Origin of the sequence: Paenibacillus terrigena DSM 21567, assembly GCF_000374845.1 — a bacterium.
GTDB classification, from domain to species: Bacteria; Bacillota; Bacilli; order Paenibacillales; family Paenibacillaceae; genus Paenibacillus_K; species Paenibacillus_K terrigena.
The window spans coordinates 1-57671 of sequence record NZ_KB895425.1; the positions used below are offsets into that span (position 1 = coordinate 1).

Below are 57671 nucleotides of genomic sequence, written 5' to 3' on the forward strand. Positions count from 1 at the left end.
AAGACAGAAAAGATCTATCTTACTCGCCCCAAAACAGCTGACTCGCTTTACACAGCGATTGAAGAATACATAGAGTTTTACAACCACAACAGATTTCAGAAAAAACTAAATAACCGTCCCCCGGTTGAGTACCGGGAAACGGCCGTTGCATAATCTGACTTTTTTTCACTGTCTACTTGACGGGGGTAAGACCATTTCAGCGGACTTCATTCGGACAATGTTCTTGTCAACCGACAATTTGGTAGGTGTGTATCTTCATGGGACCAAAACATGTAAAAGAGGTTGTTTGTTTCGTTTTTTGATTGAATATAACCAAAATACTCTCATAATAGTACGATGTAGATAACCAGCTTCGCTGACAACTTAGTCTGCAAAGCTGGTTTAATCCTTAAACGTTAAACATTTCCATAATCGGCATAATGGATCTGATCATTCCAAAGCCCATCCTCATTAAAGGAAATGCTTTTCCCATAAATCCCATGATGCTCCCTAAGCCTCCAAAGCCCCCACCTATTCCACCTGCTGCGCTTCCTCCACCGATGCCACCGGCGCCGGGATTCATAGCACCGCCAAACATCGAACCGCTCCCAATCATTGACCCCAACATACCTGGTATAAAACTGGAAACCCGAGCTTTGCGTACACCTTTGTTAGAAATCAATTTTGTCTTCCGCGTGCTACTCTGTCCGGACAAAATCAATTGCCCTCTCTCTGCACCTGTGACCCAACCAACATAAGAGCGCCCGTTCTTTAATTCGATATATACTGGTTGACCTATCCATTGCTTTGCGCTGTTCCTTGTCATCTTGGATTTTACAGCCATCATTCATCACCTCTTTTCTACAGGTATTACAATCTATTCAGGCAGTAGCAAGCCGTCTCTACGCACGTGCCGTATGAAACTATAATGTTAGGAATTGGTCAAGATGAATGTGTTCGTACTAGTAGAGAAAACGACAGCCCATATGCTGGCTGCCGTTTGTTCAACATCATATGAATAATTACAACCCGTTATTTCTCCCAGAGCTCAACCAGTCTACCTTCAGGATCTTTAATCCAAATAAACTTACCAAATTCACTAATCTCTTTTTCCTTTACAAGAGGTACACCAATTTGTTCAAGATGATTAATAGTCTCGTTTAGATTATAAACTTCGAAATTTAACATCACTTGTTGTTCTGTTGGGAAGTAAAGGTCATCTTCAGTAAAGAAAGAAAAGATAGTTTCATTTCCTGAATGGGGTTTAATAATAGTCCCATTCCAATTTTCTATTTCAATCTTCAGCACTTCACTGTACCATTTTTTTATAGCATCTAGATTTTTAGTCCTCCAAAATATTCCCCCGAAACCTTTTATCATCATAATAAACTCGCTCCCTTCTCTAATTTCTATAATTTTTCGATTAAATTAGAAATTCAATAAATAAAAACAAATTCCTTCTTCAACGAACCTGTCCGTTAGCGCAACGCGGCTACCGATCCATACTGGCAGCCGCGTTTTAGTGAATTTATCAAGCTATAGTGTACGTTAGTTTAATAGAATTATTATGATCAACTGCCGCAGAAACTACTCCTTCTGTCGCTTACCTCAGCGAATAACCCACTTTACTGCAACGACATCCCATAAAGTGCCAAAAATTTGCGCATCAAATTATTCGACAGCGTCAACGCCTTTTCACGATTGGATGCAGGTGCCGAAATCATATATCCCTTGTCGCTACGAACTATAGATGTCAACTCCTTCAACAGCTCCCCGTTGATAATAGTGAAAATAAGGATACGCCATTACACCCCAGCCTTCTCTTGCAAAATGTATTTCCAGCTTGCGCTGATCAAGTGGCACTGGAATTTGTTCGCCGACAATAGTCACTTCCCCTTTGAATGTATGTTCACCCTTCAGGCTCGTATACAATTTGCCCTGAATTACTACCGTCACTGGTTCCGTACTCGCCTTCGCACCTTTAGCGCTAAGCTGATACTTAATACCCGTCAACGTTGCGTCGATTGAACGAGGAAACGTCTTATATACGATCCACGCCGCGCAAATAACAATCACTATTAATCTGATTAATATTATCCGCCTTTTCATCTAAAAACAAGCACCGCCCCGAATAAATGAAGTAGCACTTAACATACTTTTATATTACTCTCCTCCAATATGAAACACACCAATTACGGTTTCACCATCAACGTCATACAGCGGAATATCACGACCATCTGGTGATCTACTGTTCTGTATCGCAATGGCTTCCTCGGGTGATTTTGGTAACTCACCGTCTAAGTCTTTTTTCAGCACATATCCTGCAGTGCCATCCACACCCATAGCGCTGATTAACTCAGGTTCCGATTCTGGAGAAGTAGCATCTGCGATAGATCCGTATGTTTGTCCGTTATTATTTTTAGGAAAATTCATATTCTTAGCGCCAATATGAAAAGAACCAATTATCGTTTTCCCATAAACATCATATAGTGGGACATTGCCAGGTTCACCGAGATAATCTTTTTTCAGCATATACCCATTAATGCCATTCACACTTCCTGCATGGATTAAATCAGGTAGCATTTCAACGGAGGTGGCTTCTTCAGCAGAACCGTATGTCTGTCCATGTTCATTTTCAGGATAGTTAGGAGAATTTGTGTGGCTTTGATTAGTCGTACTTTTAGCATATGTGCTTTGGAATACCATTACACCTCCCACTAAACAAACGATAAAAACCACACCAATCAATATTCTAATGCTTTTAGAAAACATCCTCACATGTGTTCACTCCTAAAAGTTTTCTCGCTCTTCACTCAATAGCCGTTGTCCCGTCTGTTTCACTTCTTTAACGAAACCAAATAATGGAAAGTTGCACGTGATTTCAGATACGCTACCGAATCCAAAAGCCAATCGAACAAGGTCATCCGGTCCATTCATCGAATGCCCTTTTTTCTGTTAATTTATTACATTTCGTGACTGGATCAAGGTTAACATACTACAGCACCTAATACATCAACAAGTGACGTTTCCGATTTAAGCAGATAAAAAAGAACCCCCTAACCAGGAGTTCTTCTTCGTTTAAAAAAAACTGTACTGTTGCGATTCCTCGATTCCTTACTTCAGTTCAGCTACGCTAACAGCGACCTGTTCAATTTGGCTGCTGCTCAGAGAACCATCAGGGGAGCTGATCGTCACCGTCCGGTCGTCCAATTGGAAACCTAACAGCGGCGTTTTGGAAGGCGTATACCACTTCGCGCTCACGCCGTTGGACAGCTTAACCTCCTTGGATTTATAGCCATCGGAATAATCCCGCGGCGACACATTCACGGTCATATGCTTAAAGATCAGATTGACTCCATCGCCTGTAGCTGCCGCTTTAACGTAGCTGTCGTTTTTGGCCATTTGCTGTGGAGCATAGGCCGTCTCAAAGGACTCAAACTTAGCGTAAGCCTCTTTGATGGCCTTGATTTGTGTTTCGCTGTAATGGATGGTTGTCCATTTATCTGCGGGGTTACCGCTGTCCTGTTCTGTTTCAAGCCGAATTTGCTGGCTAGCGGCATCGAATCCTACTTGGATTCCAGCCAGGTTGGCGATGGCCCGCACCGGCAAATACGTCGTATTCTGATAAGTGATTGGTGTCAGCTTTTTGCCGTTACTATCCGTTAAGGATTGATCGGATCCGTTTACGTTAAAGGTAATGCCGTGATTCAGATATGCGTTGATCTTCTCCAGCTTACTTCCGGCATATACGCCGGCGGCTCCCGATAAAGTCATTCCCAATACGATGGCGGTCACAAGTGTTTTTTTCACAATGAATCTCTCCTTTTTTCTAAACCATATCATTTTTTGAAATCCACAATATGAGTGACAATTAGCTTCTCTTTATCATCCACGGTAATGCCCAGCCTCGTGCCAGAAGGGTTCCAGCTCAGCGGGTATACCGGATAATACGATAACCCTAGCGGCGATACCTTGCCAGAGACTGTATCAAAGATATAGATCCCATTCATGCCGCCTTTATCCTCGGTATAGACCGCGAAGGCCAGCTTGGAGGAATCGGGGGACCAGGACTGATGGGACAGCAAATCGCCCTTACCGATCAACAAACCTTGTACATGACCACCCGTGTCGTAGATGAGCAGGCGCGAGTCTTCCTGCCCGCCGCTTCTCGCGGTGGAGACGGCGATCCGCTGACTGTCAGGGGATAGACTCATAGTTGAGACGTCCTTAGCAAGCAGGGTTGGCCGGGATTGTGTGGGGGTGAAACTCTTCATGCGGCTCTTGGCATCGGTGTAGTAAATCTTCCCGTTGCCCGTAGCAAATTCGGTGAAGATCTCAACATCAGGATCCAGCAGCTCGATCTTCTTCCGGGTACCGTCCACGGAAATGTTCCATATCTCGCCCCGGTCTTTCATCGAGCCGGCGGCAAGTACATAGGAGTCATTATTGAGCCAGCCGCCCACTTCCATATAATTGTCAACCGCGACCTCATGCCGCTCCCCTGTAGCCATATTTTTGATCTCGTTCACGGCCTTATATTTGTCCTTCCAGGTCTGAATGAAGCTATATTTCCCATCCGGCGATAGGAAAGTTTTGATGACTTCTCCCTGGTCCGCGCCTGTCTGTTCCTTGATGCTCTGCCGATCGCCAGTCTCCAGATCGAGACGGAACCGATGGTAGCTATATTGTGCTTCCTCCGTCGCGGTGGCCCGTTTCTCTACCGTGGTGACTTGAATCTCCAATTCATGGTCTGAGAGCCATTTCTCGATATTTGCGCCATTTACCTGATGTATGCGCTGAACGGCAATGCCCTGTTCAGTAGGCGGTTTGCTCTCTTTGACGACTGTCAGTTCACGCTTTCCTCCTCCCGCCGGGGAGCTGGGTTGGCCAGTTGTATCCGGCGTGTTGCCTACTTGTGCTGTACTGTCCTTCCGCTCTGCGTCACAGCCGGATAAGATGCCGACAGTCAGCAAGGTCGCGGCAATCAGACCGGCGATGTACTTCCCTTTGTTCATCAGGGACCTCCTGCTTCAAAAATTATTCAGACCCGGGCCGCTTGATCCAGTTGTTGTCTCCTTTCGATCCAACCCGATGTAAAGCTCCTCCATGGCCTTTAGTATATAGAGACAATATTGCATAAACATATCCGACTTGTAACGAACTTGTAAACAATCCGGGTAGCCGGCATTGTCTGAATCATTGCGAAAAGCCCGGATGATCTCATTCATTCCGGGCTTCGTCATTTGGTGTATATATTATCCTCTCCGAGCCGAAGGCATGCAGTAGAAGCTCCACCCTGAGTCGCGATCCGTCCGGTCCCGTCTCTACAAGCTGTACCGTTCCACCTTGCTTCTCGGTCAGATTGCGAACCAGAGCTAACCCAAGTCCAGTTCCGCCGCTCGCTCTTGACCGGTCTCGACTGACCGTATAGAACGGATCGAAAATTCGGGATACGGCGTCCTCGGGAATACCGATTCCCGTGTCGGTAACCTCAATGATCATCCGGTGTGTTCCATCTGCTGACGCTGCCGTGTAGTTCAGCAGGTGAACTTGTCCCCCTGGGCGGTTATATTTGATCGCGTTGTCCAGTAGATTGAGCATGATGTGCATCACGTTCTCAGGATCAGCCCACACTTCACCATCAACAAGCGAAGTATGAATTGTAACCCTGCAGTTGTCCGCCTTTCCTTGCAGCCTGGCCACAGCTTCTTCTAGCAAGGGCCGCAGCGGAACCGCTTCTGCCTGTGTCTCAAATTCGTAAACGTCCATCGCTGACAACTGTAGCGCCTTCTCCACAAGACCGTACAGTCTCTGTGCCTCCACATGGATGCGTCTTCCGGCATCGTCCAGTAGGGCAGGATCATCGCTGTACATTGCCAACAGGTCGGCGTACGCGATAATCGATGTTAACGGCGTCTTTAGCTCATGGCTGATATTTCCGATGAACTGTTTTTGCTGCTGCTCCAACTCTCGCAACCGTCCTACTGTTTCAATTAACTTCTGCTTCTCTTCATGCAGGGCACCGACAGACGTGGAAATCCTGCTGCTCATGTCATAGATTCCTTGTGCCAGCTCGCCTAGCTCATCCTTTCTGATCACTGAAGGGGCCGACAGATAATCCCCTTGACCAATTTGCGATGTAGCCCTGTTCAGCCGGGCAATGACACTGACCTGCCGCCGAACATACACGTACCCGATTAGGAATCCGACACCCAGCACGATGGCACCAGCAAGAAGAAACAACTGGCGAATGCGAGCGTAAAATGCATTTTGCTCGGCAAGCGATGCGTGAAACTGCACCGTGCCGAGACGCTGATCGGCATTATACAACGGTGCGAGGAACAATAGTTGGTCTCCTTCGGTAATGTATGCCGACTGTCCCTGAGCCGTAAATTGCAGCGCATCCTGAACATCGGCTCGAGGCTGAAACGGCAGCGAGGTGCCAGCAAATGAGCCATCCACCGTATACAGCGTCACCGCCATACCGCTTTGCGCGCCCAAATCCACAGCCAGCCGTTGACCTGTCTGCTCCATAAACTGATCCGGTGGAATCCTGCCTCCGGACAGATATTCCTCCCGCACACGCAGATTGGCGGCTTCTGCCTGTTGGGCAAAAGATTGCTCCAGCATCGTTCGCTGGTTCTCCCGGATGCCGCTCAGCACCAGCACGCTCAGGCAGGTTACGATAAATACGAGCAACAGAGCGAGAAACAACGATATTCTCCCCTTCAAGCCGAGCCGAAATTTGCCGGTCATCTAGGGTGACCCCGTGCTTTTATAGCCAATGCCGTAAACGGTCTGAATGAGTCCGTGGTGACTGCCCAGCTTTTTGCGCAGACGCTGCACATGGATGTCCACCGTGCGGGTACCACCTGCAAAATCCATATCCCATACCTGCTCCAGTAGCATTTCCCGTGAATAGACCCGCTCCGGATTGCGCATAAGCAACACCAGTAGATCAAATTCCTTCGGCGTTAAGTCGAGCAGCTCACCTTGAATAGATACCGCACGGCTGAACAGCTCGGCGGACAGTGCTCCCAGTCTCAACACATCCTGCTGCTCCTGTTGCATTTGCTCCACATAACCTCCCCGACGCGATAGCGCCTTGACTCTGGCCAGCAACTCCCGCATATCAAAGGGCTTGGTCATGTAATCGTCAGCGCCTAACTCCAGACCCAGCACTTTATCGACAATATCATCTTTGACAGTCAGCAACAGAATCGCAGGCCGCGGCCGACCATCCAGCTTGCGGCATACGTCATAACCGCTTACACGAGGCATCATGACATCGAGCACCATCACCGTGGGCTGGAACGTCTCCACCTTGTCCAGCGCTTCCTTGCCGTCCGCAGCCATCTCCACCTCATACCCTTCCCTATGCAACGCATAAGCTACAGCCGCTCGAATGCTGCTCTCGTCATCCACCACAAGTATTTTGATCATGAATATCTCCTCGCATGCTTTGTTCCCTGTATTATACCAAACAAGATGAAACGGTTGCACGGTCCTTAATCTCCACGATCCAGACACGATCCTACCTGTTCATTAGTATAGAAAAGGCTGCCATCCGGCAGCCCTAATGCAATTGAATTATCGTATCCCGTAAGCGTAATGACTCAACGCAAGCAACCTTAGTTTATCTTCGATCGAACTTTTGCAATCTAGCTATTGTAATAGCCACTTAAAAGCAACAGGAAATAATCCCTTCCAGGTATCCTCATGGTGCCTTCCTTCTCTAACAACATCAAAATATACTCCATTTTCAGCAGCTCCTGACTGATTCAAAGTTGTATAGGTAAGCGCTGCTAAATCATTCACTAATTTGTTGTTCGAAGGATGATCGATTTCATTTGCGCCAATGCTTATGTATATTTTCATATCTTGATTTATTTTTCTTGAAGTAATGAGATCTATTAATTGGCCTTGTTCTTGCCACATCATTAAAGAAAAGGCCCCAACCTTCCCGAAAACATCTTGATGTTTAACGGCTGCAAACAATGAAATATACGCTCCAAAAGAACTACCAGCAATGATTGTACTTTCAGGTTCTGGAAGGGTCCTATACTGGCTGTCGATAAAAGGTTTTAATGTTTCAACCAAGAACGCAATATAGTACTCGCCTTTTCCGCCGAATTGGTATTCTTCATTTAAATGCACGTTATATTCATTATTCCGTTCTTTATTCCCGCCGTGATCAATCGCTACCACGATTGTCTCGAGTGATTCATCTTCAATCGACAATTTTTCTAGGGTCTCATCGACCTCCCACTCTGTTCCATTGGATGTTACTTTATCAAAGACATTCTGACCGTCATGAATATAAAGAACCGGATAGTGTTTACTGCTATTCTCATATCCCCTAGGTAGGTATATCCAAACTCTTCTTTCAACGTCTAACTGAGGTATGTAGAAGTCATCGATGATTCTTACATCACCTGTTATGGAGTGGCCTTCTGACGGAGAAAATACGCTTCTCCAAGGTTTAGCCATGATCGCTTTCATTCAATACGCCCCCTGAATTTTTGAATCAGAAAATAATAAATTCACATTAGTTGGATGCTTGGTACGCTAGACAGACAGAATCTATCAACTCCTCTAATGAGCCAATAATCTGTTCAATTTTGTCTATATGATAAAAAGTACATGTGGTTCCGATATCATTAATTTCATGTGCTGAGGAGTATAAATATATTTTCTTTTTCGCTCCTATAGCAATTCCTAACTCTACATGGCTCCCTTTCCCCGCTGGAAACATAACAATTACAACATCTGCATCCAAAACCCCTGTTACTTCTTCTTGGCCAATTTTACAGAGTTTTGATATGGAGTCTATGTTTGAGTGTGTTGTCCAATCGTACGTTTGTATAAACCCACGGGATTTTAAACTTTCAGCAACTCGCCGTACATTTTCTATATTTTTGAGACTAGATGCAATGTAAAATTTCACATGCTTCCCCCGTTCCATTTCTTGAGTAGTTATATATTAACACATATTGGAAGTATCCTGAGCGTTAGTTAAGTAAAGACAGCCGACACAAAAAGCCGGCTGCCTTCAAATGTTTTTATTGAACTATCGTGTCCCGTAAGCGCAATACCTACATTTCTGGTTGTGCAAATGTACGACGGGTACCCAATGAATAAATACATGCGTGTCGCATGGAGTAAAAAAGTTATTTTTTCTTTACCGGTATCCAAATCTCCCCAGTAACATACTCTGCCGTTCCATAATACATCTCGAAACTAGGACCTTCAACCTGTTCGTATTCCGATGTCGGAAACCATTCGGAATAAATCCGTCCCCATAACTTTATTAAATCACATTGCGGTTCCGGGAAAATCGCCCACCTCACCATGTATTTAAAAGATGTTCCAGTATGATCATATAAGGCAGCGTGCAAGATGGTGTTACTAAAGCGTCCCAGTAATCCATTCATCCCTTCAACACTGCCATCTACATCACATTGTTGACGGAATTGAGCAACTTCAGCATATACTTTTTGAGGATCGGAATTGACCAGACCATAAGCTCCAAACATCTCAAAAGGCCCTTTTGATTCGATACGGTAATTCATTTCGATATCTCCTTTTATTGAAATATGAAAGGACATTCGAGGATAGGCTTTTAGAGAAACGCCTTTATCGCGCGCAGATATCGGTATTATCCCATGAAGATTCTTAAACGCCCGTGCAAACGCTTCTGGCGAATCATATCCATATTTCATAGCTACATCAATAACCTTTGTATCTGTTGTCTGCAGTTCAAATGCTGCCAATGTCAACCGTCGACGTCGAATGTACTCCGATAACGATACTCCCGTAATAAATGGAAACATTCGTTGAAAATGATACGTAGAGCAACAGGCTCTCTGAGCTATTTCATCATATGAGATGTTGTCCGCTAGATTTGTTTCGATATATTCCATGGCGTTATTCATCCTGTCTAACCAATCCATCGTTTTCCCTCCTTTCAAGATAAATTTTATCGCAGATAAAAAATGAATACCGTGCATTTTCTGCACGAAAAAGTCAGCATGTCGAAGATAATAAAGAGTTATGATTTCGCTATGCTTGCTCCATAAATCTCTAATATCGCCACATCGCCTGAAGTCGATCCCAACAAATGTCTTTTCGAAATTTTTATTAGCGAGCAGATTCCATTCGTTTTATAAATCCAGTCTTAGTGCCCAGGTATCCTACTGACTCATAAAATTTATGTGCTTGTTCTCGGTTTTCACTAGAAGCTAAGATTATGTAAGAACAGTTCATTTTACTAGCAAAATCCTCAAGTGTAGCCATGAGAGTCTTACCAATCCCCTTTCCTTGATACGTTGACGAAACCACAACATTCTCTACCAACATATATGGTTGACACTCACCCACAATATCCAGGCATACGATTCCCATTGCTGTTCCAATTACCTTTTCGTCATTACATGCAACTGCAACGAAATAGTTTGGTTGTTTCGAAATAATCTCTAACTGATATTGCATCTTTTCAATGTTAGAATCAGTTCCAACAAACTCAATGAATAATTTAGACAAGTCATTAGCATCTTCAATTCCTGCTTTTCTCACTTTTATATCCACTTATTCAACTCCAACGAATTTTTAGTTATTCTTGCATAGATTTTGATAACGTTTGTGTATCGACGAACCAGAGAGGCTAATGGTGTGATCGTACAGAGCGGTGCTGGGACTTATATCTCGTCGCATATTTAGCTGGTTTAATGTAACGACCTTCTATGAATCCGAGACAAAAATCTCTGGATTTAATCCCTTGAGTTCATCAATTACAAAATATCCATCTTGCCTAACGAGAACATCATCAAACCACAACTGTCCTCCACCATATTCCGGTCTTTGTATGTATACAATATCCCAGTGTATCGAAGATAAATTTGCATCTTCGCATTGAGTAGGAGCAGTCCCTACTGCAAGATGAATACTACCCCAAATCTTCTCATCAAATAATATATCTTTCACGGGATTTGTGATATATGGATTCAGACCAATTCCAAACTCGCCAATATATCTTGAGCCTTTATCTGAATTAAGTATTTGATTCAATTTTTCAGTGTTGTTGGCTACTGCTTCAACAATTCTTCCATCTTTAAATGTAAACTCTACATTTTCAAATGTCGTACCTTGGAAGATCACAGGAGTGTTAAAAGTAATAAATCCATTGATTGAGTGTTTCTTAGGAATACTATACACTTCACCATCTGGAAGGTTTTGATGGCCAGCATCCATTGATACAGGCATATTTTTTATAGAAAAAGACAAATCAGTACCCTGTCCTACAATCCTTACTTTTTCTGTGGTTTTCATTAGATCAACAAGTTTCTTCATCTGTAAAGAAAGTTTGGAATAATCTAAATTACAGACATTAAAGTAAAATTCCTCAAATCGATCTGTTGACATATTAGCTGCTTGTGCTGCTGAAGCATTTGGATATCGCATAATGCACCAATTGGTCCTGTCCCATCGATATGCATGGACTTCATGATAATAATTCTTCCAATAAAGATCCATCTTCTCACGTTGTACCTCATTTAATTCATTAACATTCTGATCTGCTCTGATGAGGAGGTATGCATCCATTTCTTTCATTCGCTGCTTGTCAAAATTAGCCATAGATGTGATCTGTTCTAGAGAACAGTTATTTAGTTGAATTGCTAATACTTCATTGTCAAGAAACACAACAAAAGGAATTCCGCCCACATGATAAGCTTCTTCAACGATTGCCTTTGCTAAAAGATTTTCATGTCCCTCTACTTCGATGAGAAGTTTCTCATTCTTCTTGAGATTAAGTGAGTAATTCACTACGTTACGAGCAAGCAATTGCAATCTTTGATCCTTCATGAATACCCCTCCAGAAAGTCGTATTACCACCTAATGTCTTATGCACCAACTTCGTTAATTAATTTTATCAATGGAATATTATAGAAAATATATAATAAACAATTAGAAATTTTATTTACCCATAATGAGAGCGTAAAATATGATGCGTAGATAGTTAATAAAACAAAGATCTCGCTAGTCTACCAATCCATTACAAGTTTTATCGAAGATCGTTCAGAACCCAAGGACCTTTCACGACGATTTGCGGGTCCCCGATATAAAAGGATATATCCTTCTGACCCTGCTCGACGCTCAACCATTCGCTTTCGACCGTCCATGTGTTCTCGTTCAACTTTGTGCTGTAGGACATGCCGACGCCGTCCTTCGTGAAGAGCTTGTAATTTTGCAGCGATCTCGGCTGGTCAGCATCAAAATGAGTATTTACTTCAATACGCATACTTTTGGCATTTACGCGCTCCACTCGGGTGAACTCTATGGGGAAGCCGGCTAATTGGCTTGATACATGAATCTCTCTCGTTCCCTCTTCGGGAACTGGCAGGGTAACTTTAACATGTTCCGCTTCTGGATCTACGATCCGAATGGCAGGTATGACTAGCCGGTAATGGTCAGCTCCGATCGGGTCATCAAACAGTAATTCGCTCGGCTTGGTAAACCCAGTGTCCTTCTTTATTTGCAGCGAATGGGCTTGATCATCCGCAAGCTCAAGCTGCAGGCCTTCGGCAATCGGTTCTTTACCGTATGAATTGATAATCTGCCGTCCGGATAATAGAGTGAGCAAATTCACTTTGCGGCTTCTTCCGTCCAGTAGGGTCACGATGCCGGTAATCCGAATGCTGTTCCGCATGTCACTTGAACCAAAACCGGCCAAATCGTCCGCTGTCTTCGCTTTAGTCAGATGTAGTTTGCCGGTAGTCGTATTGCCAAATCTCAGAAAAGTGTTATCAAGTCCCTTGTATGGAATGATACCTTCATAGTAATATCCGGCCTGCCAAGGACCGTCGCCTCCCCATGATGCATTGCTCTGCTTGAATTCAAACTCTCCTTGCTCCGTTACCAGAAAGGCACTCTTGACGGCCACTGCCGAAATATTGTCTCCGCTTAAGGCGATTTGCCCACCTGCCCCTTGAACGAGCACTCCATCAACCGTGATCTTTCCGTTCTCTCCGATTGAGTCCAATGGCTTTGTCAGCACATAGGTCGTCTGTTCTGGATCATCGTTCTGCTGCACGAAGTCGAAGCCCGGGATAAATTGCAACACTTTCTTCAATTCTGCTCTGGCATCCGGCAAGAAGGAGATAAATGCCGTACATAGGATGACAGCGACGCAGGCGGCAGTCAACCATCTTCGGCGTATAGCCTTCCTGTAAGGTACCGCTTCTTTTTCCTTGTTGAAGTCCAATCGGGCGAATGTCTGCCTACTTATTCGCACCCATGCGGCTTCGTCCACTCCCTCGCCCGTAGGGTCGCTTTCCTCCAAACCATTTAATTCTTTCGGGTCGATCCCATCCATCCACTCGAATATATCTTTATCTTCAGTCCGAGCCATCGGTTTACTCTTGCCTCCCTTCGCTGTGTTTTGCTTTGAACATTTTGCGCAGCCTGTACAGGCGGTTCTCCACCGCTTTGCTGGTCAGCTTTAATCCCTTTGAGATCTGTTCCACTGATTCGTAGTAAAAATAGCGGCGGTAAAAGATTGTTCGGTCCGGTTCAGGTAGAGCATTGACCAAAGCAATCATGTCCGTGGAGGCTTCCTTCGATATCACCGTTTCTTCAACGCTCGCCTTATCCGTCATTCGGTCATCGAACTGATCCTCTCCCGGGCGTCTTAGCAGTTTCCGACGGGTGTCAAGCGAAGAATATTTGGCCAGGATCAGGAGCCAGGTTCGTAATGAGCCTTTCGCCGTATCAAACTCGTCGATTCGGCTCCAAGCAGCCAGGAAAATGTCGCTGACGCATTCCTCTACATCTTCCGACCGGCCAACCCCCTCCAAAATTCGGCTGACGAGGCCGTAAACCCTGTTCCCGTATCTGTCCATCAATCGCTCAAGTGCTGGTGGCAGGCGCAGTCGCAAGTCATCCACCAGTTGTTGATCGTCCTCGTTCATGTCCTCTCCCTTTCAACTTTTGGAATGCTTCCTTCATGTATAACTACGTAGTCGGAATCCGAAATCCCTCAAAATCATTCCAAAACCGTTCAATTCTCTGACAACGAAAAAAGAATAGACACGCTAACGCGATCTTATCGTCAATGCTATATAAGGTAGAATCATACCGCAATGAGACTATCGAGTAGGTCGTGATGGTTAGCGTACATTCGGACGAATTGAGCCAGCTGCCTTAACCTCTGTTTATATAAAATGATTCGAACTCGATAACAGAGTCGAACTGGTTCAAAGATACTCCTTCTGTTCTTAGGTGAATCTCCAACTTTTCTATAAGCTGCAGAACGGCTATTCTTAACGGTTCGAAATTTGTTGGATCCAACAGAGTGACAAGATCTGGATACCCATAACGATCGTAAAACTCTCGATGCTCGCCTAAGTCAACAATGCCAGGCCAACGTCCTTTTTCAGCAGCATACAATATTCGGGATAGCCCGTCTTGTACACCAATAGCAACGAAGAAAGCTGTTTCGTAATAGCCCTTTTCGCATGCGGTTAGCAGCTTGTTCATCATCCCCCTTTCTTCTTCGTAATACCCCTTCATTCGCTCTTTGTAAGAGCGAATGTCTTCTTGACTGTTTTGTCGCTCCGACATAAGGCGAAGAGTATCTGAAGTCAGTTTCTCACATGCCGATATAATTTCATCGGGAGTAGAACTCAACATCATGGTGTCGAGGTGTTCATCCAGTTGTTCAGGCTTAATGGGGAGATTTCTGATCTGCTCACGATAGTGGCCCCAACTGCGCTTGTAGTAGATTTGGTTTAAAAACCCAAGTGACTTAAAGATGTTTCTGGCTATCTCTTGAGTTTGGGTTCGACAATAGGATAGCTCCTTAGAGTGTTCTGAAAGTCGCATTTTAGCCAGGCTAATAAGACATTCTGTTAATACAGATTCGGCTTTGTTGATCATAGTAGGCGCTTTGGAGTCATTCCCCATGATGGCTATCTTTTCTCGAAGACCCATGAATTTAGAATAATCATCATCAGATCGTACATACAATAGTTCACAATCTGCAATAATTGTAGTACTCCACTCATCAGATGTTGCCATCCTTTCAGCACGCTCCCAACCGATTGGCCAAAAATCAAAGCTTATACCGTCGATTAGAAACTGGCATTCCACTTGTCTTCCTCTATCCGTGGCCGGAATGAAGAAGAAATCCAAATCCGACCGCTCCGTCGCTCTACCCTGCAAATATGATCCATAATAGCCAACGATAGCAACATCTTGGGGGTAATGAGTCTTAATATGCTTGACAATAATATCAGCTACGGCAAAAACATTAACCATCCAATAACCTCCTTGCTGTACGTCATTTTTGAATACGTTGGTAAGCATCAATCTGGCAGTATCCCGGTCTTATTAGACTAGTACAGTCAAGAAAACGACTTACACCATACAAACATACTTCCGAGTTCTTGGAAGCCAACCCTCGTGTAGACGCGAATCGCATCATCAGGTTCTGGATCAAGCGTCCACATTCCCCCATGATTGATATAAAGTTTACTGACGCCGGCATTTTTCAACCGACGCATACACTCGTACAACAGGTTAGTTGCCAATCCCTTTCTTCGATGCGTGGGAGCCGTTCCAAAAGGTTCGATAATTGCGATATTGTTCTCACTATCGAACCAGATATTTGCAAAGCCGACGACTTGATTCACCTCGTCTACTATAACCAAGTCTAAATCTTGATGATAGGTTGGACAGGACATCAAACGGTGGTAAATCTCCATATCCGGCGCTGTCAATCCCGCTGAACCGCTCATGATATTGACTTTTTGCTCTAAATCACCCGTCTCGATCGGACGCACCATGAAACCCTCGGGAAAACGAGGCTCTTGAATCACATTTTCTAAATCAATTACCCCGGAATACATGTACCAAGTATGCTGTTCGTATCCCCTAGCCTTCAGCGTCTCTACTCGGTGAAAATCTTCGACATAACTCCAAATATAAACCTCCTGTCCGCTGCGATCTTCAAGTGATGGACCACAATAGTATTGTTCCACCCAGGCGAATATTTCTTCTTCCAGATGAACGTACTCAGACCCAGTAAAGCAATAAACAATTCGATAATGCCCTGGCCAAATTGCGCCGATAATGGTCCCATTATCGATTTCGCAAACCATCAGATTTCGAAGGAATTTTTCACCACCGAAGGCGCGATTATAATCAAAATCCCCTAGACTCGGATAAAAACGGCGGGTTGGCTCGGCAAACTTTTGGGTGATTATCTTTCGGAGTTCCATGTAATCGCTCTCATCTCTGTATTTACGAAATTGCATTGACATGTCTTTCACTCCCCGTTTGCTTCAAATCACCTAACTTCAGCATATCATCCTTTGTAAATATTCTAAATTCTACTTCGCTCAAGCCAAAACACCACCATTTTTTAATTTTCATATAACAGTATTATTTTACCAATTTTTTGATAATTCGTTTGATAATAAATAGTTATAATCAATTTTTATCGGACCTTACAATAATACTCCTTAAGTCGATAATCACTACGTTGCCCGTAACTAGAGTAAAGGGCTCCTCATCAAACCGTACGTGAGGTTTTCCCTCATACGGCTTTCCGATGTTCGTCTTTCATGGGCATGCAGATTACAAGAGCTTTTTCAATCCATGTAGTTTTGCCAATCGCTTTACTTCTTGAAAAGATCCCATCCATCTCACTTGTTCTTGGAATGCGTGCTTACGCATGCTTGGCGGTGCTAATCGCTCCTTTACCACTTCGCGAATCCTGGCCTCTGCTTTAGCGGTTAGCCATTTCTGTGTTGTGTAATAAACACGTGCTTTAGACGTTTCCGCTTTGATCTTCCGGTGATGCATCCTCAGAAAGTCATGCACTTCTTCACCAGAACATAAACCCACAATTCGGGTTTTCGTCGGGTACATCGTTAGATCGTTAGCTCTAATCTTTCCATGATCGTTCGGATGAGTTCATACGATCGGATCGCATCTTTTCTCGTCTTGCACACCACCACGCAGTCATCCGAATAGCGCGTTAATTCTCCATAACAGGTCGAAAAGAAAGAGAATATACGAATGCATCGGATGGTTGTAATTAAAATTTAATATTTATTTTCGTATAATTAAGTTCCATTATTAGATAAATATGGTAAAGTATAGATCGAAAGTATAAGCGGTTTAATTTTCAGGGGAGGAGGATTTCATCCAAAATCTAAAAAGGAGGTGTAGCGATGATTACACGAAGCAAAATTATGGCTTTGAGTCTCTGCTTTTGTATGCTACTCGCTTTATTACCTACATCAGGCTTCGCCGAGGCAGAGGTTAACGTCGCAGCTATGGCAGGAGCAATACCGAGTCCGTGGAAGCAACTAAATATCGGTTTGCCTGCATTAACGGGCAGTGCTTCTTACGATCCAGGGGTTGATCAATTTACCGTAAGCGGCGCTGGCACAGACATCTGGGGCAAATCAGATCAGTTCAATTATCTCTATCAGCCCTGGACGGGAGACGGCGCTATCATTGCCCTTGTCTCTTCTCAGACCAATTCACACGATTTTGCGAAGGCGGGAATTATGATAAGGGAAACGTTGAATGCCAATTCCAAGCATGTCGATTTGCTATTGACGCCTTCCAACGGGTTCACGTTCCAGTACCGGACTGAGACGGGCGGAGCATCTCAGAGTGTTAAAATTGCTTCGACGAGCCCGGCCTGGGTAAAGCTTGAACGCAAAGGTAATGTGATCAAAGGATATGTATCCAACAACGGGTTGAACTGGGGCGATTTGGGCAACTTGACTCTTAATATGAATGCTTCGTTGTATGTAGGATTGGCTGTCACCAGCCATAATGTATCCAGCCTAAGCACGGCCTCCTTTGACAAGGTAAAAGTCAATTCCACCGGTGATGTATTCCCACCTACAGAACCAACAAACTTGCAAGCAAACCGTGTAACGGATACAACTGCGAACATATCCTGGACCGCATCGCTGGATGATGTTGGCGTGAAGGGCTATGACTTATACAAAGATTATGTCCTGACGCAAGCGAATGTCAAGGATACTACCTACACCTTTACAGGATTAACGCCGGATACCACCTATCAATTCACGGTCAAAGCCAAAGATGCGGCAGGGAATATTTCCAACGCCAGCAGCCCTCTCACAGTAAAAACGACAAACCAAACCGATACGCAGGCCCCGACTGCTCCGACAGGACTTGTAAGCCCAAGCAAAACATCTTCGTCTGTCAATTTGACTTGGACGGCATCGACAGATAACGTTGGCGTCTATGCGTACGACATTTATAAAAGTGGCACACTCGCCGGCAGCACATCTGCGACATCCTTTAATGTCACAGAACTTACGGCAAATACCTCATATACCTTCACCGTAAAAGCACGAGACTTAGCAGGCAATATATCTGCGGCAAGCAATGCGTTGTCAGTCAAAACCAGCCCGACCTCATCCGATCCTTATACGCCAGAGGTTGTCGCTAACAATTTGGAAACGCCATGGGCTATCGATTTTGCATCAGATGGGCGGATTTTCTTCACCGAACGCAACAGCGGCAGAGTTCGTGTCATTGAGAACGGGAAGTTGAAATCCACGCCAGTCATTACGCTGGGTTCACCTTTCTATTACATGCCTAAGAGCGAAGGCGGCTTATTGGGACTGGCGCTCGATCCTAATTTCGCCACCAATCATTACATGTATATCTACCATTCCTACAAAACATCAGACAACAAAGTTGCCAATCAGGTCGTTCGGCTTAAAGAGAATAACAACATCGCTACAGTAGACAAAGTCCTTATCACGAATCTTCCGGGTGCGGTCTATCACAATGGCGGCCGGCTGAAAATAGGTCCCGACAACAAGCTGTATTTCGGCGATGGCAATTACGGCAACAAAGACGATACACTTACTTACCTCGGGGGAAAAATATTCCGTCTGAATTTAGATGGCACCATTCCGAGTGATAATCCGTTTGCCTCCTCTCCCATTTATAGCCGTGGACACCGGAATCCTCAAGGATTAGCATGGCAGCCTGGAACGAACCGTCTCTTTGTATCGGAGCACGGTGAATCCTCTAAAGATGAGATTAACTACATTCAACCCGGCAACAATTACGGTTGGCCTAAATATGAGGGTGGGAATCAGAATCAACCAGGCATTACGCCTCCGCTCATTTATGCGAATGGCACAACCTGGGCGCCTTCAGGCATGACTTTTGTAACTCAAGGGCCATGGGCAGGAAATCTGCTTGTTACCAATTTAAAAGGCAAACAGATCATTCGCATGATCATTGGAGAGCAGAACGGCCAACCGACGATCAAGAGCAGTGATCTTACTTACTTGTTTGTGAATAAATACGGACGCATTCGCGACATTGTCGAAGCGCCAGACGGATCACTCTATTTCGTCACCAGTAACAATGGCGACAAAAACGGTGACGGCACCCCGGATAAACTTATTCGATTGGCACCTAACTTCTAGCGAATATGAATCTATACGACTTCTTGGTATGTTTAAGCTTCTAGATTACTTGGGAAACGGAAATATATCGTGTATCGCATATTATCTGAAAAATAAAATAAGACCCTCCTTCATTCGAAGGTTTGGGTCTTGTCTTTTGTTGGCAATCTCTGATGGAATCAGGCTCGATCCCGTCTACGTATGTTGTAGTTCATTATTTATTCTTCGCCGTATCCATACCATAGAATCGCTGCTTTAATGGAATTGAGTTGGAACATAATGGTCATGGACAAATAAATCATTGCCGTCGGACTGTTGCCTTGAACAACAACATAGATTTGCAGAGCCAAGTTAATAAAGTTAGCAAGAATCCAACCAATCCAAGAAATCGCTTTACCCTCTACCATCAAATATTGCGAAATAACTTGGACTAGGAAAACTAAAACGTTAAACACGATGACCCACATCGGTGCATCAGCAGGCAGGATCGTACCGCCATAGAAGTAGAGAACAACAGAACCAACCAAAGCTATGATTCCTGAAATATATAAATTAGATTTCGTTACTTTCGTGACTTCAATTTCTTTTCCCATCGTTAGGAACCCTTTGGCGTACAGCGCAGCACAGTAGATCCCTACGAACACATTTCCTAGCAAGCCGTATCTAAAGTTATTAAACGTATCAAATATAGCTCCAACGACACCCAAACCACTGGCCGTTTTTCCATATTGATTGGCGAAGAGCAACACGATCACCATACCTAGAATACCGCCAATAAATGAGGTAACGAGAAGGAGATCAAAGGTACCGCTATAACTATAATAAGAGCTAGCCATCACCAGAATGATCCCCAATATGAGCCAACATGCGTCCCACGTTTTGCTTTTTAGAACTTTATAAATTCCTTGTTTCATACACCTATTCCTCCTCCGTTAGAACGGTTAATGCCAATTTGATAGACTGCAATTCTCCAATTTTCATTTGTGATTCTCCTGACACCAATTCATTGACTCCATCTGCCAGAGGTTCCATATAAGGGACTACATTATTGAGAATCGATAAAGTTCGAATTCCCCTTAAATGGCCAACAACATAGAGTGCGCTTGTCTCCATATCTGCGCCTAAAACTTGTTTACGCGACCAGAAATCTTCTACTGCCATATTGTTGTCCATGTAGAAACCGTCATGGCTCCTTGCGATTCCAGCCTTCACTGGAATTTCAGTTTGCTTCATTGCCCGCATCAGTAGCTCACTTGATGGAATGGCAGGGAAATACTTTGGAACATATTTTTCAGTTAAGCCTTCATCACGAACAGCGCCCGTTACGACCATAATTTCGCCAACCTTAAAGCTACTGTCCATCGCACCGCAGCTCCCGGCACGAATCACGGATTCGACACCAATCGCTTTTAGCTCCTCAATCGCAATGACCATAGAAGGTGCACCAATACCGGTCGACAGGACTAGAATCTTGTGCCCCTTAAACGTTCCGATCGCAGATTTGAACTCCCGATTATATGTGATATCTTGTGGATTTTCCAGAACCGATTTCACAATATCTACCCTGGCGGGATCTCCTACTACAATTGCTTTTCTGACATCCAACGATCCATCCAGCTGAATATGAGGTTGTTTTTCCATTATTTCTACTCCTTTGAACCCAGCTCAATCAATAAGTTTGGGTTCCGTAATTTAATCACGCCATTATCCATTTCAATCAACTCTAAATCTTTCAGTTCTTTTAACACGCGATCGACACTGCGAGGCGTAGAACTAATCCTTTTTAATAGCGTCTTTCTCTCGATATAATCGCTCTTGCTTAAAGAACTTAACTCCGCAATAACTTGACGTTTCGTAGAGAACAAACTATACGACTCGATTCTTTTGCTTAATTGATAAATTTGTTTACATAATGATTCTGTCAAATTTCTGGCGAAGCCTCGGTCTAATTCCATCCATTCAAGAAAAGATTCTCGAGACAATTTTAATAACACCACATCACTTAAAGACTGCACGGAAGAGCTAAAAGGGATTTCCTGAAGAAGCTCATGCTCGCCAATAATATTTCCTGGTTCATAGATGTCAAGCGTGATCTTGCGACCCGAATCGCTTAGAATAAAAATGTCTATTTTTCCTTGAACAATGATATAGACTTCTGAATAGATGGTTCCCTGCTCAAGCTTAAACCTTCCTTTTGCGTACTCTTTGACTTGAAACTTTTTAAGAACCGAATAGGGACAATGTTTTAGAAGCTCTTCAATTACTGGAGAACTTTCTATAATCTCAATGAGTCTGTTCACGCATCTCTTCCTCTCTTCCGGACCGGCAAAGTATGGACTCAGAAATTGATAATCGAATTCGTTCAACATTTCACTCATATTGTATCAGGGAAGACCATGTGAATTAAACGTCAATTATCTTCATAATGGAGATAAGAGAAAACGTTTTCATGTTTTTTGGTAGACAAATGTCTACATTGTCTTTAGTCTGGCGCATGGTACTTGTTCTATGCATATTTTATTCTGTATGTGCACTAAAAAAGCATCATTCGTCGTATGAGAATGCTCTTGGGAAAGAATGGCTATAGAAATATTTAGCGCACGAACCTCCTATCGCTAAAATTGCAACTACCTGTTGCACAAAAAAAGCGGAAGCCATTCGGCCCCGCTTGTGTGCTGTTCGCTTAATCACATTCCACTTCTTACGGTTATATGACGGTAATGGAATCAAGTTCTTGACACTGAATGACAAGTATAGGTTGAGCCAAGGCGAGTCAGTTATAGGATTCTGTATCCAAATAAGATGAATGCTCTAGAAAAGATGTTTTGTTTGAGGGTCCATACTATTCCTCGGAAGTATTCGTGATGTTATTGAATAATCCTGGTCGTTAGTTGAATCACTTTTTGATTCTATAGATGTAAAAAGGGTACTCCGGGAAAATATCATATAGATCCTTTTGTTCAATATGGTAAGTTGTATCTCGTATGTATTGTTCTAACATTTCTACGGGGGTTCTTCTCAAGTTCGCCATAAACAGCAGGTATCCCCCATGTTTTAATAAGCCAAAACACGAGTCTAAACAGCGCTTAAAGTCCTCTGTTTCGTTTATTGCGGAGCCGATTAAGGTAACAATATGAAATTCTTCTATGGGTAAATCCAAATCAAAAATACTTTTACACAAAACCTCTGAAGGGTTCGGATGTCCCTCTCTCCGCTGCCTATACTCGAAAATTTCGCAGATCCCCATGTCAATATCAATACTTGTTAATCTACCTCTTCCCTTTAACCAATATCCTAGGTAATCATCCCAATCTCCAGTACCGATACCAACATTACAAACCCGCATTCCTTCAGTAACTGAAAATGCTTTTCTTACGTAATCCCTTGTTATCAATTCTGTATGGATACATTGCGGGGATGAATTCCATTCACCAGCTTCAGGGCTTTTAAGTTCCAGGTAATAATTCAATAATTTTTCATCCATATCATCCAACACATCACCACTTTTATCCATTTTATTATTATGAATTCGATATATTTAGTAAAATAACCTTCCGAGATTCTTCATCAATACCACCATTGAAGCTTAACTAAAACCCTATTTTTTGCGCACATTCGCATGTAGGATATTCCTGCATTTTCTAATTTTTTGTTTGATTTGCTGATTATCAAAAAAATAAATCTCTGTACCTGACCAAATAAAAACCCAACACACAATGCTTAAAACTCCTGCAATATAGGTATGAGTAGTTGAATACTTCAAGAATATCACCCCAACTATAATACCCAGCACAAACAAAACAATAGCCTTTTTGACATTTCTAGCATGTGTATATTCCTCTTCGTTCAAGATGTTAGAAAAAGTGTTAATTGTGGCAGTCTGCAATGACTTCTCGTCAAATTCATTCTGACCTAAAAAACATATTTCTACTTCTTTTCTACTACCATTGTGTTGCTTTGACAAAATAAAATCTTCAAGATCAGAGCTTAGGTGAACATCATCTAAGCTATAGTATCTTGAAAACGGAGTATCCGTTTCATCTAAATAGATATTTATACTTAATTCATCTCTCATATTAACCATCCTTAATTCCAATGTAGTAGTTGAAAGTCAACCTATTATCAGTATGGTCAAGATAGTAACAATTATTACGAAAACGCGTATGAATAAGACTCTTTGGAGGCACATGCTATTTAATACCGACGATGCTGCAGACAAAAACGTTCTCATACTCGTCCTCGTTAGTCTTAAGCCTGATCATCTTCTGCACCTGATTTACCTGCCCTTTAGCGCAAAGCGGCTGCCGATCCATGCCGGCAGCCGCGTCTTAGTAATTTATTTAGCTATAGTACCCGTTTGGTTGAGCATTAACTTGGATAGCCGAACCATAATTTAATTAAATTCCCATCAGGGTCGAATACATCAAAAGATTTTCCACATCCGCCACGATCTTTGATTGGGCTGATTCTAATACCAGCTTCAACTAATCTGCTTTGGCATTTTACAATGTCCTCACTAATTTCCAATATGAGAACATGATTGGGTTTTCCTTTATGCGTAAAAGCTAATCGTTCTTCTCCATCCGTTTTTACAAGCATGATTTCTACGCCTGAGGCAGGATAAATAAATACTTCTGTGTTGTCTGTTTCAATAGGAAGACGATTTTTAGTGGTGTTAATATAGAAACCCAATTGAAACACATAGAAATCAACCGAACGTTGCATGTTTTTAACTGGCACTTCAATACAAGCAACTGATTTTACTGTTGCTTCTTCTTTCAAGCTTGGTAGAGTCTTCTCGTGTTTATTTGTTACTTGGTCACCCATATTACATCACACCACCTATTGGAAATTTCATCCATAAAGCCAGTGTACATCAAAAATGAAAAATATGTAAATGTGTTACGCCAAAAGCTTCCCAATCTCCAAGCAGAGTCGCTCGCACCCGATCAATATCGTCATTCACTGTTTACCCTCCTTTATTAAGCAGACACATTACTTTCTCAGATTCCGTCGGTCTTCGCCCAAGAAACATTTGCATACAAAAAAACTTCGACACTTATGTTCGAAGTCCTTACGTAATCTACCACTTCTAAATTAAGCTGAGAAATTTTCAATTATTTCAACCACTTCAATTTTTCCGTTAATCAAAAGCTCAGGTAGCTCGTTTTTTACATTACCCTTCCAATATTCTCGAGCCTGTTCGATTTTCAGGGAGAAAGAGACCCCATCTTCCTTTGGTAAAAGGCTCCCATCGCCCTCAAAAACATTCCCAATTATCCGAAGCTTAACAATCTGCAAAACTTTCCGATTGTAAGAATCAAATAACTCTTTCCATTTCAAAGCGTCTTTATAACTTTTCGCAGCATAGAGGCAAGACAGTCTCGAAGGATATTCAGGGTATTCTTGTAGTCTAACCATTTCAACTATCACTTCTCTAATAGCTCTAATTGTTTGACCTACATACTTCATAGCTACTTCGGCATTTTCTTTTTCCATCCGGAAGCCTTCATTTGTATAATGACCATATAAAATCTGAATAAAGTCTTCACCTTTAGAATTCAAATTTTCCCTCTCAAAAAAGAAGTGGTATAAGGAGTTTTTTTGGTTGTTATCAAAGTAAATCACCTGTCCGAGGCACATTTTTTTCCTAGTAACAATGTGATAAACAAACGAGTCGTTCTCTTTCATGGCCTGCCCCCCATCTGTGGACAATGCATTGGGACTATTCTTGTGGTTCTACCCATTGAGGGTCAGTTTCATGCTTGTAATCTCCATTCCATACATCAAACTTATTTCCATCGGGGTCATAAAATCTAAAGTTGGTCCCGCAAAGTCCTCTATCTTCGATTTCTTCAATTTCAACTCCATTTGCTTTCAGATGAGCATGGAACTCATTAAGTTGTTCAACACTTTTAGTTTGGAAGGTTATTACAAACATTTCATAATCATCTTTTGTCATAAAACTAAAATTAGGACTTGCGTGATCTTTCGTTTCACAAAGAAATAGCGTTGGACCTGAATCTAATTTGAAGCAGTGCCCGCCCCATTTTAATCCAAGAACATTTTCATACCATTTTTTTGATTTCCAAAAATCCGATACAGGTATATAAACCGTTGCAATACTTGCTATACCTACTTGAACATTTACTTCAGTATTCGTAGACATTCGCATCCTCCTCAATAAAATGGTATATTTTACCTAAAAACATACCATTTTGGTTGTTGCTTGTAAACGGTTCTTTTTATATACTGCCGTGGATCTGCTCATAAGCAGCGATCAACTCTTCCACCGGAATCCCGTTAATCGTAAGCCCGTTGATTACACATTTTTCTATGCGAACTCCCGACAGATTGCTGTTTTTAATTACGCTATCATGGAAATCAACATCCTCTATATGTATAGGCTCATATTCCTCCGGCTGAAGCAACCAACTATCTCTTAGTGTGGAACCATTAATTCGTAACCCTGACAAATTACAGTTGATTAACTCGACATTGGCTAGGTCACACCTATCAACCGTGCTTCTCTTGAAATCATTCTCCGCGAATCGAATAGGCGTAGTGTGTCCACCCAAATCATGAATGACTGCACCATTCATTTGACTGAATCCAAGCGATAATCCGTCTAGATCAAGGTGCCTAAGAGATAGGTTCGCCATTCCACCATGGTGAATTCGTATCCCGTTTAGCCGGCTTTCAAATATTTCTGCACCATCCATCACGACATCACGCATGACAATGCCCCTAAGATTAGAACATTCGATCTTCGAATCTTCCAGATCCATGCGCATCATCGTTTTACTATCGTGCGATGGGTTACCATCTCCACCGAAAAACAATGAATCAATTGAACAACTGAACAACTTGGAGATCTTTGGTAGCAAGGTGATGTCTGGTGTTGCTATACCGGTCTCCCATTTGGATACGGCTTGGGCGGTAACGCCTAGAAGATCCCCTAATTCCTGCTGTGTCATATTCCGTTCCAACCGAAGAGTTTTTATCCTATCTTGAAACATAATTTTATCCATCACGATTATCCCACCGCCTTTGAATGTATGAATTTATCATCACATAGAGGTGCCATTGACGCAATGTAAGCAAAGTTGATAGGGACACAACCGTTAGTTGTATCAACTTAGACCTTATCTTAATGCCATTAAACTGACCGTTAGGTGCACAAAGGCTACCGATCATGACGGCAGCCTTTGAAAGTGTTTATTGAACTATAGTGTCTCGTTAGGTTAACGCGGTCCGAAGGAAAAAACTTATAGCGCTCTAGCAATCCTTTAGCGGAATGGAAAATTCAACATAAAAAGGATGGAGTTCTTCATTCAAGCAAAGCTCAATTCTTTGCTTAAAATTCCCCCAATTTACCATCTCTAATGCTGTTTCGATTGGAAAAAATCCAACTTCTAAAGACTCAATGCAAGTTGTTAATTCTCCTCCGACTGGTCTGCCTAAAAATAAAGTGTTACAAATACTACTCCCTACATTTTGAAAAACACCACAAAACTTTGTCACTTCTATATCTATACCGCTCTCTTCCTTTGTTTCCCTTATCGCTGCATCTTTCAATGATTCACCTTCTTCAACCTGCCCTCCTGGCATTTCCCATCCTCGTTTAGGTCCTTTTATCAATAATATTTCGTTTCGCTCATTAACTACAATTGTTGCCGCAGAAACTATATGTTTTGGAGCCACTTTATCGTCCTCCTCATTTATATTAACAAAACTAGATTACAATAATTTCCTATTTATGTATACTGCCTGTTAGAGAAACAAAGGACTACCACTTGGTAGCCGTTTAACAGAAAGCCTACAGGTCTGCCGACAGCTTCGTTAATCCGATCATGTGTGCCGTTCTTCCATAACTCTTACACGATCACGGGTATTTCCATGAATGCATCTTTCTTGATAATCACGTCCTTGCCTACGACGCTTTCTTTATCAGTTTAGACGAACACCTGAAAGACATCCTGTTCTAAAATGCTTTGTTTTGTCTGAAAACTTGTCCTTTAAATGCACTTATGACCAGTTCATTCCATAAATACCCACCAAAATATATATAAGCATTAGTAAGAGCACCCAATATAAGATATTAAACGGGTTATCCCAAATATTGAAACGGACTTTCATCCATTTCAGAGGATTCTTCATTATAAAACCTCTCTTTCACCCTGTTTGAAATCATATGTAAGTTTTATACAAATAACTATGTTGAGCAATTGAATTGGTACTTCAACAAATCAAAAAGGAGCCGCCCCAAGCAAGCTCCTCAACTATTGTTCTCCGATAGTGAAGTAAAGAAAATCTTTTAAGATCTCTCTTTCGCCAGTTTGGTTATCTCTCTAATGAATTCCGTCTTATTTTCAGTATAGGCTTCTCTATCATACTTATAGATTTCGGCTAATTTAAACTTTAGATCTTCATACTGTTTGGCAACAGTAGGATTCGCCCGTAGATAATCCCTAAAATACACTCTATCCCAAAGAAAGTTCAAATCTTTTGTACCCATGTGTATATGGAAAGACTTTTTTTCTAATCCTGTCGGGGAATATCCTTTAATAAACATCAGATGATTTTTCTGCTCTTTCATGTGTATATAATTATTTTGAGTCATCTTGCTAATTACCAAATTACTTACTCCATTTTCCTTTGGAATCTCCACAAGGATATCAATTGTTGGCTTTGCTGATAAATGTGGTACAGCTGTACTACCGATATGTTCTATTCTTAGAGCTATTTCAGAACTGAGAATGTTGGTTAAGATTTGTTTTTCATTTTTAAATTGTGAAGTCCAATTTGCATCGTAAGGAACAACCGTGATTGGATATAATTTCCCGAGATCATCTCTGTTCATAACTGGCTCCTTCACTAATAGTACAATCCAATTGGTAATAACATTCCACATCAGCAACTTCATTCCAAAACTCCCGTTTGAAGCGTTTCTTGCACTCTATCGCATCGCCAAAGGCTCCCTAATTTCAGGAAAGACTCATTTTCTTATCATACTACTTATCCAACAACTGATAATATTTTTCGATATGCCCTGTAGATGGTTACCATTAATGACTATATCAGCAAAATTTTTAGTACACAGTACAAATTCTATTTCTCTATGTTTTGCAGCATCTAGGTAATATGTTGCAACTTCCTCAAAACCTACGTGCCAATTTTTCATATTTCTTAGAATCTACAACTCTGTTTTTAATGAAGATAGCAGGGCTACATCCCTAATTCCGTTACCTAGGATATACTGTCTTAAAGTCCCTTCATTGAAAAAACCAGCTTTAATAAGACACTTTATTGATGCTATATTCTCAACAGCAACTAACGCTTGAATTCTATGAAGTCCAACGAATGCATGACCAAACTTTGTAACTTCAACAATTGCTTCACTCATAATGCCTTGATTCCAATAATCTTTAGATAAAAAGTATGCTACATCAGCCATTGTTGATTTAACGAAATTTGTACATTCAATATATCCAATTGCTTTATCAATATCCTTTAGGCAAACTGCCCAAATAAAAGCACTTCTGTTTTTATTAAATCTTAAATCACAAGTTCTAATCCAGTTTTCTATCTCTTCAATAGTTTTTGATCCTTCACCTGTTTCCATATATCTTTGAAAACATCTGGGTCCGATTTAATTAATTGAAATTCTGCTGCATCACGTTGATTCAATTGCCTTAATAATAACCTTCTCGTTTCTAAAATTGGAAATTGGTCAAATTTTGACTTAAAACTCATTTATACTGTCTCCTTTGTTTATAGAATACATTTCCCCGATGTTTGTAATCCATTATTACCCAAAATTATACCGCATGTTTGTTCTTATGAAAATAATTACCATTAGATTATCCACCCCGTTAGCTTAACAACAATGGCAACTTTTTAACTTGCCTGCTGCTGATGAGATCATATCGGGAATGTAAAAAAGTTCTTGTCATCAGTCGGGAATGATATCAAGTTCTTGACATTGATCTTTGACAAGAACTTGATATCATAAAAATAAAAAGCCGCATAATTAGCGGCTTCTCATGTTACGATTTTTTTGTCCACGACATCGGCTGCCAAGGGCCGAACGGCCCACAGCGTAGCTACGGTGTTATGTGCTGTTAATTGCCCTCTTCGAATTTGACATTAAAGTTCGTGCTTTATAGTATATCCATGTACTAAACAAAGACTCTTTATCTTTGTGAACAGCTACTTTATTCAAGAAATAAAAATCTGATAAGGATACGCTTATCTTGCCTACTGGGGTTACATATTCATTGCAAGTCCACTCATCAAATTGCACTTTTCCTTGTCCAGACATATGAAATTTTTCTTTAGGTAGTATGTACAGCATGCCATCCGTCCAAGGATTGTTTTTTATTGTAGATTCATTTATTGAATAATAATGGTACTTTTTGTTTCGTCCTATAAGACATCCATTTCGAAAACTCCCGATTAATGCACTTCGATTAAATACTGCATAGAAAATAGACCATATTGGTTCTGTCGTCGCAAACACAGCTGTCGTTAGTTCATTGTTGTACAGTGTTTGTTCGCGTGGTTCAAATCTTTCAATATTGCGATAATTAGAACCGTGAAACACATAGTTTCCTTTCAATGATAAATACTGTAGAAAACGGTACTTGGGGTATTGTAAAGTATAGTCAATTAATCGACCTTCATTAACTGATTTTGATAACTCTTCATATTTCTCGATTTCTTCTTTAGTAAAAACAACGATGGGAGATTGATACATCAATATCGATAGAATAAGTGAAATCATCTACTTGGAAATAACCCTCCCCATATACCCTGCAAGTAATTGCACATAACGTTTTATTCACGAACTTCGTAAATAATTCCGTATGTAGGGTATATTCGCGAAACTTTTGAACTATCCTGCCCGTTACTTCAATAAAAAGGGCAGCCGATCGCCGGCTGCCGTCGTGTCTTAGTTGAACTAAGGTGTCCCGTTAGTTTAGCTTTTTTACAAATTAACTCGCTAGTTTTACTTCAGTTTTCTCAACCCACAGGCAATCCTTTTAAAGCCACTGATGCGTATAATATAAAAGATTGCGGCTTATATAACCGCAAATTATGCTTAACTACCGATTAAAGTTTTCTTGCTTTAAAAACGAAGGACAAGGGAAACATTTTCGCATTGAAAGCAGAATGATATTTCTGTTCAACTTTACTCTCACTTTCAAGGGTTTGTTTATCAGTTTCTTCTATCATTTCCTCAATAAAAAATCCTGCTTTAGATAAAGCGTTAATATACGTTGAAATTTTCCTTTTGCTGAGTGAAACATCAAAGCCGTATTTTTCAAATGTAAAAAGATTTTCATCGTAATAAGAGCTTTTAACTACAAGATTATCTTCTTCAATTTCCATACATCTCATAACAGGGTGATCCCAGCTAAATATAAAAGTACCACCTTTTTTTAAATAGGATGCGATTAAATTAAATGTTTTTTGTAAATCGGTAGTCCAACCGATTGCATATATTGAATAAACAATATCAAAATAACCCATCGGTAAACCTGGATTCACTTCCATGGGGCTATTGAATAAATGTGCTTCATATCCGCAATCTTTTAAATAACGGGTTGCATTTTCAATTTGCTGAGTTGACATATCAAGTCCCCAAAGTTCTGATGCATTATGGTCACCATGATATTTAAGAGAGTGCCCACTTCCACAACCAATATCAAGAACTTTTTTACCAGACACATCACCAAACAAATGTAAGTCTTCTTCAGATGGTATTAAGCATCCGAGTTCTGGGAGTGCAGTTACACCGAACCATTTGTCAGCAGTATTATCCCAAAACTTTTTATTTTGTTCTAAAAGCCCTTTATTATCAAGAGTGTTTTTTCTTGAATTTAATAATATATTGCTCATTTAAACATCTCCTTAATTGTTGGTTTCGAATGAACCTATCGTAAATTGTATTATCTTTTTTGACAAACCTCAAAAACGCACGTTCGCTATTTTTCATAAATTTACACATTCGCATTATAATGCCTAAATTTAGGATTTTCAGAAAATAATAACTCTATTTATCTCTCAAAACCTTAGATTCCCTCATCTTTCCTCTGCTAGTACATTAAGCTAAACTGCCCGTTAGTTTAACAAAAATGGCATTCTGCTGCCGATGAGATTATATCGGGGAATGTAACATAGTTCTTGTTATTAGTCGGAAATGATATCAAGTTCTTGTCAAAACACCATGACAAGAACTTGATATCATAAAAATAAAAAGCCGCATAATCAACGGCTTCTAATATTACTATCTTTTTGTCACCCGACATTTGTTGATATCTTAAACGACAAGAACTTGATATCATTCCCTCCATCCATCCTCGAATGGTGGGTTGTTGATTATGCCCTTTGAGAAAAATACTTTTCTGATAAAGTGGTTATACAAGTTCGGTTGATCTATCAATTTAACCTACCATTCTACCGCGAAGAAGCGATTCCCACTCGGATCGAAGAACATGAAGGTCTTCCCTGCGTCATTTTCATAGATTTCATGAACAACGACACCGCTTTCAAGAAGTTTATTACGAAACTCTTCCATTTTATCTCCGACAACGACTTGCAATGAATAGTATGGGTTTTTGCGGAACCCAGGCTCGCCTGCATACCAAATGCTGTCCTTGTCCGGGTCGTGATCTTGGACAATTAAAATTTCTTGTTTGTTTGGAAGCCTTAATAATACCGGCCCTAGCCACCATACAACTTCGCAGTCGAGATACTTAACGTACCAGTCGACTGCTTGCTTCTGATCTGAAACAGGGATTGCGATGTCGAGCCGACTTACTATAGTTTCAGTTTTTTCCATAAAAGCCTACCTCTCGTATAATTTTCTATTTCTGATTTATAAATATTCAACATTGAGGCATATTTTCCCTTCACTGCTAGTTTTCAAGTGGTTTACTTTGATCTAGCGTGTCCCGTTAGCGCAACACGCTATTCACTGAGGAATCCCCTTTATAGGCATCTGCACAATCATATAGTTATTTACCTACATACTGTAAACCAGGTTATTTAACTTTGCGAATAGTGCATTATCTTTTAAAAGCAAAAGGAGATATTATATGACAAATTTTTATTCTTTTCACGGGACTATCACTATGATTAATGATTTTTTTACAGGTCAAACTGATGAAGGATGTTATAAATTCATATCTGTCGACAACGGATTGGGAGCATTAGTAAATTTCGTTGTGTCACCCAATACTTATTTTGTAGACCACGTAATGGTGTCAGTAGGAGATCAAGTGACTGGATATTATGACGGAAATGCACCTGCTCTTCTAATTTACCCTCCACAATATCAAGCAATTGTCATGGTAAAAAATAGCCCATATCAGAATGTAAAAGTAGATTATTTTAATACTGAGTTGGAGAGTAGTGATGGACGATTACAATTAAATATTTCTCCATATACTCAAATAGTATTAACAAATGGGCAACACTTTTCAAGAACCCCTGCGAACCGAGATCTAATTGTTATTTATGGACCTACCACAAAAAGTATCCCCGCTATTACCACACCCTATAGAATTATAGTTTTGTGTTAGGGGGCATGCTGTCCACTGCAGAGAATGGAATAATATTCATAATTCCTTGGATCAACTAGTCTGCCCTTTAGTTGAGTAACAGTTTTCTTAGGTGCATTTCATCTATACTCAATATTACAGAAATGCTAAAAAAACCGGCGGTAGAGTTCTCGTCTGCGTTCCCCGCGCAGCTGGGCATAAATTTGAGTGGTTGATGTTTTTTCATGCCCCAACATGCCTTGAATGAAATTAAATGGTGCTCCGTTATCAAGGAGCTGACACGCATAGGTATGATGAAAGTGATGCGGATATACATTTACTTCGAGTTCTCCCCGAGCAGCAAGCCGTTTTAATGCCGACCTGATCGTCTTTTCAATGTTGAAATTAGTTCCAATAAACGCAATGAATAATTCAGACAAGTCATTAGCATCTTCAATTCTTGCCTTTCTTACGTTTATATCCATACACTCATCTCCAACGATTTTTTTGTCATTATTTACAAGAATTTTCTATAACGTTTGTGTATCTATGGACTCGAGAGGCTTAAGGCGTAAACGGTACTGGGTCAAGTGGACTTAGCCTCGCTGAGCTAACTGCCTGTAGGTTAAGAACGAATGCGGTGATCGGTCAAGTATCTATGTTCTTGTCATTTTCGGAGAAGTATATAAGGTCTTGTCGTCTGACATCGGAGGACACATATCGTTAAAGGACAAGAGCTATGGGGTACGAAATCCTATATTTTATATTAGCCGCGCGGACCGATTGAAATATTAATGCGAAAAGTATGCTAAACTTAGGATCACCAAAAATCCCCTCGACCTGAGGGGATTTTTTCTATTGCAATGCATTACATCTCTCCTAACATTTCCTACAAACGCTAATGATAGATGAAGATGACGGAGAGAACGGCGTTTTATCCCAGTCAGCATATTGATGTTCTACGCGAAAGTCGTGACGGGTTAATAAAGAATGCAGCGTATCCTGACCCGTGAACCGACAAGCAATTCGGGAAGTTGTTCGCTTATATCCCCAATCACGCATCGTGACCCAATGCATGATATGCTGGCTAGCATCGTAACATTGTGTGCCTGATACCTTGACGTTATTCCCATCCTTATCCATAAATGATCCCCATTCTGTCTCCTCTTGATCGGATAAATCCGTTCCCTCCGGATTACGGGTCTCGAATGCAAAGATTCCATGGGGTTGTAAATGTTTGTGAACGGTCGTGAGCAAATCGATTTGATCTTGATCACTTAAGAATGCCTGAAATGCATTACCAGTCAAATAAATCATCGAAAATCGCTTGTCCGATTCGAAGGTACGGGCATCGCCTTCCATAAAAGTAACAGTCAACCCTTCCGCCTTCAACCGCGCATATGCGAGCATCGCTGAAGAGATATCTACACCGGTCATCGTTATGCCGGCTTTCGACAGGGGTATCGTTGTTAAGCCTGTACCACAAGCAAGTTCTAACACTTCCCCAGGACTCGATCTAGCAAGCTCAAGATAGAACTGATATTTGTCCATTTCACCGTCAAATTCAAGATCGTAATTTACCGGATCTTGATATTCCTCAAGATTGCTATGTTCAATCAACGTCATTCCCACTTTCATTTCTTGTTATAACATTTAGAAATGCCATAAATGAATCTATTGAATAAAATAAACACAATGTTGCATTGAGGAAAAATAATTTTTATAAGGAAAAACATGTGCTTATATAGACGCAGAAAGGATAATCGAAATGAAAACCCTTTCGCCAGCCATCGCGCTTATATTATTTTACTATTTTTTTGATAATCCATTTGGTAATAAATAGTTATAATCAATTTTTATCGAACCTTACATAACTACTCTTTAAGTCGATAATCATTACGTTATCCTGCCAGTTAACTTAATCAGTAAGTTATGATTACATCTTTTACGATTATTGACCTCACCTTCTCCCTGCCAAGTAGACAAGAATAAAGAGACACTATTATGCTGCGACCGTTTCTCGGTATTCCACCGGGGAACGGTCGTTTAGTTTTTTCTGAAAGTGTTCAAGGAAACGGATGCCCCTTATATAGCCTACGTCTCGGCCAATAACGACCGATTCAAAGAGAAGATCCGAGCGCTGGGTGTTGTGGAGGAAGAGGAATAGATAGCTGACTACTGAAAGGCTGCAGAACATGATTATGCTAACAGTAAAACCGGCAAACATGCCGTTTTTTTGTTATTGATGCACGAATTTATTATCATTCATATTTGCTTGTATAACGTCCACCCAATTTGTATTATGCATCATCTCGGAAGAATCCCCATGAAATGCCTTCATGGCTTCCTGATCATCAAGCAGCCAATATCTCATCCAAGCCGTCAAGTAACCCCTATGATTGCCACCATTACCTTCAATCGCTGTATGAGCTGCACCTTTTGCCATCCCCATCATAACAGGCGTACTTGCGTTAGTACTATGAAAGGCTAATTGATTCGTTGATACCGGTGAGATTAGAAAATCTCGTGTACCGCCCATAATGAGGAAAGGAACAGTAATACGTGCTGTATCGTACACATCTTTTGGATCACAATACTTCAAATCCGGGAGAGCGATGGATACAACCGTCTTAATCAACGATCCGCTTTTATAGTTGGTATGCGCATTAATGACCCCCGTAGACCCTTGAGAATGTCCCGCTACACCAATCTGTTCCATTTGTATTTTTTGATAAAACAAGCTGTTTGTTCGTTGGTTCTCATTTCTCAAATAATCAATAGCCTCCGCAATTTCTTTGCCTGTTCCTGTTGTCTTGCTATAGGAATCTATCACTATGAATCCCCAGCTAGCAAGATGGGTTAAGAGCTCATCATAACGATCAGGCGTGGCATCGGTTCCATTCCCCCAAGAAATAACAGGATAAGATTCGTCTCCTTGAAATGCTGGGTAGTATATTCTAAATAAAACCTCTCCGCTCGCACGCTTAACTTCTTCTACCTTTACATGGTAGCTTCCTTGCTGTGCATACCGCTGCTCAATGCTTCCTTCTGCAAGTTCGGGTACATTAGAGTGAATAATTATTTGCAAGAAAATTGTAATTGGAACTACAACGATAAGGACTAAAGCTGACAACCATACAATCCGCTTTCGTTTTTTCAAAACCAACATGCACGTGACCTCTACGATAGTCTATAGGTTTCTCTATCGTTTTCTCTGTTAAAATATGTTAACTAAAGGGATATACGTGAAAGATGTAGTTATGTTTCATTAAACAAGAAGATGTTCAGATTACAAACCTTATTCAAGAGAAAGAGCGTATTGAATTGTCAATGTCTGATTCTGCGGAGTTGACAAGTTTCGATAACATTAAGCTAATGGTTGAAGAAGCATTGCAGTTTAATGAGATTATTCGTATTGTTATTAATCGCTTTATCGAGAAGATTGTGGTGACTAAAGATAGTAAGATCAAACTTTAATATCATTATGCAGGGACGTCTAAAATAATGAATGAATTGATTAGTCACACTAATTAGATTCATGTTGTTGATGTCCCTCTCTTCCCCGCCAACAAAATCCATTACGCGGAAAGCGGTTTCACTTTAAGCCTGATTTGTATCTGCTGCTCCTGGACTACTTGAAGAGGCTTGTAAGGTAGGGTGATGGGTTAGTTAGCAATCGTCAGACAGCCCGTCCAAAAACGCTCTTTCGAACTCAATGGAAGTAGAAGTGTAACCGATGTCTGTTTCATACATTCGCAAGAAAACGAACCTCAACCATCCACCCTCGGGATTGTTAGCATCTCGAGTATCTGGGAATTCAAAAGAATCTGTGCAATCTCTCAGCATTACCACACGATAATTTTGATGGCGAGCTGACAAGCAAGTTTGGTACAAGCACGATTTGATATGGAATCCCACAGCAACTATTGTGTCAATCTTCCATGTTTTGAGATAGTAATCAAGTGGTGTGCCATCGAAACCATCTTTCCCCCATTTAGGAATAACAGGTTCGCTCTCTAATGGTTGTATCAGTGGATTAAATGTTGGAGTGACTGGTTTCCAACTATTATCTATGTGGTCTAATCCGTGTATTATAGTGGTCACATCATTGGGTCCACCAACGCCCGAAATGGCATCGTATAGGTAAACCACCTTTAACCCCATTCTCCGTGCCACATTGAGCGACAAATGAATTTGGTTTTCTATAACTTCCCTGTGGTTTCCCGCTTCATATGAATCAACTACCAGGAATGCAGTTTTTTCTGGATTAATAGGAATCCTCAAGTCGGGGTCTGAATTATATTTCCTGACAGGTAATTTGAAGTCAGCCATTTCGCAACCTCCATCATAGGAAATTTGTATAACTGATGATACCTGTGAACGTAGCGTAGTTACCTAGTACCTACAATATTTCCATATGTGTATTAGACATTCCTTCCAGTTACTTCAACAAATCAAAAAGGAGCCGCCTCAAGCAAGCTCCTCACTTTTGTGACCCGTCTAGCATAATAACCAATCATTTCAAAGGACCACCAATACAAAATCTATATCCATCAGGATCATAGACGAGGACTTCTCTCATACCATACGGTTGATTAACTGGTTCGGATTCTAATATTGCTCCTCTTGCCTTGAAGTCATCAAAAACAATGTCAACATCGTCGACCCAAATGTAAGATTCCATATATCCATTTACTGTGTGGTTAGGACGAATTAGTTCTTTATTTTCAGCTTCTTTGATTAAGAAACTTATTCCATCTCGTTCTACAAACTGTCCTTCAATTCTGAAACCAAGCTTTTCTCGGTAATATTCCTGGGATTGTCTTACATCAGAGACGAGTTCTAGCAATCCTTTAACGGAATGGAAATTTCAACATTATAAGGATGAAGTTCTTCATTCAAACAAAGCTCAATTCTTTGTTTAAAATTCCCTCAATTTAACAACTCTAATGCTGTTTCGATTGGAATTGGAAAATGAGAAGGAGATAATGAAATCTCCCCCCCTACTTGACTTTACAATCCCAAATTTCATTCAATCAACTTGTTGCATGATATTCTATTTCAGTATCGCTTTTGCTACGATTGCAAGGTCTACAATATCAATGGTACCGTCTTTATTGACATCCGCTTTTACGTTCCAACCCGCTTGGCCTTGTTGTTTGCCATAAGCTGCAGCAACGATAGCCAAATCTCCGATCGTGATTCGTCCATCTCCATTAACGTCTGCATTTATTTTTCTGGATTCAAACGCTTGAATCGCTGCTTGTAATTGAGCTTTTGCTTCATCTACCTGCTGCTGAGTGATATTCGAATCGCTTGCTGCTGTATTAGCCGTATCGATAGCAGACTGCAAGAGTGCTTTGGAACCCATCGCATACATGCCGTCTTCATTTCCTTCTATCGCTGCACTGTACATTACCTGAGCGCTCGCAATTAAGGCATTCAGCAACGATTTGTCTACAGAGATCTGAATTCGCACTTCACTGGAAGCTCCATTAATTGGAAGTTCGTTCCCTTCTTTGTTAGCAATGGCAACGCCGCTTACCGACACTGTCGTATTGGTAGCTTGGGTTACAGATTTGGACGTAAATTTAAAATTTAAGATATCGCCTTGAGGAATTACTCCTTGAGCCATAGTGCTGGCAGCAAGAACCCGAACATGCCCCGGTACGTTCTCCTTTTGGTCGATAATTTGATATCCGTCTTTGAGTGAGGTTACCGACTCCAGCTGCATATGATTCGGATCATAGTTTAGCGTCACATCTTGCGCATATACCTGCTGGTATTCATTTTGTGTCACATGGCTAAGTCCCATTTTGACTTCAAAGATTTGTCCAGGGTACACCTGCTGCGGACCTTGTAAAGTAGACAGAGGCATATTTTTCGGAATTAGCATGCGCAAAGTATACGTCTCTCCGGCTACGGTATTGAAGGTAACGGTAGTCTCGCTTTCCCAGTTGGGGGCGGTTCCGGTAGTGGTTTTGATTTCATGGCCAGATGAATCAAAGACATCGGTGCCCACAGCCCAAGGAGATGCGATCGTCAGAGGTTTGCCCGCCTCACTTTTGATGGTCACACTCTGCACCTCGTTAGAGGCTCCATCATAAGCAGCGGACACAACGAAGGCTCCCGGCGCGCGTAATCTGGCAAAGGATGCATTCTTTCCGCTCATCCAATTTGGGAACACCTTCATAACGCCCTGGTCACTCATGAGCAGCATGCTGTTGATCGCCTCGGTCGCACCGATCTTCTCCACGCCGTGTACACCATCACTGATTCGCAAATTGGGCTGAATCTGGGCTTTGATCGTGTTGGTCATATTCCCCAAGACTGCATCCGCGGGGTATCTGGAGCGAACCGCGTCGTTGAAGATTCTCGGGAAATTGTTGATCTGACTCCATGCCCTGGTGCCGAACACGTCGATCGTGTTTCTGGCGATCTGCAGTGCGCTATCCGAGGAGTAGTAACCTAACTGACCGCCCGGGACAACGATGTCCAGCGGGATGATATTTCCGTCACCTGGGACAGGATTGGCCAGATCTACCCACTGCCCGTTCTTCCACTCCTTTTCCGCGAGGGCATAGACCTGTTTGCCATTCCACACACTGGTCGGCTGTGAAGCGAGGTGATCGAAAAGATCCTGCCAATGCGCCCGCAGATCCGCGTCTCTGTCCAGCGTGACACTGGCGGCAATCAACTCAGATAAGACATTCTTGAGCGCCGCAAGTTCCACTGCGGGGTTTTTGGCCCACGAACCTTCGTTGTAACCGGCGTACAAGGTATACGTAGCGCCCGTCTTGTCGAGCCATGCATCATAGAAGTTCACACATTTCTTAAGATAGTCATAGACGTAGGTATTCAGATACGTTTCGTCCTGCGTATAGTGATAATACTGAATCAAAGGATAACTGCTGAAAGCGGCGTTGAGCGCCTCGGAGTGATAAGAATCATCCATGACGGTGCCCCACGGTCCAATACCCACCGGATACAAAACCGCGTCAGAGATTCCATTTTGCAGATCCGGACTGCTGTTGATGTAGCCTTCGTTGATGCGTCTGAGCTGATTCGGGTCCGCAGCGCGTCGCATACCCTCGGGCACGAAGCTCAACATCGCCTCTCCGGCCGGCAGTGACAGATCGGAGCGATTACTGGAGTTGGCTCCGAAAAACGTGGCGATGAAGTTGTAGTTGAGATGGTAATCGGAAGACCAGCTTGGATTGTCGGTGGTGTGCCATACCCCATAAAGTCCCGGGGCAACTTTTCCAGATCTGGCGGTGCTACCAAGGAGATACTGCGCCCCGTAATAGTATTTCTGTACGTCGGCGTAGTCCGGGATGTTGATGTAGGAGGCAGACCAGAAGTTTTTCCACCAGCTTTGATGATCGGCCCGCAGTGTCTCAACATCCTGAGCGCCATTGATCGGCGACAGCTGAGCGCTCGCCTCGGAGACCGGATCGGTCGCGAGAAGATTGTTCTTTGCGTCGTAGGTCTTTCCTCCGCCGCCGATCGCCGTGACAATTTGCACCGTTTGACCCGCATCTAGCGTAAACGCCGTACTACCTGTGCCTTTCAAGTTGTTGACAGAGACGGTGCTTTCGGCGCCCAGCACCTTGGTAGCCAGAGCCGCCTTCGACGTCCATGAGTTTGAATTAAGCGGCGCGTTGTTGAACGTTGCCCTTGTGGCTACCGCATTTCCATTAACTTTGTCGGCAGTGGCCGGGAAGCTTCGGTTGTCCGCCTTACCCCAGGTGTTCACCTCCAGGTCCACCGGCTCGGATCCTAAAGACGTGAGTTCAGTAACCAAGATGTTTTTCGAGGAGGATAGCCATGTTTGCATCGACAGATTCACGCCGCTGATACTCAGCTTGGTCTGAATCTGAGCGTTCAAGATATCCTGCTTCTCGTACGTCGGTGTATTGCTGAAACGTTTGCTGTAGAGTTCCAGCTCATGAATACGCAGTACATGCTCTTTGCCTGCCTCAGCAGATGCTTTAGTGACCCACAGCCTCACGTAGCGCGCCGTGGCCGGAGCCGCAAGATTTCTGTTGACAATAGCTGCGTCGTTGCCTGTCACAGCGTCCATATTGACCCACCCACTCTGTGTTGTGACGTTGTCCCAGGTAATGCCGCTCTCGTCAGGCAAGTATTGCAGCGCAAAATCTTTGGTGTTGCGAGAGATAGGTTCGCCAGCCAAGCTTGCATTATACATACTGTAACTGGCAATCGACTTCGACTCTCCTAAATCGATAATCGCCCAGTGTGGCGTTGCAAGATTTGTAGTGGAGCACCATTTCTTATTGACATCATTAGATATGCCGTCAACCAGCAGCTCCGGACCGAAGCCGGACAAGAAATCGTCAACCTTCACTGGCCGATTCTGCGCAATGTTCGGATTTCCTTGAAGAGGTGTTGTTTGCTGCGGACGCTCATAGAGTTCAAACTGTCCTATTCTAGCGCGTGGATTGGGATCGGTGTTGCTCTGCTGCAGCGGATTGGTGATGTACAGCCGGAAATGCGCGGAAGTGACCGGAGCGGTCAAGTTCGCGTCATACACATCCTTTGTGTTGTTGTCGACCACGGACACATCCGTCCACACAGCGTCCGGACCGCCCGTTTCACTGACTTGCAGGCGGAAAGCGCTCGTGTTGTTCATGCTGAAACCGCTGCGTACCGCGCCATCGTTCTTGACTACCCAGCGCTGTACGGTGATCGGCGCAGTATACTCGAGCTCCAACCAGTGGGTACTGCCGATCTTAGTCACCCAGCCATAGCCACTGGGGGAAGACTGCATATTGCCGTTTACAGCGGTGGCCGGATAGAAGGCGTCATGATATGTACTCGCAGAGACAGCTTTGTATGTCGGGGCCAAATTCGGATTATTGTTATTCTGAACGGTTTTCTGCTGGATCGTGATGCCGCCGATGGGCAGAGGTTTGGTCAGATTGTCTCCACTATTAAACACGCCTAGGAGATTTCCCGCCGATACGAAGTCCGACTTTGAGATCAGGAACGTTTTCTGCTCTTTCGCCCCTGCTGAAGTTATACCCACATCGCCGTTGCCAAGCAGTGCCGTGTTGGGCATTTGGTCGGTATAGGCGCCAATGTAACTGTCGCCATTCCATTCACCGTAGATCTTACCTACGATCTCACTGATACTTCCCCACTCCTCTGTACTCGCTGTTTCTGCGAATTGATTTACCGGAACGACATCTCTTAATGCTTGGGTGTCCTTGTCGTCAGCCGCCAGCGCGGATTGCAAATTCCAGACTGACGCGCTTAAACAAAGACTTAGTGTCAGCGCCAGAACCCGTCTCCGTGTTTTTGACAATTCCATTGCATCTCCTCCTGATTGATTAGATTTGTCTTGCGATTCAAATCAAAAAGGCGCTAAAACCGTATGTATCGATACGTTGATCCGCCTCCTTATTGCTATTGTAAAATCACCCTAGATTTACAAATAGTGAAGAAATTAACGATTCACTATAAATTCTAATCAATAAAAATTAATATATATAATAACTATCACCCTATTAGAAAACGGTTTCAAAGAAAAATAAAAAAGCTTGAATATAGAGATAAAACATATCCCCTCATTCAAGCAAAGAACCACATTATGAACTCAAAGCGTCGGCCAGCCTAATCAATAGATGCATCATTTCTTTTTCTTCAAGCGAAATATTTACACCATGCTTCTGAACAACAGGAATTTCGGATCGCAACTCCTCTAGAACATTCGTTTTGTACACAGCTTCGATCTCTCTATCGGGAAAAGCAATCTTAAAGTTCGTTTCTTGATCTCTACAGTTACTTAAACGAACAACTATGCCAGAGCCATCCTCTGATCGTTTTACATCGAATACTTGGACCCCTTCTCCGTTCATCTCGATAAACTGCCCGGATAACTCTTCTTTACAATCGATAACCGGAAACGTCAATACCGGAGTAACGGTTTGGATAGCCCTAGCCATCGCAGTATCAGGATCGAAGGTTCGGAATGTAGATAAGACATAAGTGAATGAGGCAAACCCAGGTTGACGAGCTTGGAAGTTCGTATCCCAGTAGTTGTTCATTGGCCATGCAAGCAGCAGTGGATTCGCTTTCCTCGGTACATGCTCCTGCTCTTTACCGAAGTTGAAATCTCCCACTTGGACAAGCGGAGCATCCGGACAACTCATAGTCACACCAAACTGGTCGTCGTAGACCGACACGCTTTTATCGACAGTAAGATAATCTCTGCATACGCCCGGAAGTTGTTGGTCATCCAATTCCACGAGTTGTCCGGCCGTATCGTAATGGCAGCGCCATGCTTGCAAGTTCAACGGAATGGCAAAATAAGTTCCTTCAGGCGTTGTGATATCCTGTTTGTTGAAGGCGACTTTGATCTCGATATCCGCGAGATAACTATAAAAGGTAAATCTTTGCTCCAATTGTTCGACGCCGGGCGCATCCCATCTTAATATTAAGGTAGCGCTATGCGCGCTGCTCTCTACACTGCAAGATTCTAACCGTGTATAGGATTGTCTCTTGGCTTTCCAGTCATGATTCCAGTCGGTAATGCTGTTATTCCCATTTTCAATATTTCGGGGAAAAATGGCACTGCGGTTGTTCGAATGATAGATCGGATCAACGGTTTCCTGTACGTACTGGAATAATGTCCAAGGACTGCTTGCATCTAGGACTTCCCAATCTTGCTGTTTATCGTATAGTCTAGTGATTCGGCCAGTTAATGGGTTATAGTTGCACACATGAAATGGTGTTTCGATTGTACCTTGTCGCGTTAAAACCTTACGTTCCCAGGGCCCTTCACCAGCGGTTTCAATGATACCCGGATCCGTTAGGATCTCCTCGGACCGCGGCGCTTCTTGTAAAGTTCGAATCGGAATCTTGCGCCAACTGAAAGGAGGAAGTTGAACCGTTCCATAACTCGTTCCTGGATGATGGGTGTCGTTGTTCATTAATACATGACGCATTCGGTCTGCGTTCAGATGTCTCCCTGCAATCGTAAAATTGGATGGAATCCGAATGTCGTGTGTTATCGGCACCGAAGAAGGATTGATGAGCAGTATCCCTTCAGGTTCTTTCGACTGCAGCGGATTGTTCGCCAGCTTCTCCAATTGCGCGTTTAATAAATATCCCGTTAAGCTATTCGCCTGATAGGCATAATGCGCCTTATGGATGTGCTGAATCTTGACATTAAGATGATCCGGCTCCGAAATTGAATTAAACGCCCCCCAGGTATGCTCATCGTAAAGATATATTTGCTCCCATGCCTGTTTCTTGATCGATAGATAGGAGGCACCCGTCTCCGGTTGAAACGCATCCAGCATTTCGACAGCCTTCATCCCCTGCTTCGTTCGGCGATTCAGCTTGACTTCTTTGGCAGAGCTGCCGGAACCAAAGTTCCAGTAATCCGTCCAGTCCCCGGCATGCGTCGGCAATACTGCTGCATGGGCTCGAACTTTCGCATAGAGCTGCTCCGGCGTTACGAACGAGATGGTTTGCTCGCGCTGCTCTACATTCCATGCTTTAAGAAGTCCAGCCAATTCGCGATCCGGTGGATTGTTGTCGTAAAGTGGCAAATTCGTCGCGGTCAAGTAAACAAAGTCGAACGGGTACTCCGGATTCGCTTCGATTTTATGAAGATATTTAGCTAGCCCTTCAGCCACTATGTGTGTATCTAGTGCATTAACGTCGCAGATTTGGCTGAAAAGCGAATAATGTTCACCATTAAAGGTAAGCAATTTTCGACGGTCAGGAGTTGCCCAATGGAACGCATTTGGTCGATTAAAGGGAACGCCGCCAAAGTGAATATTGATGCCCATGATAAAAAATTCTACGCCAGCATCCAAAAGAAGTTGGCTATATGGCCACGGCTGACCGTTAATATCATGGTGAATAGCCGTCTTGATTTCGATATCGAATTGGCTGCGTAATTGGCGGACAGGATACAGCATTTTCGCCATTTCTTCAGCTGAACATAGCGGCGTCGTATGCATAAAAGAAGCGGAGATACTCATTTGTCCGTTATGCAAATAGTGCTTGAACCGGTCGACTTGACCCGCCTTCGCCGTTTCCAGCCAGCGCAGCACGGGATAGCTGGACTCGCAGGTCCATCGAAACTTGTTAACTTCCTCCCAATCTTCTGTCATCTCGCACATGTCCAGCGCTTGATCGATATACCCTTTTTGCATTTCCAGCAATATGGGTTGTGCATGCGTATATCCGACATCCAGGTGACTATGATGCAGCACGAGCACCTCTTTGATCTTTGACATCCCTTTTCTTCCTTTCTATTATCCTTTTAATGAGCCTGATGTGATGCCTTCCACGAATTGTTTCTGCAGCGCGAGGTACAACACGATAATCGGCAGCGAGGCCAGAAACATCATAGAAAACATTTGCCCCCAATTAACCGAGAATTGACCGATGACGCGATAGATGCCCGCCGTGATTGTTGTTCCTTTAATCGGTCCGATAATGATAAGCGGATTCAGAAAATCATTCCAAACCCATAAGCCGATGAAGATGATGACACTCGATGTACACGGCCCAAGCAACGGAAAGATTATTTGCCAGAATGTTCTTAGCGGTCCTGAGCCGTCGATTGAAGCCGCTTCGTCCAGTTCACGCGGTATGGTACGAATGAACCCGGAATACATGAAGATGCCAAAAGGAACATAGTAGCCCATGTAAAAAACGATAAGGCCAACCTTCGAACTCATTAAATGCGTTGCCATTAACACTTTAACGACTGGTATCAGAATAATCGTCGTGGGCACCATGAGTCCGAATAGAAAAAAGAGAAGCAGAAATCTCGTTTTTTTGCTATCGTTCCGTACTATGTAATAAGCGACCATCGACGAAGAAACGATGATAACAAGCAATGAAATGGAGGTAATCACGACGCTATTCCACATGCTCGTGAACAACAGCTGATCCGGTCTGGTGATGATGCCTTTTAGATTTTCCAGAGTGAAGCGCGTCGGAAAACTGAGCGGATTGGCCATGATTTTGTCGTTTTCTTTGAATATATTAACGAGAACAAGGTATAAAGGGAGGAAAAACACCAACGTGATGCAAATCGTAAATATTTTATGAGCTCTAGACAACCATTTGGAAGACATTTAATATTCAACCTCCCTGCGCTTCAACAAGGTGACGACGACAACGGAAATGACGCCGATCAGAAGGAACAATACGACAGCCATGCTCGATGCATATCCCATTTGATTTTCGTTAAATCCCATGTTGATGATTTTCAATGATATGGTTTCAGTCGTCGTTCCCGGGCCACCGTTCGTTAATACGACAACCTGGTCAAAAACTTTGAAGCTCGAAATCAACAACATAACGGTATTGATCGTAATTCCCGGTGCAAGCAGCGGAAAGGTAATATGCTTGAATTTCTGCCACTGGTTGCATCCATCTATTTTAGCGGCTTCGTACAGGTCGCTCGGAATGCTTTGCAGCGTTGCAAGGAAGACGACTGTGCAAAAACCCATGGATTGCCAAACGATAACGGCGATAATGGAGTAAACAACTATACTCGTATTCGCAAGCCAGCTCGTTCCGTCCAGACCGATGTATCCCAACAGCTTATTAAGTACACCATCATCGGTTAGAATGATCGACCAAATAAATCCGACAATGATGGGGCTTAATACTTGAGGCGTGAAAAAGACGGTTCTGGATGCGTTATAAATCCAACCTTTGAAGTTTACCAACAAAGCAGAAAGCAGCCCTAACCCGTTTGAGACCAAAGTGACGATGATTGCAATTAAGCAAGTCACGTAGATAGCATGGCCGAACTCACCGTCTTTTGCGAGATCTTTATAGTTATCGATCCCAATCCAATTAAAATCGGGATACAACGGATTAAAATTCGTGAAACTGTAATATACACAAAAGACGACTGGTAAGATAACGAATGCAAGATAGATGATCAGACCATGAGATACGAAGAAAAAGAAGTTGGACCATTTGTTTTTCAGAATCTACACCCCTTTTGACTCAAGAAATAAGGAGGAGAGAATGTTTTTCTCCTCTCCCTATTTCACTCGTTCTTTATTATTCGGATTTACTTGGTGCGCTTGCTGACTTCATCCCATTTCGCATCCAGCGCCGCCAATTCCGAATCGACGGATTTGCCTAGAATCATATTTTGAGCAGCTTTATTGAATTCATCAACCATTCCAGGAAGCATAGCGGCGTCGCCATTTTCCCAACCGAAAGCATTAACCTTCGTACCTTGTTTGCTCATTTCGACGACCTTTTGGAATAAAGGTGGATATACGTAATCGACGGTTTGACCTTCCAACGGAATCAAGGCGTCCGACTTCACGGCTTCGACTACGGTAGCGGGATCCGTTACGAATTCCGTCGCGAACATTTGGGCCGCTTCAGGGTACTTGGTGGTAGCGCTGACGGAAGCTGGGCCGCCGACGGCATAAGGGGTAACAATCGATCCATCATCGGTCGGAATCGGGAATACGCCGATTTCGATGTCTGTTTGCGCATTAGCCGCAGCAACGAACCAAGATCCCATCGGATACATTGCGCCTTTTCCTTTCAGAAACGCATCTTGCAGTTGAGAATATCCGATAGCCAAACCGTCTTCGTTGAATGCTTTGGATTCCACCAGGCTCTTCCATTTCAGTACTGCGTTCTTAAAGAGCGGATCGGAAAATTTCACTTCACCTTTCTTTCGTTTAGCTACCCAATCCGGTACTTTACTATAGACGTCCGTGCTGATTATGCCGTCCAATAGGAATGTTGTCGACCACGGGTCTTTAGCTCCGCCGTACAACAACGGCGTTTGACCAGATGCCTTGAGTTTATCAACGACATCAACGAATTCCGCCCACGTTTTTGGCTCGGTCGCACCGGCTTTATCGAACATTTTTTTGTTGTAGTAAATATAAGAAATGGTTTGTGCGCCCCATGGCAGCAGATACACTTTGCCGTCAATGGCGACGGTATCCGCACCTGGTACTTGGCTCACGTATTTGTCCTCGAACGCCATAAGCGATTTGGATGCCAAAAATTCTTGCACGTTTACGGACATCAGCACGTCTGGGAATTGACCTGTCGCGAGTAATTGCTTCGCGTATTTCGTGCGGTCGACGTCGGGGGATACGATTTTGTTCACCTTGATGTTGGGGTGTTTGTCTGTAAATCTTTTGATCGCGTCATCCCAGTACTGTGCAGTCAGGTTCGGTGTTTCAAATACAAGTACGTTCAGTTCGGCTGGTTCTTCGGATACAGGAGCTTCCGAGGTTGCTTTGGGGGAATCTGTCTGTCCCTTAGCAGAAGTATTCGATGGATCATTGGAGGAAGACGAATTACCGCATCCGGCAAGGGCTGCCGTAAGCATTAGAGCTAAGCACAATGACATAAATCTTTTCACTTTATTACCCCCTAGTATGTAATGTGACTTCATTTACAATTATAAAAAGGAACGCCAGTGACAAAAAGTGGAGGAATTAACGTTCGACTATAATAAATAATGCTGTTACTAGGCTCTCAGAAAAAAATGCTTCGAGATCGACTCCCGAAGCATTCTGTAGCTTAAGACTTATTACCTTTCTTAAATTCCATTGGTGATTTGCCTGTAATTTTTTTAAATTGGCTGTAAAAATAGTTCGGTTCGGTATACCCGACTTTCTCAGCTATATCCTTCACGCTCTCGCCGGAAATCAACAAGAGGTTTTTCGCATTTCTTATTCTGACATGATGCAAGTATTCATTGAATTGCTGCCCCAATTCGATCTTTAACCGCTTTCCGAGATAAGGAGCCGAAATATGAAATTGTTGAGATAATTCCTGCAAGGTCAATCCTTCCATATAATGAGAATCAATGAATTTTACCACTTTTTCTACGATATTCGTATTTCGGTTCATTTTCAGCCTCTGCAGCGTTTCAAGTAACGTTTGGGATAGTTGTATAAAATGCTCGTACAATTTTTCTTTGGTATCGGCTTGAAAGAGTGCATCGACAGACTTTGGAAAGTGGCTTGCATGCTCGAGAATCTCGAACTCCATCTGCCTTAATTGGCTCATGCACAATAATGCGAAGTCGATAAATACCGTACGAATGATGCTGAGATCAGGCACTTGGATTTCTTGCAGTTTCTTGCCAGTCGACTCCAATTCCTTTAGTACAGCCACATAATCATGATTTTCTATTAATAAATTCAAACGGATGAAGCCTAGCTCTTTGGAGATGGTTTCCTTTTTCTTTTCCCGATTCTGTTTGGAATAATCGATGACCGATGCGGAATCGACGAAATATCGATAGTCGTATAAGTCCATCGCGCATTGATAAGATAAATAGATATCTCTCCAAGATGTGCAGGGTTTGCCAATAAAGGCGACAACTTGAATCTTCAATACCTTTTGAATGAGCGCGATAATCTCTTCAGTTCGATTACTGATCGCGTCTTGGCTATGGTGATTTATACCGGTGAATAACAAAATAATATGACTTTGTTGATTCCCGAATACATATACTTTCTCATCAATAGCAATTGCCTCATGAGCAACGTTGCGTATGGCAAACTCACTTAATTGCCTTTCTTTCAGCAATGGGACTTTTCTCTGACGGGTAATCGTGTCCATAACAACGACTTGAAAACCGCTATCTTCTAGATCGATGTTCAGCATTCCGCACTTCTCGTGAACGTCTCGAATCGAGTAATTGTTCATGACAATTTGATTCAGAATATTATTCTTCATGAGTAAAGTTCCCTCGAACAACTCGCGAGATTTACGATACTCTATGAGAAGGCTTTCATGAATTTGTTGAAGAGAGCGTATCAATTCCTCTTTGTTAATTGGCTTCAACAAATAATTGTCAATACCCCTGATCATAGCTTCACGGAGATAACTGAATTCGTCATATCCGCTAATGATCAAGACTCTCGTCCGATAATCGGCGTCTCTGATCCTTTTTAACAACTCTAGTCCCGTGCATACGTCCATCTGAATATCGGTGATAACGACGTCGATTTGCTTATTCGATTGCAGGAATTCCCATGCATCTTCACCATCTTCGAACAATCCAGCTACTTCAAAACCTAAGCTTTCCCAATCAACTATGGCGTGCAAGCCTTCTCGAATAAGCGGCTCGTCATCCACAATAATGACTTTTCTATTAATTGAACTCATGAGTTCACCTCAAGTTTCGGTATATAAAGTGTAACTACAGTGCCTTCTCCTATCCTACTCTCAATATCCAACCCGTAGTTTATGCCGAATATTAATCGCAGCCTCGAATGCACATTCATGATTCCGACGGATGACGATTCTTTTGATTCGAAAGGTGTCATTTGAAGATTGGCTCGTAGACGATTTAAGGTTTCCGGCATGATTCCCTTTCCGTTATCTGTTATCTTTACTTGGATCTTATCCTGAACTTCATTTACGCTGATTTGAATTTCGATATTTTTCCCTTTATTCATGGCATGCTTGAAAATATTCTCTACGATCGGTTGAACCGAAAATTTGGCAATTCGTTCGTTCTGGTAATGATTTGGAAAGTTGATAATAAATCGTGATTTGGGATATCTGAATTGTTGGAGTTTTAAGTAATATTCAACGTAATAAAGCTCCTCGTATAAGGTCACGACCGTTTCTTTATTTCTGATGTTCCATCTGAAAATTTCGCTTAACTGATAAATGGTCTCCGATAGATTCATATTTTTTTCTTTGATGGCCTGCATACGAACAATTTCTAGCATGTTTGACAAGAAGTGAGGATTAACCTGAGAATGCAGCAACTGTAACTCCGCTTCTTTCGACTTAATCTCAAGAACGTACTCCTGTTGAATAAATTCCGATAGCTTGGAAATCAACTGATTGTACGTGTCCTCCAAAATCGTAAATTCGTCGTTTTTATGTATTGGGATCAGATAGACAAATTCGCCTGGATTGTATTTCCGCATATTGCGGGTTAAGGTTTGGACTCGCCTGGATAATCCTCTGGAGATATAGAAGGCAACGAAGACGTTCAAGAGAATAATGGCGGTCAACGTGATCCATTGGTTTTTCTTCATGGCGAGTATATTCTCAATTAGTTTTTTCTTAGATATAAACATTGTAAATATCATGTCATCCACAGAGTTCTGGACTTGTGTAACGAAATAATGCTCAGAATCGAGCTCACTATCATCGATATTTGATTGATTGACATCCGCTGGCATCGTATTTCCTGAGATTCTTATTGTGCCATTAGCATTCTTTAATTCGATTAAAGAATCCGTTCTGAGATGTGATCCTGCTTTTTGAAGGAAATCGGTATCCACACTGATTAGCAAGTATCCGACTGGTTGGCTTTCTGCAAGCGCATTTGGATCTTTCACTTTTAGAACAAAAACCAAGTCATAGTTATTCGAATTAACGTTCGTATCTGTTTTTCCGATCGGATATACTTTCACGTACTCGTTGGTATCAAGAGAAATCATGGAATCAAATTTGGGTAGAAGACTTGGATCGAAATATCTAACAAAAGCAAACTTCTCCTCATCATTATTTCTAATAAACAATATCGAGCTGAAACTCTCATCCGTGTAAGCCATCGATTGCAGGAATTGCTCGATTTCAGCTTTATGCCTTAAGTCGTCCACCTGAGTTGTTCCTTGATATTTCTTTATCTTCTCAAGGATGGATTCGCTCTGATTGGATTCGAAGAACAAGGAGAATACATTCGAACGTATTTGCTTTAATTTGTGGTTGTACGCATCTTGAACATCAAGAATCTCAGCTTGGGCATATCCATATTCGCGTTCTTTTATAAATTGATCGATACGAATAATGTTAAGCTGACCTCCAATCAGAATGAGGACGGATTGTATAACGATTACGGCAATAAAAACTTTAGCAAACAAGGAATAATTCAACTTCTTTAAAAAATTATGCAGATACTTCACTCCCCCCTTGTTATGGGAAAGACGCCTCTACGGTAACCACCAAGTTAGCAGAGACATCCGCAATTGCCAATCATTATGCGACTAATTATAGGAAGTGGTTGATGAACGGTCAAGCTTAATTTTTCCACTATTACCCATCCCTTAAGCCCCACTTTGAATAATATTGATGCTGCAAATCATTAACCTTATTAACCTTCAAACGCCACGTCAACTACTCTTGATTCAGTAAATCATTTTTATCATGATCCAACTTTTATCGATTGTATTGCTTATAATAAAAAAAAGCGCACTGCGCGTGCGCGAAATATATGCATTTAGAACGATATTTGTCACCTTCTCATTTTCTTCCTTCGAGAATTATTGTGACAATACACATTTACATACCATGTTTCCAAAAGTTTGGATGTCTTGAATATAGTCATAATCAGGAGGATTTTGCTCGGTTTGGTTCAACATTCGGACTGCTACAACATGATACTCAGGGATAACCAAGACGGTATTTCCATATAACCCAAGTGACTGATAGGCTTGTATAGGGAGCTTGTCACCTAATTCCGATAAAGGTCGAGGCATGTCCTGAATCCACCAAAAAAATCCATGACGCGGCAATGTCTCGTTAAGGCTTAAAGGCGTAGTAATAGAACTAACTTGATCAAAGATGGCGCTAGGAACCCGTTGCATGCCATTCACTTTTCCTTTTGTTAAATGAATATATCCCCAATAGGCTAATTCTCGCGTACTAACAAATAGATTTACATCATGGCCTTGATCATCCTTGTAGTTTTCATTCAGCCATACTAAATTTTCCGATTTTTCTTTTACCCAACCTGATTCAGTGAACCCGTAGGGTAAGAATAGTCTTTCTTCTATGACCTCTGCGAGTGTTTGGCCAAATACCTGTTGAATAATTTTTATTAGCAGATTGACACCTGTGTTGTTATACTTCCAATCCGTCCCTGATGGGAATATCCTTCGATGATGATCACCGCCTTGGAGGCCGTGCGTATGCGTTAGCAAATGACGTATTTTCGTATCTCTACAGATAAGCTCGTCCAAATCATTTAGATAATTAGTAACATCATCATCTAAACTATTAATTCTGCCCTCATAAAGAGCGAGGCTTACAGCGAACCCTAAGTACGTTTTTCGGATTGAAGCAACATTGAACCTAGATTGTGGATCTACCATTCGACTGCCTACTGATTTATCGTGATATCCCGAATACCATTCATTAACAACACAATCATTTTGAATAATATAAGTGGATGCTGCTGATGCAGAAATCTTATGACTTATCTGTAAGACGTACTCGTTTAGTTCACGAAACGCACGATTTGAAGTATCAACTAACATTTGCATCGATATTCACCTATCCATCCATTTCTATTAAGTATATACGTTTGTGGGGATGCCTAGCTCCTTATAAGCCAGTAGAATGGCACCGACGACGGGCGAAAATTGCGCTTCGACCACGTGATAATTCTTTATTGGATTTGCCGTGAGCAATTCTGTCAGCTTCCCGCACATATAGGGGCTGCAGATGACACTGCCAATTAATGCGACCTCAACGTTACGTTGATCAAAGTTGGAGCCGACAAGCTCTATACCCAATTGAAGCTGCTCAACAGCGCGGTTGCAGACACGTCTTGCAACGCTGCTCCCCTGTGCAGCGGCGCTTGTGACTTGCGGAGCGAACTGTCCGAACAGTTGATCCCGCTTCATCGTATCGGGTTGAAATCCCTGCCGAGCAAGTTCCTGCAACTGCTCTAAGCTATTCACTTGCCAATGTTGCAGCATTTCTGTAATCAGCCTCTCATTCGAATCATCTCGATGGCCTGCAAGCACTTCATAGACAGCGTCATAGGCGAGATGACGCGCTGCACTATATGCGTATTGATGATAATCTAAGTTCCTGATCCGTCTGTCGTGTTCATCAATCCCCATGATCATCGTGCCTGTTCCGGCGATTGCAATAATTCCTGGCCTATTCTGTAACGCGCCCGCGTGAGCAATATCTGAGTCATTCAAGTGCAGCTTAGGACAATGGAGTCCCGGCAAGTCAGTGAAAGCAGTAATCCATGCATCATCAGCTTCTGATTCGTAGCCTGCAATGCCAGCAACAAGCATAGCCGCATCCGTCGCAACTCGTCCTGCCTTCGCAAGTGCGTCCTCAATCGTTACTTTCACATGATCTGACGCGTTTTCGTCTTTATACTTGGATGCACACCCACCCTCAGCATAAGCAAGCTTGTTCCCCTTTAGATCACATATCATGACCCTCGTACTCGTACCGCCTCCATCAATGCCAATAACAACATCGCGTTCCATCATATATGTAACAACCTCCTACCCATCTGGTGACAAAATAATCCAATATGTTCTATTTCTTTATCTCTTACAATAAACCTTCTTTTGCCCTTATATTGAAAAAAGGCTGCCCTATGGCAGCCATTGAATTATCGTGTCCCGTTAGAATTCCTGTAATACGAATAATTTGGAGTTTGAACAAAAACGAGCGCCTCTGTAAGATGGGGTTACGCACGAGGTCAAAAGCCTCAAAAAGCCCATCAGGAGGTCGCTCTACTATGAAGTTTAAAGCACAAGACAAGCAAAATCAACTCATTGAAAACATTACCGTTCATCATCTGGTCATCGGTGTAGATATCGCTCAAGAAATACACGTGGCCCGCGCTGTCAGCTTTCGAGGGATCGCTCTTGGATCTCCCCTCAAGTTCGGTAACCATCATGAAGGATTTAAGCTGTTCAAGCGCTGGATTGAGGACCTGCTCGAAACCTACAGTCTAAGCAGGATCATCGTTGGTATGGAACCCACTGGCCATTACTGGTTCAGCCTAGCACGCTGGCTTGTCGATCAAAGCATTGAAGTCGTTCTAGTTAATCCTCATCTTGTAAAAAAGAACAAGGAGAACCGGGATAATACACCGTCTAAAAGTGACCATAAAGATGCACTTGTCATTGCAGACATGGTCAAAAACGGATACTACTCCCCTGTTCGTTTTCATTCGGAAGCTTACGAGGAACTGCGCATTCTCATGGCTAACCGAGAGACGGTTACCAAGCGCCTCAACAGTGCGGTTAATCAGATTCATCGCTGGGTAGACATTGTCTTTCCCGAGCTCCGTCAAGTCTTTAAAATTCTTACCTGCACCAGTGCCATCGCAACTCTCAGACTCTTTCCTTTACCTAAAGAAATTAGTCAATTAAACACGGAACAGATCATTAACGGCTGGAAGCAATATGTGAAGCGTCACGCTGGAGTTAAACGCGCCGGACTTCTCATTTCACTTGCAAAATCCAGTGTGGGCGCTACGCAGGCGCTTCACTCTTACAAACTTCATCTTGGGCAATTGCTCGAAGAATATGACCTCGCCCAGCGCCAACTTGAACAGATTGAGCACGAGCTCCATCTCATTCTTGAACGTATTCCTTATGCACAGAAGCTGCTTGAAATACGAGGCGTCAATGCAACGAGTCTAGCTGGCGTACTCGGTGAGGCCGGTGATCTAAGTGGCTATTCGCATGGAAATGCTCTGCTGCGGCATGCCGGGTTGAATCTAGCTGAGGCCAGTTCAGGGAAATGGCGAGGAAAAATGGTTCTCAGCAAACGCGGTCGTCCACGTCTGCGTCATTTTCTCTATCTCATGACGATGTGTATGGTGATGACTAACCCAGAAGTTCGAGCCTTACACCACTACAATGTTGAGGGGAAAAAGTTAAAAAAGATGAAATCTATTATGAAATTATGTGGTAAAGTCGCGCGGATGCTTGTCGGTCTGGCTAAAAGCAGCGAAGCATACGACTCGTTTAGAGTTTTCCCACAGGCCGCATAGAACCTGTCGATCCTCACCAACTCATGCATTCGCAGGATGAAAAGAAGCACGGAGTATCGGGAGACGTTACGCAAAAGGGCTCGGACCCGTTCCGTTAGAAAGACCGACCTTCCACCCCTTAGTTAGATGTGACAAAGGAATGAAAGGGCATAGACCCGTTGAGATATGGGAGCGAGAATCGCTAAGGCGAAGTGGAGACGTGCATATATGGAACAATATGGGTGGAGTGTACTTCACCTTTATTTGTGCATGCCCCTTTTCATTTCAATTCAGCCACAAGCTCCTCCATGTCTTCTTCTCTCATCTTAATCTAGGGTGAAATCCTGCGAATTCATGAGTCTGAGTGAGGAAATTAAATCATATCGAGGGAGCGTAACAATACATCATATTAGTGTTAGATTCATTTCCAATTATTTTTCACAATGACAATGACAAGTATGAGCAAGAATGACCCGGCAATATACCATAAAACTCTTCTCCAATCAAATGAAGCACCTGCATATTCACCCTCATAGTTCGCTTTAATGAATGATCCATCATTTATCTTTATTGCAATCGCCTCATTGATGTCAACGCCTTTTATATTGTAATATTCAGTGCCCTTCGGATAGTGATTCGAAAAATTACCTAAATATGTACCTTCCTTGTCTGAAAATGATGTAACTTTGCCGATGTTTGAACCGATTTGTTCCGTTTCCACTCGATTGTCCGAAATGATATAGGATTTACCGTCGTTTACAACAAAATTGTATGCCCAATCCGCATGAATTGACCCTATTGCAAAAAAGTGCTTGCCAGCCAGAGCATAATCAGCAAAAACAGAGATTTTCTCAAACTATCTCCCCCCTTGTTTCTTCCCATAATCAGACGATAATAAAGATATATTGTTGCACTATCCTGCCAGTTAGCTTAATAAGCAAAATACCAGAGAAGTCTAAATCGTACGTGTAATTCGGGATTCCACCTGACTTAACGGCTGTGAATATATGTTCTTGTCGTCTATTGTAAATAGAAAAAATAAGAGTTAAAATAGTGCTCCGCACTTTCCACGAACTTGCGCAGCTAAGGTGCCTAATTTCAAGCGGAAAAACCCTTCCGGCCTCCTCTTGCCGCAATAACTGGTATAATAACTATACGTCATATCTATATCGGGAGAATTATTGACCATGCATGTCATTCAACCTTTAAAGGATGCGGAATGGAATGAGCTAATCGCCTACATCGGCGAGCATGTTCAAGACATTACGCTCAAACGAGGCTTTCAATATTATAAACAAAACCGCATCCGCTCCATCGCCATGCCGCAGAGCTATCATATCGAAGCAGACGTGAAGGGCAAAGAAACTTACCACGTCAAGGTTGAACTTAAGAATGTATCGGCCAGTCGCTGCACTTGTCCAATGCGTCGTTACTGTCAGCATCTCATTGCGGCATTGCTCTGGTACGCAGAGCGACAAGGTCGGTCGACCCACCAGATCATTAATGCCAAAATTCTGTGGGAGCTAAAAGGAAAGAAATCGGCAAATCCACCTCATCAACCGATTCCAGCAAGCGTAAAACCAGTCGAACAACGGAAAGTACAGGCCGACATCCGATCCATGAACGTCACCGAATGGCGCTCGTTATGGCATGATTGCGTAACTCCGTTCTCCAATGTCATTCGGCACGATGCCTACTTGAAGTCCAATCTGGCGGCTATGAATGCGATGAAGCCGGAGCTGCCGCCCGCACTTGATCGCATTTACCGCCTGAACGCGTATATTTACATATTGGGCAAAATTACGCAATCGAGTGGTCCAACAGACTACGGTACCGGATACAAAAGCCGGCTGGCACTTGATGATGCCATGGATCTGATTCACCCGCTGCTTGGACAAGGCATACCGCTGACTG

At 42.5% G+C, this 57671-nt stretch carries 55 protein-coding genes (1 of these 55 running past the window's edge); 5 read left to right on the plus strand and 50 right to left on the minus strand.

Features of this window, described 5'->3' with window-relative positions; all coding sequences use genetic code 11:
- Positions 1-153, plus strand: a 153-nt coding sequence (locus tag C558_RS33395) for an IS3 family transposase (RefSeq protein WP_018755727.1), incomplete at its 5' end; no start/stop codon positions are given.
- Positions 154-388: 235 nt separating this feature from the next.
- Here the strand turns inward: C558_RS33395 and C558_RS0125555 are convergent.
- The 20 genes from C558_RS0125555 to C558_RS0125650 form a co-directional block, all read right to left on the minus strand.
- Positions 389-826, minus strand: a complete 438-nt coding sequence (locus C558_RS0125555) for an LSm family protein (protein ID WP_018759142.1) — start codon at positions 824-826, stop codon at positions 389-391.
- 185 nt (positions 827-1011) lie between these two features.
- Entirely contained in the window at positions 1012-1359 is a 348-nt protein-coding gene (locus C558_RS0125560) for a VOC family protein (RefSeq protein WP_026264138.1), read from the minus strand.
- Between the two features lie 357 nt (positions 1360-1716).
- Positions 1717-2055 carry a hypothetical protein gene (locus C558_RS0125565; protein WP_018759144.1) on the minus strand — a complete coding sequence of 113 codons (339 nt, stop codon included), beginning with the start codon at positions 2053-2055 and terminating at the stop codon, positions 1717-1719.
- An 87-nt stretch (positions 2056-2142) separates the two neighbouring features.
- Positions 2143-2751 carry a hypothetical protein gene (locus tag C558_RS31910; protein WP_211220800.1) on the minus strand — a complete coding sequence of 203 codons (609 nt, stop codon included), beginning with the start codon at positions 2749-2751 and terminating at the stop codon, positions 2143-2145.
- Between the two features lie 342 nt (positions 2752-3093).
- The gene (locus C558_RS0125580) at positions 3094-3789 is read right to left on the minus strand and encodes a stalk domain-containing protein (protein ID WP_018759147.1); all 696 of its coding nucleotides are present in this window, start codon (positions 3787-3789) and stop codon (positions 3094-3096) included.
- Positions 3790-3818: 29 nt separating this feature from the next.
- Positions 3819-4952: a TolB family protein gene (locus C558_RS0125585; protein WP_245583876.1), complete on the minus strand. Its 1134-nt coding sequence runs from the start codon at positions 4950-4952 to the stop codon at positions 3819-3821.
- Between the two features lie 57 nt (positions 4953-5009).
- Positions 5010-5207, minus strand: coding sequence for a hypothetical protein (locus C558_RS0125590; RefSeq protein ID WP_018759149.1), 198 nt, complete (start codon positions 5205-5207; stop codon positions 5010-5012).
- Positions 5200-6735: a sensor histidine kinase gene (locus tag C558_RS0125595; protein ID WP_018759150.1), complete on the minus strand. Its 1536-nt coding sequence runs from the start codon at positions 6733-6735 to the stop codon at positions 5200-5202. Before C558_RS0125595 ends, C558_RS0125590 begins: the two co-directional genes overlap by 8 nt.
- Positions 6736-7422, minus strand: coding sequence for a response regulator transcription factor (locus tag C558_RS0125600; RefSeq protein WP_026264139.1), 687 nt, complete (start codon positions 7420-7422; stop codon positions 6736-6738).
- A gap of 222 nt (positions 7423-7644) precedes the next feature.
- Entirely contained in the window at positions 7645-8481 is an 837-nt protein-coding gene (locus C558_RS0125605) for an alpha/beta hydrolase (RefSeq protein ID WP_018759152.1), read from the minus strand.
- Between the two features lie 46 nt (positions 8482-8527).
- On the minus strand, positions 8528-8926 hold the full coding sequence (locus tag C558_RS0125610) for a nucleoside 2-deoxyribosyltransferase (protein ID WP_018759153.1): 399 nt from the start codon (positions 8924-8926) through the stop codon (positions 8528-8530).
- 223 nt (positions 8927-9149) lie between these two features.
- A complete protein-coding gene (locus tag C558_RS0125615; protein ID WP_018759154.1) occupies positions 9150-9932 on the minus strand; it encodes an AraC family transcriptional regulator in 783 nt (260 codons plus the stop codon).
- Between the two features lie 187 nt (positions 9933-10119).
- Positions 10120-10566, minus strand: coding sequence for a GNAT family N-acetyltransferase (locus C558_RS0125620; RefSeq protein ID WP_018759155.1), 447 nt, complete (start codon positions 10564-10566; stop codon positions 10120-10122).
- 153 nt (positions 10567-10719) lie between these two features.
- On the minus strand, positions 10720-11841 hold the full coding sequence (locus tag C558_RS0125625; protein ID WP_018759156.1) for an aminopeptidase: 1122 nt from the start codon (positions 11839-11841) through the stop codon (positions 10720-10722).
- 199 nt (positions 11842-12040) lie between these two features.
- Positions 12041-13387, minus strand: a complete 1347-nt coding sequence (locus C558_RS0125630; RefSeq protein ID WP_018759157.1) for a hypothetical protein — start codon at positions 13385-13387, stop codon at positions 12041-12043.
- Between the two features lie 4 nt (positions 13388-13391).
- Positions 13392-13946, minus strand: a complete 555-nt coding sequence (locus C558_RS0125635) for a sigma-70 family RNA polymerase sigma factor (protein ID WP_018759158.1) — start codon at positions 13944-13946, stop codon at positions 13392-13394.
- A 232-nt stretch (positions 13947-14178) separates the two neighbouring features.
- Entirely contained in the window at positions 14179-15294 is a 1116-nt protein-coding gene (locus C558_RS0125640; protein ID WP_018759159.1) for a hypothetical protein, read from the minus strand.
- Positions 15295-15380: 86 nt separating this feature from the next.
- Positions 15381-16298 carry a GNAT family N-acetyltransferase gene (locus C558_RS0125645; RefSeq protein ID WP_018759160.1) on the minus strand — a complete coding sequence of 306 codons (918 nt, stop codon included), beginning with the start codon at positions 16296-16298 and terminating at the stop codon, positions 15381-15383.
- Positions 16279-16410, minus strand: a complete 132-nt coding sequence (locus C558_RS35035) for a hypothetical protein (protein ID WP_281167146.1) — start codon at positions 16408-16410, stop codon at positions 16279-16281. The genes C558_RS0125645 and C558_RS35035 overlap by 20 nt, the downstream gene beginning before the upstream one ends.
- A 204-nt stretch (positions 16411-16614) precedes the next feature.
- The gene (locus C558_RS0125650) at positions 16615-16908 is read right to left on the minus strand and encodes a hypothetical protein (protein WP_018759161.1); all 294 of its coding nucleotides are present in this window, start codon (positions 16906-16908) and stop codon (positions 16615-16617) included.
- Between the two features lie 305 nt (positions 16909-17213).
- Between C558_RS0125650 and C558_RS0125655 the strand changes: the two genes are divergently transcribed.
- On the plus strand, positions 17214-19475 hold the full coding sequence (locus C558_RS0125655) for a PQQ-dependent sugar dehydrogenase (RefSeq protein ID WP_018759162.1): 2262 nt from the start codon (positions 17214-17216) through the stop codon (positions 19473-19475).
- Between the two features lie 197 nt (positions 19476-19672).
- Here the strand turns inward: C558_RS0125655 and C558_RS0125660 are convergent, their stop codons facing one another.
- The 15 genes from C558_RS0125660 to C558_RS0125745 form a co-directional block, all read right to left on the minus strand.
- Positions 19673-20368 (minus strand): nicotinamide mononucleotide transporter, encoded by a 696-nt coding sequence (locus tag C558_RS0125660; protein WP_018759163.1) that lies wholly within the window; start codon positions 20366-20368, stop codon positions 19673-19675.
- 4 nt (positions 20369-20372) lie between these two features.
- Positions 20373-21095 carry a nucleoside phosphorylase gene (locus C558_RS0125665; RefSeq protein WP_018759164.1) on the minus strand — a complete coding sequence of 241 codons (723 nt, stop codon included), beginning with the start codon at positions 21093-21095 and terminating at the stop codon, positions 20373-20375.
- 5 nt (positions 21096-21100) lie between these two features.
- Entirely contained in the window at positions 21101-21754 is a 654-nt protein-coding gene (locus tag C558_RS0125670) for a Crp/Fnr family transcriptional regulator (RefSeq protein ID WP_211220801.1), read from the minus strand.
- A 596-nt stretch (positions 21755-22350) separates the two neighbouring features.
- Complete coding sequence (locus C558_RS0125675; protein ID WP_245583878.1) at positions 22351-22938, minus strand: class I SAM-dependent methyltransferase; 588 nt, start codon at positions 22936-22938, stop codon at positions 22351-22353.
- 114 nt (positions 22939-23052) lie between these two features.
- Complete coding sequence (locus C558_RS0125680; protein WP_018759167.1) at positions 23053-23529, minus strand: hypothetical protein; 477 nt, start codon at positions 23527-23529, stop codon at positions 23053-23055.
- Positions 23530-23822: 293 nt separating this feature from the next.
- Complete coding sequence (locus tag C558_RS0125685) at positions 23823-24281, minus strand: VOC family protein (RefSeq protein WP_018759168.1); 459 nt, start codon at positions 24279-24281, stop codon at positions 23823-23825.
- Between the two features lie 270 nt (positions 24282-24551).
- Positions 24552-25145: a DUF2441 domain-containing protein gene (locus C558_RS0125695; RefSeq protein ID WP_018759170.1), complete on the minus strand. Its 594-nt coding sequence runs from the start codon at positions 25143-25145 to the stop codon at positions 24552-24554.
- Positions 25146-25179: 34 nt separating this feature from the next.
- Positions 25180-25623, minus strand: coding sequence for a VOC family protein (locus C558_RS31915; protein ID WP_018759171.1), 444 nt, complete (start codon positions 25621-25623; stop codon positions 25180-25182).
- 76 nt (positions 25624-25699) lie between these two features.
- Positions 25700-26485, minus strand: a complete 786-nt coding sequence (locus C558_RS32870; RefSeq protein WP_018759172.1) for a helix-turn-helix domain-containing protein — start codon at positions 26483-26485, stop codon at positions 25700-25702.
- A gap of 247 nt (positions 26486-26732) precedes the next feature.
- Positions 26733-27158, minus strand: a complete 426-nt coding sequence (locus C558_RS0125710; RefSeq protein WP_018759173.1) for an NUDIX hydrolase — start codon at positions 27156-27158, stop codon at positions 26733-26735.
- Between the two features lie 613 nt (positions 27159-27771).
- A complete protein-coding gene (locus tag C558_RS0125720; RefSeq protein ID WP_018759175.1) occupies positions 27772-28380 on the minus strand; it encodes a GrpB family protein in 609 nt (202 codons plus the stop codon).
- Between the two features lie 270 nt (positions 28381-28650).
- On the minus strand, positions 28651-29079 hold the full coding sequence (locus tag C558_RS33405; protein ID WP_083927276.1) for a GNAT family N-acetyltransferase: 429 nt from the start codon (positions 29077-29079) through the stop codon (positions 28651-28653).
- Positions 29080-29568: 489 nt separating this feature from the next.
- Positions 29569-30213 (minus strand): hypothetical protein, encoded by a 645-nt coding sequence (locus tag C558_RS0125735; protein ID WP_425413958.1) that lies wholly within the window; start codon positions 30211-30213, stop codon positions 29569-29571.
- 356 nt (positions 30214-30569) lie between these two features.
- A complete protein-coding gene (locus C558_RS0125740) occupies positions 30570-31358 on the minus strand; it encodes a class I SAM-dependent methyltransferase (RefSeq protein ID WP_018759179.1) in 789 nt (262 codons plus the stop codon).
- Positions 31359-31908: 550 nt separating this feature from the next.
- Positions 31909-32301 carry a VOC family protein gene (locus C558_RS0125745; protein WP_018759180.1) on the minus strand — a complete coding sequence of 131 codons (393 nt, stop codon included), beginning with the start codon at positions 32299-32301 and terminating at the stop codon, positions 31909-31911.
- A 256-nt stretch (positions 32302-32557) separates the two neighbouring features.
- Here C558_RS0125745 and C558_RS0125750 point away from each other — a divergent pair, with 256 nt between their 5' ends.
- On the plus strand, positions 32558-33043 hold the full coding sequence (locus C558_RS0125750; RefSeq protein ID WP_018759181.1) for a hypothetical protein: 486 nt from the start codon (positions 32558-32560) through the stop codon (positions 33041-33043).
- 125 nt (positions 33044-33168) lie between these two features.
- Here the strand turns inward: C558_RS0125750 and C558_RS0125755 are convergent, their stop codons facing one another.
- The 14 genes from C558_RS0125755 to C558_RS31935 form a co-directional block, all read right to left on the minus strand.
- Positions 33169-33486 (minus strand): tyrosine-type recombinase/integrase, encoded by a 318-nt coding sequence (locus C558_RS0125755; protein WP_018759182.1) that lies wholly within the window; start codon positions 33484-33486, stop codon positions 33169-33171.
- 394 nt (positions 33487-33880) lie between these two features.
- On the minus strand, positions 33881-34627 hold the full coding sequence (locus C558_RS31925; protein ID WP_156826265.1) for a class I SAM-dependent DNA methyltransferase: 747 nt from the start codon (positions 34625-34627) through the stop codon (positions 33881-33883).
- 613 nt (positions 34628-35240) lie between these two features.
- Complete coding sequence (locus C558_RS0125765) at positions 35241-36170, minus strand: poly(ethylene terephthalate) hydrolase family protein (RefSeq protein WP_018759184.1); 930 nt, start codon at positions 36168-36170, stop codon at positions 35241-35243.
- Between the two features lie 500 nt (positions 36171-36670).
- Positions 36671-37333, minus strand: coding sequence for a cysteine hydrolase family protein (locus C558_RS0125775; protein WP_018759186.1), 663 nt, complete (start codon positions 37331-37333; stop codon positions 36671-36673).
- Positions 37334-37517: 184 nt separating this feature from the next.
- Entirely contained in the window at positions 37518-37850 is a 333-nt protein-coding gene (locus C558_RS0125780; RefSeq protein WP_018759187.1) for a VOC family protein, read from the minus strand.
- Positions 37851-38057: 207 nt separating this feature from the next.
- A complete protein-coding gene (locus C558_RS0125785; RefSeq protein ID WP_018759188.1) occupies positions 38058-42335 on the minus strand; it encodes a glycosyl hydrolase family 95 catalytic domain-containing protein in 4278 nt (1425 codons plus the stop codon).
- 277 nt (positions 42336-42612) lie between these two features.
- Positions 42613-45276, minus strand: a complete 2664-nt coding sequence (locus tag C558_RS0125790; protein WP_018759189.1) for a glycoside hydrolase family 38 N-terminal domain-containing protein — start codon at positions 45274-45276, stop codon at positions 42613-42615.
- An 18-nt stretch (positions 45277-45294) separates the two neighbouring features.
- The gene (locus C558_RS0125795; protein ID WP_018759190.1) at positions 45295-46125 is read right to left on the minus strand and encodes a carbohydrate ABC transporter permease; all 831 of its coding nucleotides are present in this window, start codon (positions 46123-46125) and stop codon (positions 45295-45297) included.
- Entirely contained in the window at positions 46126-46791 is a 666-nt protein-coding gene (locus C558_RS0125800; RefSeq protein WP_211220803.1) for a carbohydrate ABC transporter permease, read from the minus strand.
- Positions 46792-47078: 287 nt separating this feature from the next.
- Entirely contained in the window at positions 47079-48407 is a 1329-nt protein-coding gene (locus C558_RS31930) for an ABC transporter substrate-binding protein (protein WP_018759192.1), read from the minus strand.
- Positions 48408-48568: 161 nt separating this feature from the next.
- Positions 48569-50167: a response regulator gene (locus C558_RS0125810; protein ID WP_018759193.1), complete on the minus strand. Its 1599-nt coding sequence runs from the start codon at positions 50165-50167 to the stop codon at positions 48569-48571.
- Positions 50164-51897, minus strand: a complete 1734-nt coding sequence (locus C558_RS0125815; protein ID WP_156826266.1) for a sensor histidine kinase — start codon at positions 51895-51897, stop codon at positions 50164-50166. The genes C558_RS0125810 and C558_RS0125815 overlap by 4 nt, the downstream gene beginning before the upstream one ends.
- A 387-nt stretch (positions 51898-52284) precedes the next feature.
- Entirely contained in the window at positions 52285-53286 is a 1002-nt protein-coding gene (locus tag C558_RS0125820; protein ID WP_018759195.1) for a serine hydrolase domain-containing protein, read from the minus strand.
- A 27-nt stretch (positions 53287-53313) separates the two neighbouring features.
- Positions 53314-54258 (minus strand): BadF/BadG/BcrA/BcrD ATPase family protein, encoded by a 945-nt coding sequence (locus C558_RS31935; RefSeq protein ID WP_018759196.1) that lies wholly within the window; start codon positions 54256-54258, stop codon positions 53314-53316.
- 254 nt (positions 54259-54512) lie between these two features.
- Here C558_RS31935 and C558_RS0125830 point away from each other — a divergent pair, with 254 nt between their 5' ends.
- A complete protein-coding gene (locus C558_RS0125830) occupies positions 54513-55778 on the plus strand; it encodes an IS110 family RNA-guided transposase (protein WP_018759197.1) in 1266 nt (421 codons plus the stop codon).
- Between the two features lie 400 nt (positions 55779-56178).
- Here C558_RS0125830 and C558_RS0125835 read toward each other — a convergent pair whose 3' ends face one another.
- Entirely contained in the window at positions 56179-56478 is a 300-nt protein-coding gene (locus C558_RS0125835; RefSeq protein WP_018759198.1) for a hypothetical protein, read from the minus strand.
- 466 nt (positions 56479-56944) lie between these two features.
- Between C558_RS0125835 and C558_RS0125840 the strand changes: the two genes are divergently transcribed.
- A protein-coding gene (locus C558_RS0125840) for an SWIM zinc finger family protein (RefSeq protein WP_018759199.1) crosses the window boundary here: on the plus strand, positions 56945-57671 show its 5' end (the start). The gene runs 890 nt beyond the window's last position; 727 of the gene's 1617 nt are visible here — the first part of the coding sequence; the start codon lies at positions 56945-56947; its stop codon lies beyond the right edge, outside the window.

Excerpts from the sequence above, each read along its gene's own strand:
- C558_RS0125555 (WP_018759142.1), bottom strand. The coding sequence starts at position 826 with ATGATGGCTGTAAAATCCAAGATGACAAGGAACAGCGCAAAGCAATGG.
- C558_RS0125560 (WP_026264138.1), bottom strand. The coding sequence starts at position 1,359 with ATGATAAAAGGTTTCGGGGGAATATTTTGGAGGACTAAAAATCTAGAT.
- C558_RS31910 (WP_211220800.1), bottom strand. The coding sequence starts at position 2,751 with ATGTTTTCTAAAAGCATTAGAATATTGATTGGTGTGGTTTTTATCGTT.
- C558_RS0125590 (WP_018759149.1), bottom strand. The coding sequence starts at position 5,207 with ATGAATGAGATCATCCGGGCTTTTCGCAATGATTCAGACAATGCCGGC.
- C558_RS0125595 (WP_018759150.1), bottom strand. The coding sequence starts at position 6,735 with ATGACCGGCAAATTTCGGCTCGGCTTGAAGGGGAGAATATCGTTGTTT.
- C558_RS0125600 (WP_026264139.1), bottom strand. The coding sequence starts at position 7,422 with ATGATCAAAATACTTGTGGTGGATGACGAGAGCAGCATTCGAGCGGCT.
- C558_RS0125605 (WP_018759152.1), bottom strand. The coding sequence starts at position 8,481 with ATGAAAGCGATCATGGCTAAACCTTGGAGAAGCGTATTTTCTCCGTCA.
- C558_RS0125615 (WP_018759154.1), bottom strand. The coding sequence starts at position 9,932 with ATGGATTGGTTAGACAGGATGAATAACGCCATGGAATATATCGAAACA.
- C558_RS0125625 (WP_018759156.1), bottom strand. The coding sequence starts at position 11,841 with ATGAAGGATCAAAGATTGCAATTGCTTGCTCGTAACGTAGTGAATTAC.
- C558_RS0125630 (WP_018759157.1), bottom strand. The coding sequence starts at position 13,387 with ATGGCTCGGACTGAAGATAAAGATATATTCGAGTGGATGGATGGGATC.
- C558_RS0125635 (WP_018759158.1), bottom strand. The coding sequence starts at position 13,946 with ATGAACGAGGACGATCAACAACTGGTGGATGACTTGCGACTGCGCCTG.
- C558_RS0125640 (WP_018759159.1), bottom strand. The coding sequence starts at position 15,294 with ATGGTTAATGTTTTTGCCGTAGCTGATATTATTGTCAAGCATATTAAG.
- C558_RS0125645 (WP_018759160.1), bottom strand. The coding sequence starts at position 16,298 with ATGTCAATGCAATTTCGTAAATACAGAGATGAGAGCGATTACATGGAA.
- C558_RS35035 (WP_281167146.1), bottom strand. The coding sequence starts at position 16,410 with ATGAAAATTAAAAAATGGTGGTGTTTTGGCTTGAGCGAAGTAGAATTT.
- C558_RS0125650 (WP_018759161.1), bottom strand. The coding sequence starts at position 16,908 with ATGTACCCGACGAAAACCCGAATTGTGGGTTTATGTTCTGGTGAAGAA.
- C558_RS0125655 (WP_018759162.1), top strand. The coding sequence starts at position 17,214 with ATGATTACACGAAGCAAAATTATGGCTTTGAGTCTCTGCTTTTGTATG.
- C558_RS0125660 (WP_018759163.1), bottom strand. The coding sequence starts at position 20,368 with ATGAAACAAGGAATTTATAAAGTTCTAAAAAGCAAAACGTGGGACGCA.
- C558_RS0125665 (WP_018759164.1), bottom strand. The coding sequence starts at position 21,095 with ATGGAAAAACAACCTCATATTCAGCTGGATGGATCGTTGGATGTCAGA.
- C558_RS0125675 (WP_245583878.1), bottom strand. The coding sequence starts at position 22,938 with ATGGATGAAAAATTATTGAATTATTACCTGGAACTTAAAAGCCCTGAA.
- C558_RS0125680 (WP_018759167.1), bottom strand. The coding sequence starts at position 23,529 with ATGAGAGATGAATTAAGTATAAATATCTATTTAGATGAAACGGATACT.
- C558_RS0125685 (WP_018759168.1), bottom strand. The coding sequence starts at position 24,281 with ATGGGTGACCAAGTAACAAATAAACACGAGAAGACTCTACCAAGCTTG.
- C558_RS0125695 (WP_018759170.1), bottom strand. The coding sequence starts at position 25,145 with ATGAAAGAGAACGACTCGTTTGTTTATCACATTGTTACTAGGAAAAAA.
- C558_RS31915 (WP_018759171.1), bottom strand. The coding sequence starts at position 25,623 with ATGTCTACGAATACTGAAGTAAATGTTCAAGTAGGTATAGCAAGTATT.
- C558_RS32870 (WP_018759172.1), bottom strand. The coding sequence starts at position 26,485 with ATGGATAAAATTATGTTTCAAGATAGGATAAAAACTCTTCGGTTGGAA.
- C558_RS0125720 (WP_018759175.1), bottom strand. The coding sequence starts at position 28,380 with ATGAAGTTGCTGATGTGGAATGTTATTACCAATTGGATTGTACTATTA.
- C558_RS33405 (WP_083927276.1), bottom strand. The coding sequence starts at position 29,079 with ATGGAAACAGGTGAAGGATCAAAAACTATTGAAGAGATAGAAAACTGG.
- C558_RS0125735 (WP_425413958.1), bottom strand. The coding sequence starts at position 30,213 with ATGTATCAATCTCCCATCGTTGTTTTTACTAAAGAAGAAATCGAGAAA.
- C558_RS0125740 (WP_018759179.1), bottom strand. The coding sequence starts at position 31,358 with ATGAGCAATATATTATTAAATTCAAGAAAAAACACTCTTGATAATAAA.
- C558_RS0125745 (WP_018759180.1), bottom strand. The coding sequence starts at position 32,301 with ATGGAAAAAACTGAAACTATAGTAAGTCGGCTCGACATCGCAATCCCT.
- C558_RS0125750 (WP_018759181.1), top strand. The coding sequence starts at position 32,558 with ATGACAAATTTTTATTCTTTTCACGGGACTATCACTATGATTAATGAT.
- C558_RS0125755 (WP_018759182.1), bottom strand. The coding sequence starts at position 33,486 with ATGGATATAAACGTAAGAAAGGCAAGAATTGAAGATGCTAATGACTTG.
- C558_RS31925 (WP_156826265.1), bottom strand. The coding sequence starts at position 34,627 with ATGACGTTGATTGAACATAGCAATCTTGAGGAATATCAAGATCCGGTA.
- C558_RS0125765 (WP_018759184.1), bottom strand. The coding sequence starts at position 36,170 with ATGTTGGTTTTGAAAAAACGAAAGCGGATTGTATGGTTGTCAGCTTTA.
- C558_RS0125775 (WP_018759186.1), bottom strand. The coding sequence starts at position 37,333 with ATGGCTGACTTCAAATTACCTGTCAGGAAATATAATTCAGACCCCGAC.
- C558_RS0125785 (WP_018759188.1), bottom strand. The coding sequence starts at position 42,335 with ATGGAATTGTCAAAAACACGGAGACGGGTTCTGGCGCTGACACTAAGT.
- C558_RS0125790 (WP_018759189.1), bottom strand. The coding sequence starts at position 45,276 with ATGTCAAAGATCAAAGAGGTGCTCGTGCTGCATCATAGTCACCTGGAT.
- C558_RS0125795 (WP_018759190.1), bottom strand. The coding sequence starts at position 46,125 with ATGTCTTCCAAATGGTTGTCTAGAGCTCATAAAATATTTACGATTTGC.
- C558_RS0125810 (WP_018759193.1), bottom strand. The coding sequence starts at position 50,167 with ATGAGTTCAATTAATAGAAAAGTCATTATTGTGGATGACGAGCCGCTT.
- C558_RS0125820 (WP_018759195.1), bottom strand. The coding sequence starts at position 53,286 with ATGCAAATGTTAGTTGATACTTCAAATCGTGCGTTTCGTGAACTAAAC.
- C558_RS31935 (WP_018759196.1), bottom strand. The coding sequence starts at position 54,258 with ATGATGGAACGCGATGTTGTTATTGGCATTGATGGAGGCGGTACGAGT.
- C558_RS0125830 (WP_018759197.1), top strand. The coding sequence starts at position 54,513 with ATGAAGTTTAAAGCACAAGACAAGCAAAATCAACTCATTGAAAACATT.